The organism is Kitasatospora sp. NPDC087314 (genome assembly GCF_044744365.1).
Classification (GTDB): Bacteria; Actinomycetota; Actinomycetes; order Streptomycetales; family Streptomycetaceae; genus Kitasatospora.
The window spans coordinates 114517-172187 of sequence record NZ_JBIUYE010000014.1 but is presented as its reverse complement, the minus strand read 5'-3'; the positions used below and the strand labels follow the sequence as shown (position 1 = coordinate 172187).

Annotated in this window: 55 protein-coding genes and 1 tRNA gene (2 of these 56 only partly in view); 10 read left to right on the top strand and 46 right to left on the bottom strand. The window is 71.7% G+C overall.

What is annotated here, in order from left to right:
* The 26 genes from ACIO5E_RS28930 to ACIO5E_RS28805 form a co-directional block, all read right to left on the bottom strand.
* Positions 1-608, bottom strand: the 5' portion of a protein-coding gene (locus ACIO5E_RS28930; protein ID WP_400673335.1) for a hypothetical protein. Its footprint begins 325 nt before the window's first position; the window shows 608 of its 933 coding nt (coding positions 1-608); the start codon lies at positions 606-608; the stop codon falls past the left edge of the window.
* On the bottom strand, positions 605-1504 hold the full coding sequence (locus tag ACIO5E_RS28925) for a hypothetical protein (protein WP_400673333.1): 900 nt from the start codon (positions 1502-1504) through the stop codon (positions 605-607). Before ACIO5E_RS28925 ends, ACIO5E_RS28930 begins: the two co-directional genes overlap by 4 nt.
* Positions 1501-2346: a hypothetical protein gene (locus ACIO5E_RS28920; protein ID WP_400673331.1), complete on the bottom strand. Its 846-nt coding sequence runs from the start codon at positions 2344-2346 to the stop codon at positions 1501-1503. The genes ACIO5E_RS28925 and ACIO5E_RS28920 overlap by 4 nt, the downstream gene beginning before the upstream one ends.
* Positions 2347-2415: 69 nt before the next feature.
* Positions 2416-2646 (bottom strand): hypothetical protein, encoded by a 231-nt coding sequence (locus tag ACIO5E_RS28915; protein ID WP_400673329.1) that lies wholly within the window; start codon positions 2644-2646, stop codon positions 2416-2418.
* 146 nt (positions 2647-2792) lie between these two features.
* Complete coding sequence (locus ACIO5E_RS28910; RefSeq protein ID WP_400673327.1) at positions 2793-4067, bottom strand: hypothetical protein; 1275 nt, start codon at positions 4065-4067, stop codon at positions 2793-2795.
* 79 nt (positions 4068-4146) lie between these two features.
* Positions 4147-5376 carry a recombinase RecT gene (locus ACIO5E_RS28905; RefSeq protein ID WP_400673325.1) on the bottom strand — a complete coding sequence of 410 codons (1230 nt, stop codon included), beginning with the start codon at positions 5374-5376 and terminating at the stop codon, positions 4147-4149.
* A 305-nt stretch (positions 5377-5681) separates the two neighbouring features.
* On the bottom strand, positions 5682-5990 hold the full coding sequence (locus ACIO5E_RS28900) for a hypothetical protein (RefSeq protein WP_400673322.1): 309 nt from the start codon (positions 5988-5990) through the stop codon (positions 5682-5684).
* 135 nt (positions 5991-6125) lie between these two features.
* Complete coding sequence (locus tag ACIO5E_RS28895; protein WP_400673320.1) at positions 6126-6368, bottom strand: hypothetical protein; 243 nt, start codon at positions 6366-6368, stop codon at positions 6126-6128.
* Between the two features lie 28 nt (positions 6369-6396).
* Positions 6397-6636, bottom strand: coding sequence for a hypothetical protein (locus ACIO5E_RS28890; RefSeq protein WP_400673318.1), 240 nt, complete (start codon positions 6634-6636; stop codon positions 6397-6399).
* A complete protein-coding gene (locus ACIO5E_RS28885; RefSeq protein WP_400673317.1) occupies positions 6633-6809 on the bottom strand; it encodes a hypothetical protein in 177 nt (58 codons plus the stop codon). Before ACIO5E_RS28885 ends, ACIO5E_RS28890 begins: the two co-directional genes overlap by 4 nt.
* Complete coding sequence (locus ACIO5E_RS28880) at positions 6806-7501, bottom strand: hypothetical protein (RefSeq protein ID WP_400673315.1); 696 nt, start codon at positions 7499-7501, stop codon at positions 6806-6808. Before ACIO5E_RS28880 ends, ACIO5E_RS28885 begins: the two co-directional genes overlap by 4 nt.
* Positions 7502-7517: 16 nt before the next feature.
* A complete protein-coding gene (locus ACIO5E_RS28875) occupies positions 7518-10343 on the bottom strand; it encodes a hypothetical protein (protein ID WP_400673313.1) in 2826 nt (941 codons plus the stop codon).
* Positions 10344-10355: 12 nt separating this feature from the next.
* Positions 10356-11183 (bottom strand): hypothetical protein, encoded by an 828-nt coding sequence (locus ACIO5E_RS28870; protein ID WP_400673311.1) that lies wholly within the window; start codon positions 11181-11183, stop codon positions 10356-10358.
* Complete coding sequence (locus ACIO5E_RS28865) at positions 11183-14974, bottom strand: hypothetical protein (RefSeq protein WP_400673309.1); 3792 nt, start codon at positions 14972-14974, stop codon at positions 11183-11185. Before ACIO5E_RS28865 ends, ACIO5E_RS28870 begins: the two co-directional genes overlap by 1 nt.
* On the bottom strand, positions 14967-15230 hold the full coding sequence (locus tag ACIO5E_RS28860; RefSeq protein ID WP_400673306.1) for a hypothetical protein: 264 nt from the start codon (positions 15228-15230) through the stop codon (positions 14967-14969). Before ACIO5E_RS28860 ends, ACIO5E_RS28865 begins: the two co-directional genes overlap by 8 nt.
* A 5-nt stretch (positions 15231-15235) precedes the next feature.
* Entirely contained in the window at positions 15236-15829 is a 594-nt protein-coding gene (locus ACIO5E_RS28855) for a hypothetical protein (protein WP_400673305.1), read from the bottom strand.
* A 285-nt stretch (positions 15830-16114) separates the two neighbouring features.
* Positions 16115-16684: a hypothetical protein gene (locus ACIO5E_RS28850; RefSeq protein WP_400673303.1), complete on the bottom strand. Its 570-nt coding sequence runs from the start codon at positions 16682-16684 to the stop codon at positions 16115-16117.
* Positions 16685-16797: 113 nt separating this feature from the next.
* Positions 16798-17226 carry a hypothetical protein gene (locus ACIO5E_RS28845; RefSeq protein WP_400673301.1) on the bottom strand — a complete coding sequence of 143 codons (429 nt, stop codon included), beginning with the start codon at positions 17224-17226 and terminating at the stop codon, positions 16798-16800.
* Positions 17219-17467: a hypothetical protein gene (locus tag ACIO5E_RS28840; RefSeq protein WP_400673298.1), complete on the bottom strand. Its 249-nt coding sequence runs from the start codon at positions 17465-17467 to the stop codon at positions 17219-17221. The genes ACIO5E_RS28845 and ACIO5E_RS28840 overlap by 8 nt, the downstream gene beginning before the upstream one ends.
* Before the next feature lie 111 nt (positions 17468-17578).
* Positions 17579-18049, bottom strand: a complete 471-nt coding sequence (locus ACIO5E_RS28835; protein WP_400673296.1) for a hypothetical protein — start codon at positions 18047-18049, stop codon at positions 17579-17581.
* Positions 18049-18390 carry a hypothetical protein gene (locus ACIO5E_RS28830; RefSeq protein ID WP_400673293.1) on the bottom strand — a complete coding sequence of 114 codons (342 nt, stop codon included), beginning with the start codon at positions 18388-18390 and terminating at the stop codon, positions 18049-18051. Before ACIO5E_RS28830 ends, ACIO5E_RS28835 begins: the two co-directional genes overlap by 1 nt.
* Complete coding sequence (locus ACIO5E_RS28825) at positions 18390-18989, bottom strand: hypothetical protein (protein ID WP_400673291.1); 600 nt, start codon at positions 18987-18989, stop codon at positions 18390-18392. Before ACIO5E_RS28825 ends, ACIO5E_RS28830 begins: the two co-directional genes overlap by 1 nt.
* A 92-nt stretch (positions 18990-19081) precedes the next feature.
* Positions 19082-19753: a hypothetical protein gene (locus ACIO5E_RS28820; protein ID WP_400673288.1), complete on the bottom strand. Its 672-nt coding sequence runs from the start codon at positions 19751-19753 to the stop codon at positions 19082-19084.
* Positions 19754-19905: 152 nt separating this feature from the next.
* On the bottom strand, positions 19906-21168 hold the full coding sequence (locus tag ACIO5E_RS28815; protein ID WP_400673287.1) for a hypothetical protein: 1263 nt from the start codon (positions 21166-21168) through the stop codon (positions 19906-19908).
* A gap of 227 nt (positions 21169-21395) precedes the next feature.
* Complete coding sequence (locus tag ACIO5E_RS28810; protein WP_400673285.1) at positions 21396-23252, bottom strand: glycoside hydrolase family 15 protein; 1857 nt, start codon at positions 23250-23252, stop codon at positions 21396-21398.
* A 274-nt stretch (positions 23253-23526) separates the two neighbouring features.
* Positions 23527-24690: a HesA/MoeB/ThiF family protein gene (locus tag ACIO5E_RS28805; protein ID WP_400673282.1), complete on the bottom strand. Its 1164-nt coding sequence runs from the start codon at positions 24688-24690 to the stop codon at positions 23527-23529.
* Between the two features lie 390 nt (positions 24691-25080).
* Between ACIO5E_RS28805 and ACIO5E_RS28800 the strand changes: the two genes are divergently transcribed.
* Positions 25081-26388: a M14 family zinc carboxypeptidase gene (locus ACIO5E_RS28800; protein ID WP_400673280.1), complete on the top strand. Its 1308-nt coding sequence runs from the start codon at positions 25081-25083 to the stop codon at positions 26386-26388.
* Between the two features lie 62 nt (positions 26389-26450).
* Here ACIO5E_RS28800 and ACIO5E_RS28795 read toward each other — a convergent pair whose 3' ends face one another.
* From ACIO5E_RS28795 to ACIO5E_RS28780, 4 genes are all read right to left on the bottom strand, one after another.
* On the bottom strand, positions 26451-27032 hold the full coding sequence (locus ACIO5E_RS28795; RefSeq protein ID WP_400673278.1) for a hypothetical protein: 582 nt from the start codon (positions 27030-27032) through the stop codon (positions 26451-26453).
* 235 nt (positions 27033-27267) lie between these two features.
* Complete coding sequence (locus tag ACIO5E_RS28790; protein WP_400673276.1) at positions 27268-27741, bottom strand: hypothetical protein; 474 nt, start codon at positions 27739-27741, stop codon at positions 27268-27270.
* Positions 27742-27784: 43 nt separating this feature from the next.
* A complete protein-coding gene (locus ACIO5E_RS28785; RefSeq protein ID WP_400673274.1) occupies positions 27785-28165 on the bottom strand; it encodes a hypothetical protein in 381 nt (126 codons plus the stop codon).
* A gap of 104 nt (positions 28166-28269) precedes the next feature.
* Entirely contained in the window at positions 28270-28710 is a 441-nt protein-coding gene (locus ACIO5E_RS28780) for an ATP-binding protein (RefSeq protein WP_400673272.1), read from the bottom strand.
* Between the two features lie 248 nt (positions 28711-28958).
* Between ACIO5E_RS28780 and ACIO5E_RS28775 the strand changes: the two genes are divergently transcribed.
* Complete coding sequence (locus ACIO5E_RS28775) at positions 28959-30308, top strand: hypothetical protein (RefSeq protein WP_400673270.1); 1350 nt, start codon at positions 28959-28961, stop codon at positions 30306-30308.
* Here ACIO5E_RS28775 and ACIO5E_RS28770 read toward each other — a convergent pair.
* From ACIO5E_RS28770 to ACIO5E_RS28760, 3 genes are all read right to left on the bottom strand, one after another.
* On the bottom strand, positions 30305-31333 hold the full coding sequence (locus ACIO5E_RS28770) for an NAD-dependent epimerase/dehydratase family protein (RefSeq protein WP_400673268.1): 1029 nt from the start codon (positions 31331-31333) through the stop codon (positions 30305-30307). The genes ACIO5E_RS28775 and ACIO5E_RS28770 overlap by 4 nt on opposite strands.
* Before the next feature lie 128 nt (positions 31334-31461).
* A complete protein-coding gene (locus ACIO5E_RS28765) occupies positions 31462-31905 on the bottom strand; it encodes a hypothetical protein (RefSeq protein WP_400673266.1) in 444 nt (147 codons plus the stop codon).
* Entirely contained in the window at positions 31905-33215 is a 1311-nt protein-coding gene (locus tag ACIO5E_RS28760; protein ID WP_400673264.1) for a phage major capsid protein, read from the bottom strand. Before ACIO5E_RS28760 ends, ACIO5E_RS28765 begins: the two co-directional genes overlap by 1 nt.
* 248 nt (positions 33216-33463) lie before the next feature.
* Between ACIO5E_RS28760 and ACIO5E_RS28755 the strand changes: the two genes are divergently transcribed.
* A complete protein-coding gene (locus tag ACIO5E_RS28755) occupies positions 33464-34213 on the top strand; it encodes a hypothetical protein (RefSeq protein WP_400673262.1) in 750 nt (249 codons plus the stop codon).
* 153 nt (positions 34214-34366) lie between these two features.
* Here the strand turns inward: ACIO5E_RS28755 and ACIO5E_RS28750 are convergent, their stop codons facing one another.
* Together ACIO5E_RS28750 and ACIO5E_RS28745 are read right to left on the bottom strand one after the other, a co-directional pair.
* Positions 34367-34597 (bottom strand): DUF397 domain-containing protein, encoded by a 231-nt coding sequence (locus tag ACIO5E_RS28750; protein WP_400673260.1) that lies wholly within the window; start codon positions 34595-34597, stop codon positions 34367-34369.
* Complete coding sequence (locus tag ACIO5E_RS28745; protein WP_400673259.1) at positions 34578-35474, bottom strand: helix-turn-helix domain-containing protein; 897 nt, start codon at positions 35472-35474, stop codon at positions 34578-34580. The genes ACIO5E_RS28750 and ACIO5E_RS28745 overlap by 20 nt, the downstream gene beginning before the upstream one ends.
* Positions 35475-35842: 368 nt before the next feature.
* Between ACIO5E_RS28745 and gntD the strand changes: the two genes are divergently transcribed.
* The 6 genes from gntD to ACIO5E_RS28715 all read left to right on the top strand — a co-directional run bounded on the left by gntD (position 35843) and on the right by ACIO5E_RS28715 (position 47521).
* Complete coding sequence (gene gntD / locus ACIO5E_RS28740) at positions 35843-36829, top strand: guanitoxin biosynthesis L-enduracididine beta-hydroxylase GntD (protein WP_400673257.1); 987 nt, start codon at positions 35843-35845, stop codon at positions 36827-36829.
* Positions 36829-37962: a capreomycidine synthase gene (gene vioD, locus ACIO5E_RS28735; protein WP_400673255.1), complete on the top strand. Its 1134-nt coding sequence runs from the start codon at positions 36829-36831 to the stop codon at positions 37960-37962. Before gntD ends, vioD begins: the two co-directional genes overlap by 1 nt.
* Positions 37959-39785, top strand: coding sequence for an AMP-binding protein (locus tag ACIO5E_RS28730; protein ID WP_400673253.1), 1827 nt, complete (start codon positions 37959-37961; stop codon positions 39783-39785). The genes vioD and ACIO5E_RS28730 overlap by 4 nt, the downstream gene beginning before the upstream one ends.
* Positions 39782-43609: an SDR family NAD(P)-dependent oxidoreductase gene (locus ACIO5E_RS28725; protein ID WP_400673251.1), complete on the top strand. Its 3828-nt coding sequence runs from the start codon at positions 39782-39784 to the stop codon at positions 43607-43609. The genes ACIO5E_RS28730 and ACIO5E_RS28725 overlap by 4 nt, the downstream gene beginning before the upstream one ends.
* The gene (locus ACIO5E_RS28720) at positions 43606-45759 is read left to right on the top strand and encodes an asparagine synthase-related protein (protein ID WP_400673249.1); all 2154 of its coding nucleotides are present in this window, start codon (positions 43606-43608) and stop codon (positions 45757-45759) included. The genes ACIO5E_RS28725 and ACIO5E_RS28720 overlap by 4 nt, the downstream gene beginning before the upstream one ends.
* Positions 45760-45877: 118 nt before the next feature.
* Entirely contained in the window at positions 45878-47521 is a 1644-nt protein-coding gene (locus tag ACIO5E_RS28715) for a glutamate--tRNA ligase (RefSeq protein ID WP_400673248.1), read from the top strand.
* Between the two features lie 60 nt (positions 47522-47581).
* On the opposite strand, the gene ACIO5E_RS28710 is transcribed toward ACIO5E_RS28715, so the two are convergent.
* The 5 genes from ACIO5E_RS28710 to ACIO5E_RS28690 all read right to left on the bottom strand — a co-directional run bounded on the left by ACIO5E_RS28710 (position 47582) and on the right by ACIO5E_RS28690 (position 52067).
* Positions 47582-47658, bottom strand: a tRNA-Met gene (locus ACIO5E_RS28710).
* A gap of 49 nt (positions 47659-47707) precedes the next feature.
* Entirely contained in the window at positions 47708-48853 is a 1146-nt protein-coding gene (locus ACIO5E_RS28705) for an HK97 family phage prohead protease (RefSeq protein ID WP_400673246.1), read from the bottom strand.
* A 67-nt stretch (positions 48854-48920) separates the two neighbouring features.
* Complete coding sequence (locus tag ACIO5E_RS28700; RefSeq protein WP_400673244.1) at positions 48921-49952, bottom strand: hypothetical protein; 1032 nt, start codon at positions 49950-49952, stop codon at positions 48921-48923.
* A gap of 79 nt (positions 49953-50031) precedes the next feature.
* On the bottom strand, positions 50032-50943 hold the full coding sequence (locus tag ACIO5E_RS28695; RefSeq protein WP_400673242.1) for a hypothetical protein: 912 nt from the start codon (positions 50941-50943) through the stop codon (positions 50032-50034).
* Between the two features lie 206 nt (positions 50944-51149).
* Positions 51150-52067, bottom strand: a complete 918-nt coding sequence (locus tag ACIO5E_RS28690; RefSeq protein ID WP_400673240.1) for an Eco29kI family restriction endonuclease — start codon at positions 52065-52067, stop codon at positions 51150-51152.
* Positions 52068-52183: 116 nt separating this feature from the next.
* Between ACIO5E_RS28690 and ACIO5E_RS28685 the strand changes: the two genes are divergently transcribed.
* Entirely contained in the window at positions 52184-52363 is a 180-nt protein-coding gene (locus ACIO5E_RS28685) for a hypothetical protein (protein WP_400673238.1), read from the top strand.
* Positions 52364-52378: 15 nt separating this feature from the next.
* Here the strand turns inward: ACIO5E_RS28685 and ACIO5E_RS28680 are convergent, their stop codons facing one another.
* The 6 genes from ACIO5E_RS28680 to ACIO5E_RS28655 form a co-directional block, all read right to left on the bottom strand.
* On the bottom strand, positions 52379-52624 hold the full coding sequence (locus tag ACIO5E_RS28680; RefSeq protein WP_400673235.1) for a hypothetical protein: 246 nt from the start codon (positions 52622-52624) through the stop codon (positions 52379-52381).
* A gap of 61 nt (positions 52625-52685) precedes the next feature.
* Positions 52686-54740: a phage portal protein gene (locus ACIO5E_RS28675; protein WP_400673233.1), complete on the bottom strand. Its 2055-nt coding sequence runs from the start codon at positions 54738-54740 to the stop codon at positions 52686-52688.
* Positions 54741-54748: 8 nt separating this feature from the next.
* A complete protein-coding gene (locus tag ACIO5E_RS28670) occupies positions 54749-54967 on the bottom strand; it encodes a hypothetical protein (RefSeq protein ID WP_400673230.1) in 219 nt (72 codons plus the stop codon).
* Between the two features lie 26 nt (positions 54968-54993).
* Positions 54994-55365: a hypothetical protein gene (locus ACIO5E_RS28665; protein ID WP_400673228.1), complete on the bottom strand. Its 372-nt coding sequence runs from the start codon at positions 55363-55365 to the stop codon at positions 54994-54996.
* Positions 55366-55541: 176 nt separating this feature from the next.
* Positions 55542-56147: an NAD(P)-binding domain-containing protein gene (locus ACIO5E_RS28660; protein WP_400673226.1), complete on the bottom strand. Its 606-nt coding sequence runs from the start codon at positions 56145-56147 to the stop codon at positions 55542-55544.
* 202 nt (positions 56148-56349) lie between these two features.
* Positions 56350-57671 carry the 3' portion of a helix-turn-helix domain-containing protein gene (locus tag ACIO5E_RS28655; RefSeq protein WP_400673224.1) on the bottom strand. It continues 457 nt past the right edge of the window, so 1322 of the gene's 1779 nt are visible here — the last part of the coding sequence; its start codon lies beyond the right edge, outside the window — the gene reads right to left on this strand; the stop codon is at positions 56350-56352.

The window sequence follows — 57671 nt, the reverse complement described above, 5'->3', positions numbered from 1 at the left end:
ACGTGCACCCACAGGTCGGGGTACTGACGGTGCCGTTCCCACAGGGTGTGCAGCAGGCGCAGCCGCACCGGCGCCGGCGCCTGGACGACGTTGCCGAAGCAGATCCGGTCGTACTGCTGGGCGAGCTCGTCGAAGTAGTCCCAGCCGTCCACCAGCGGGTGGTAGACGGGGATCGGCGCGACACCTTCGCCCTCGAGGCGGGCGCGGGTGCGGATCTTGTTGTCCCGGCCGCCCTGGTCCAGCTCGATGTAGCCCCACAGCCGGTCCCCATGGCGGCGGACCAGCTCGACGTACCGGGCGTACAGGTCATCGAAGCCGTCGATCTCCTCCGGGGCCAGGCGCAGGGCCTCGTCCATGGAGACGCCGTGGGCCCGCTTGTACTGGTTGGTCAGCCAGAAGATCCCCGAGTCGAGCAGCACCCGGTGCCCGGCGTCCAGCAGCTCGACCAACCTCCGTTCGTGGCCGGCGGTCAGCAGGTCGTTCGTGGCGAGCAGCACGTGGTGCGGGTAGTGCTCGGAGTCGCCGGCGGCGAAGTACAGGTGCCGGTCGGCCGGGTCGAACGCACCGCCGCCGGTGCGCTTCACCGCGGGCTGGTGGCTCGGGCTCATCGCTGCGCCCCTTCCAGCGCGGTGCCGCCGGGGGCACCGGTCAGCTCCTGGACGCGGTGGGCGGCGTGCCTCCAGCAGGTGCCCAGCGCCGTCGCGGCGTCCGCGCACAGCCGGGCGGCGGCCTGGTAGGAGGCGCTGTCGCCGGGGGCGTAGCGGAAGCCGGCGGGCAGGTTGCCGACGCGGCGCAGCAGGGCGGTTTCGATCCTCTGGTGGTTCCAGCGCAGCGGCGCCAGCCAGGACGAGGAGTCGCAGGAGTCCGGGGCCAGCGGCAGACACCATTCGTTGGCGGTCAGACCGAGCGCGTGAATCCACAGATGCGGGTACCTCTGGCGGCGCTCCCAGATCGTGTGCAGCAGGCGCAGCCGAACCGGGGCCGACGCCTGGACGATGTTGCCCACGCAGATCCGGTCGTACTGCTCGGCCAGCTCATCGAAGTAGTCCCAGCCGTCCACCAGCGGGTGGTACACCGGGATCGGCGACAGACCGAGGTCGTGGAGGGCCGCACGCTGCGTCCGCTTGTGCAGCAGGCCGCCCTGGTCCAACTCGATATGGCCCCAAAGCCAGTCGCCGTAGGTGCGGGCCAGGTAGACGTACCGCTCGCGCAGTTCCTCGAAGCCATCGATCTGCTCCGGGGCGAGTGCAAGGGCCTCGTCCATGGTGACGTTGTGGGCTCGGCTGTGCCGGTTGGTGAGCCAGAAGATGCCGCTGTCCAGCAGCACCTTGCAACCGGCGTCCAGCAGGTCGCGCAGCCGCTGCTCCTCGGCGTCGCCCAGCAGGTCGTTGACGGCCATCAGCACGTGCGGACCGGCGTTGAACTCCCCTCCGCCCGCAGTGAAGTAGATGGGCCGCTCTGCCGGATCGAAGGAGCCCCCGGTGGTGGGCAGGACGGCCGTCACGACTCGTCCCTGAGGGTGGGGCTCTGTCCGCTGATCCGCTCCCACTTGTCGAGGAGGTGACCGGCCAGGTACCGCTCGGGCTGCACCATCACCAGGCGCCGGCCGACGGCCCGGTCCGCGAACGGTGCGAGGGGGGTGGGGTAGGGCAGGAAGAGGCTGTCCTCGATGAGGAGCGGGGTCCACTGCGGCCAGCCGTCGAAGACCTCGGCGACGACGAGGCGGTGGTCGCCGAGTTCCCACACCTGCCCGGTCTCGACCTGGTGCTCGGGTTCCCCGACGGTGACGCCCGCCAGGGCCAGCAGATCGCCGCGATTGAGCTGCCCGGGCTCGGTGTCGATGTTGCCGTCCGCATCGTCCTCGTCGTCCGCCCTGCTGCCCGCAGCGACGTCCGCGAGCATGGCGTCGAGCTGGGCGTGGTCGAAGCCGGTGGCGGCGAACAGCACCGGGTCGACCTGCTCCAGATCGGACAGCATCGCCGAGAGGCCCTCGCCGTCCCAGCCGCCGGCGGTGGTCAGGTGGTTGGAGGCGATCAGGTACGCCTCGGCGTGGGCGTCGTCGCGGGAGGCCCAACCGCGCACGACGGGGACGGTCCACGTGCCCTCGGCGGTGACGACCACGCCGTCCGGGGCGGGCTTTCCCGCGTCGCGGCGACGCGCGAGGGTCTCGTAGCGGCCGTGGCCGGCCACCAGTCGATCGGTGCGTTCGTCCAGCAGGCCGGGCTCGGTGAAGTCGAACTGCTCCACGGAGCGATCCAGCCCGTCGTCGTCGTGACCCTTCGGGTTACGGGCGGCGGGCCGGACCTCGTCCAGCGGCATGTAGTCGATGTAGCGGGGGGCTGCCATGAGCGGGGAACCTAGGCGGCCGCCCGAGGTTAGGTCGCGTCGAGCAACTTCCGGCGCTGGGGTCGGGGTTCAGTCTCCAGCCGGACGAGCGAAGGAGCGGTGCAGGAACCGGGCGCGGATCGGGCCGAGCGGGCTGAGCGGATCACCGAACTCGGCGACCATCTGCTCGTAGATCGGCGCGCCCATCTCTCCGGTGGGCCGCACAGGCACGAGGTGTACGGCGGGCTGGAGCGCGGGCGGCTGCCGGGCGAACCAGGGCGAGCGAGGGGCGTCGGGTGCGGGATCGTGCGGGCTGGTCACGGTGGTCCTCTCAACTTGCCTGTGATGGGCGGACGTTAGATCGGGCAACGGACAGTCGGGCCGCTCCGACATCCGGTGTGGACCTGGCCAGGCGCGGGGAGGGGGCGCCTGGCCAGGGAGAGTGATGCGCGCAGGGTTTGGCGGCCTTACTGGCGTCCACGCACCGGCGGGTCGCCGCGCTTGGCCGCGCGGACTCGGCGGACCTGGGTGCTGCCGTTCGTTCGGGACCGCTTGGTCGGGTAGTCGAGTTCGTGCAGGGCTGGGCGCTCGTTGGGCGGGTTGTCCCAGAACGCTTCGAGCTGCCGGACGCGTCCTTGATGGTCCGGTTCGGGGTCCTTGAGCCGTCCGGCGGTGCGCACGTACTCGTACTCGCCGTAGGTGTCGGGCGGCACCCCGTCGAGCAGCGCCTTGGCGACGTCTTGCGCCTTCTCGGCGGCGGACTTCGCGGCACGGTGCCGGTCGTACTCGCCAAGGGCCCATTCGATGTCAGCTCTGTCGGTGACGAGGGTGTACGACTCGGGGGAGCGGCCGGCGGCCTCGGCTTGGGGCATGTTCCAGCAGTGGATGCGGGCCGGGCAGTAGCGTCGGCAGATCACGTCGGTGGTCGGCCCGGACCGGTCCCGGGGCAGCGCGGTGCCCAGGTCGAGGGCCGTGGCGATCGCGGTCAACCGGCCGAGCGCCCGGCGGGCGGCCTGCTCGTCGAAGGGGCGGACGAACTCCTCGTCTGCGCCGCTCTTGCGCTCGAAGTAGATGATCCTCACCTCGGTCACCAGCTCTCCGGCGAGGTGCAGGGCGAGGGCGTACAGCTGTGTCTGGTCCCACTCGGTCTCGGGCGGCCCGTCGTCACCGACCAGCGCCCACTTCCAGTCTCCGGCGGTCTTGTAGTCGTACAGGACGCCGGTGACGGGGTCGTACTCGTCGTAGCGGCTCGGCCGGTCCAGGCCGGGCAGGGTGACGGACTGCTCGTACAGCCGCCATGGGTAGAGGGCGCGCCGGCGGCGCGACACCGAGTCGTGGATCAGGGTTCCGGCGCGGGCTGCGCGCCGGTCCACGGGGGCCGGGACGTAGCCCGGCGGCGGGTTCTCCCGGTACCAGATCGCGCGGCGGCAGGAGCTGGTGTCGGATGCGCCGATTGACCACTGGCCCGGCTGCTTGGGACGGCGGGAGCGTCGGCGGCGGCCGGTGCGCTCGGACGCTGCGAGGTCGTCCCCGAGCCGGGCGTGGGCTGCGGCCTGCGCGCGTTCGAGGAGCACATCGGCGGGGTCGCGGCGGTAGCGGGCGCAGCTGGTGGCGGGGTGGCCGCCGGAGCGCTTCTGTCCCCGGTGCGCGTGCCGGGGGGCGCCGCACCGGCACGGGAGAGGGCTGGGCCCGATGAGGCGGGCGTCGGCGAGCGCGCGGGCTCGCTCGATGGGGAGATTCATGAGGTGTCCGTGTGGGCGGGCCGCAGGGCCGCGCGGCTGGGGCGCGGCCCTGCGGGTGGGGTGGACGGGGAGGGTTGGGCTAGCCCTCGCGGGCGTCCTCTCTGCTCCACACGGTGGTGTCGGGGTCGAGCCGGATCAGCAGGCCGCCAGCCTCGACGTGCTCGGCTGCCTCGGGGTGGGCTCCCAGCGCGGCCAGAACGTAGGGACGCAGCTCGCCGAGCAGAACTGCGAGCTGGCCGGCCGTCGCCTTGTTGACGCCGATCCCTGTCGACTTCCGCCACCGGTCGGTGATCTTGGTGACGGTGCTGCCCATCGCGGAGGCGTAGGCGCGCAGTTCACGGCGCAGTTCGTCTGCGGTGGGCGGCTGGTCGGCCGGTTCCACCGGCTGCGGGTCCGACTCCTTCTCCGGCATGCCCTGTTCGGTGGTGTCCTCGGTTTCAGTGGAAGCGCTGACCACCGTGCCGGGGATGATCGCACCGGGTTGTTCCTTGGAACGGGCCTCGCGTCGGCGCGCTGCTCCTGCCTCGCGCTCCAGTTCGCGCTGGGCGGCGTCGGCCTGTTCCATCTCGGCGTGCTCGTAGATGTTCACCAGCTCGCGGGGGAAGGCGATGCGCCACGCCTGGGCCTCCGCGACCTTGCCGATCATGTGGGCGCCCATCGTCGGCCACTGCCCGGTCAGGATGCGCTTGCCGGTCTTGTAGCCGTCGCCCGTGACCGGGTCGTTGCGCCATTCGTCCTTGCCGACGGCGAACTCGGAGAAGACGGCGACGGCTTGGGTGACTGTCGCGTCCCCGGCGATGCTGCGGTGCTCGATCCGGCACATCGCGGCGGCGGGGGGCTGGTCGTGGAGCCACACGTCGACCCAGCGGCGACGGTTGATGCCGTCCTCGCCCTGCATCCACCACTTCGGGTCATCTTCGGGGCCGGTCCAGAACGGGCCGACGCGGCGGATGAACCGGCCGGTGCGCTGCCCGGTGTGCCGGAACCCGTCGATGCCGGTCTGCGCGGTGTAGTACAGCTCCTCTTGCTTGCCCACCTTGCGCTTGCGCTGGATGTAGTAGATCTCGCGGCGGAACGGGTCCAAGCCGGTGGACTTGCAGATGTGGAAGAACGCGACGAGGTCGTGCGTCGGGGCGTTGGCGAGGCCGATGGTGGCGAGGGCTGCTCGCTGGGCCTTCGTCCAGAACCGCTGCTCGCCGGTGATCTCCAGGACCTGGTCGGCCGTCTCGATGGTCATCTCCGCGCGGTTGTCCGTCAGCGGGGTGACCTGTTCGGTCGCGGGGAGTGATTTCTGAGCTGGTGCTGTCACCTCAGGGTGCCTTCCTTGTCTCCGTGGCGGCACCGGGGTTCGCAGGCCCCGGTGTGGCTGCCTGCCTCCACCCTCCCGTCAGCCCGGCCTGCGTGGGAACACCCACCACGTGGCCAAATCAGCTGCGGAGAAGGGAGATTAAGAAGTGTGGCCGCCGGAGCCCGCGGGGTGCGAATCCCGCCCGGTCCGCGTGCTCCCCTTGATAGGAGACAGCCCCGAAGGGCTTGTTGCCAGAGCACGCGGTCGGTTGGCCCGGCGGCCACATCATCACTCTAGGGTAGCGCCGGCCTCAGACACAGGGCCGGCTACCACCCGGACCGACGGTCCGGGGCCGTCGCGCGCTCCAGCGCTCCGGCCCCGGCGTGCTGCCACAGCCCGTCGTAGAAGGTCTTGGACGCCACGACGGCGAGGGCGACGGTGGTCAGCGTGGTCTGCGCGTGGGCGATGTCCCCGCGGGCCAGGACGGTGACGATGCCGACGGCGGCGGATGCCACGGTGCCAATGAGGGTGCGGACCGGCTTGCTCCAGTGGGGCTGCTGGATGAGCGAGGTCGCCCAGGGGGTGAGGGCGCCGAGCAGCAGGCCCCACGCCTCGGTGTCGTTGAGGATGTTCACGGTCTTCTCCCGGTACTGGTGGTGTGCGGGGCGAGGTTGGCGTTCAGAACGGCCAGGACACGGCGATCGCGGCGCCCGCGGCGGCCAGGTAGCCGGCGGTGAACCGGTAGCGGGCCAGGAGGCCAGTGGGCGGGGCTACTCGCGCGGCGGCCGTTCGTCCCTTGACAGCGCGGCGGGCAGTCCCGCGAGGGTCAGCCCCGTGATGATCACGCTCGGGTCCACCGGCGGCGTCCACACCTCCCGCACGATCACCACCGCTCCGAGCAGGAACAGCATCAGATCCCTGATCGACTTCCAGCCGGTGATCTCGCTCCATCTGGTCCTCCGTCGGTGTCGTCGGCCAGCGGGAGGCTGCTGGTCGTCCGGGTCCCGGTCCACAGCCGGGGACGGTAGGACGCGGTGGGCGTTACGGTCGCGTCGAGGCGCCTTGCAGCCCGGCGATGGTGGATTCGAGTTCGGCGATCCGCCGGTCCTTCTCGGCTTCGCGGGCGGCCCGCGCCGCGTTCTCTTCGCGGGCGAGCGCCAGTTCCGCCTGTACCTGGCCCCATGCTTCGGCCATCTGGGTGCGCAGCCGGGCGATGTACTGCTCGGCGTCCACGGTGACGGGCTCGGCGGTCTGCGCCATGGTGGCGGGCTCTCCGTTCACTTCGTCAGGTTGGCGGTGTCGTCGGCGGGCGGCCGCATGCGTGCGCTGGCGGCCGTCTTCCGCAGGTGCTGGACGCCCGCTCTCAGCAGGGCGGCTTCGGCGGGGGTGAGCCGGCGGCGGTCGGCCGTGCCGAGCAGGCGGTCGAGCTGTTCAGGGGTGGGGCGGTCGGTCATGCCCTCTCATCTCCGCTGTCGTGCTGGTGCGCTTCGTCGCGTCGGGGCACGGCAGCGTCCCACATGGGCGTGGTGAAGGTCTCCGGGTAGCGGGGGACGGCATCGGCAGGAGGCGAGGGCTGCTGCGCGAGGGCGAGCTGCTGGCGGGCCTGTTCCACGAGTTCGACCTTGGCGGCGACGCCTTCGGGTGTGATGCCGTGGTTGGCTCGGATCACGTCCAGCGGGTTCGTGGCCGGCTGCGCCGCCGCCGTGCCGCGCTTGCCTGCGGGCAGGGTGCCGGCGGTGACGACGACGCGGGTGCGTTTGGTGTGGGCGATCCGTTCGAGGTGGGCGGCGCGGGCGGTGGCCCGGTCTGGTGCGTTGTGCAGGGTGACGGGCGCAGTCTCCCCGATGCTCAGACCGTGGATCGCCTGCGTGGAGGGGGCGGTGAGGCCCTTGGCGGCGGCCGGGTCGGCGCGCCGGTGCTCGATGGGGTCCGGGACGAACGGCTCGTGCAGCAGTATGTCGATGATCTGCTCGAGGCCGTCGGGGCTACCGGGGTCGATGTCGTACTCCGCAGCGCGCCACTCCAGCGCGGAGGTCGGGAAGATCGTGATGTGGTGTCCGTCCGATCGTTGCTGGCGGACCTGCCAGCACTCCGTCGGCCCGATGGTGATCCGGTCGACGCTGAGAACTCGGTACTGCTCAGGCACGACGTGTTCCTTCCTGTCAGATGCGGTAGCACCAGAAGCCGACGGACCCGCTGTTGTTGGCGTTGACCCCAACGGTGAAGCCGGTACGGCTGCTGTCGGTCACGTGCCAGCCGAGGATCGCCTGCGTCCACCGAAAGCTGGCGATCGGCACCATGTCGGAGTTCATCGTCGGCCCGTAGCCGAGCGACATCCGGTTCCAGTTGTCCAGCTGAACGGTGCCGGTGAACAATCCGCGGTCCGGTTCGGCGTACCAGTAGTTCGGGAAGGTGCCCTTGTACTCCAGGGACGAGCTGTTGAGCCACAATTCGCTGGCGCTGCCGTCGTCGTTGTACCGGCCGAGGTTGGCGCCCCACTGCTGGGCGGTCACGTAGCCGTGGACCTTCTCCTCTTCGAGGTAGACGAGGGCGGCTCCGTCGTTGGCGGTCATCCTGACCGCACCTCCCCACGGCTTCTGGTTGTCGGTGCGGATGGTCTCCAGGGCGGAGACGTAGTCGGTCAGGTAGAGCCGGTAGGCCGCCGTCTGTCCGTTATGCGGGAAACTTCCACTGTTCAGTCCGATGTACGCGGAGCCGTTGTTCCCGCCGACGGCGTTGATGAAGGCGTAGTTGCTGCCGCTGGTCGGGAAGAAGCGGATCTCCGGGAGACCACCGCCGGGGTTGATCTCGATGCGCTGGCCGGTGGTGCCGCTGGAGAGGCCCCCGATGAGTTTCACCGCGCCGGTGGCCGCGGACACGGAGACGGTCTTGACCCCGTCGGCGTTCCACGCCTCGATGCCGGCGGAGTTCATCTCCACCCTCGCCCCGCTGTCGCCGGTCTTGATGCGGGCGGACACCGTGATGTCCGCCGTGAGCCGGCCGACGGTCAGCTTGGCGGCCGAGACCGTTCCGATGTTGGCGTCCTGGATGGTCGCCAACGCGATCTTCGCGCCGATGATCGTGGCGTCGGCGAGCTGGGCCGTTCCGACGATCTGGTCGGCGAGGTCGGAGCGGATGACGAGGGCCGGGGTGGCGGAGGCCTCGGCGGACGGCGGCGAGGCGTTGCCCGCGCGGTCACGGGCGACGAACTTGACGTAGTAGGTGGTGCCGTAGGACAGGCCGGTGATGGGGGCGGCCGCCGCTCCGGCGAGCCGGTCGACGATCGTCGCCGTGCTGGGGGTGAATCCGGCCGCGGTGGAAGCATGGACCTCCAACTCGGCGAAGTCTGCTGGCATTTCCTCGCCCGCCGATCCGCGCCCGTCCCACACCGCCCGCAGTGCGCCGATCAGCGAGGTGACCACCGGCTTCGACGGCACCGGAGGCGGCGTGGTGTCGCTGGCGAGGATGATCTCTTCCGACAGCCGCCAGGTGGAGGAGTTCCCGGAGGCGTCGACAGTGCGGACCCGGGCCTGGACGCGTTGCCCGGCGGGGAGTTGGTCGTAGTGCGCGATGGTGCCGTTGACGGCCTGCTCGGGGGACCACTGCGGATCGTTCCCTCCGGTTCGCAGGCCCGGCAGCAGGTAGGAGACGTAGTAGTTGCCGGCGTCGTCGTACACGGTGCCGTCGGCGTTCTGTGTCACCTTGGGCCAGGACACGGCGAGCGCGGCGTGTTGCTGCCCGTCCCGGTCCAGGTAGGCCCAGGAGCCGAGCAGCACCGCGTCCGGCTGCTTCGGGGCGACGGTGTCGTTGCGGTCGCCGAGCGGCGGCAACGGGGTGCGGGAGGCGGTCGCGGAGCCGTTGGTGAGGGCGTCCAGCTGCCGCTGCACCCGGATGCGCTGCTCTACGAACAGGTCGTTGAGCTCCAGGCTGCTGCTGGGCTGACCGGCGTCGTCGTACGTGGTGGCGATGGTGCGCACCCGCAGGGGCTCCAGCGTGGTCGGGTCGGTGCGCCGCTGGTCGTAGCGGATGTAGTCCCCGGCCCGGTAGTCGATGCCGGGCCGGTGCTGGGTGGCGGCCGGGTCGAGTTCGATGGTGAAGCCCTCGGCGGCGGCGACCATGCCGCCGAGGGTGACGCGGGCGAGTTCGGCGAGGGTGGCGGCGTCGGTGATGCCGCCCCGGCCGTCGAAGGCCTCCCGGCGTCCGTAGCGGGCGGCCGCAGTCGGGTCGACGACCTCGGCCAGGTTGCCGGAGTCGCCGGAGGCCAGCAGGTGGGAGCGCACCGAGCGGCGGGAGCGCTGCCGGGGGCCCTTGAGGACGTCCCGGCCCAGGTACAGCACGATGCCGGGGTGGTCGGTGGCGCACACGGTGTCGGGCACGTAGGCGCGTAGCCGGTAGCCCTCCATCCGCACGTCGGCCCACCCCGCGCTGGTGATCGCCGCCACCGTCTTGAGCAGGTCGCCGCCGGCGTCGTACTGGACGGTGTACGTGGTGGGCCAGGGGCGTCCGGCGCTGTCGGCGGCCGAGGTGAAGTCCCAGCTGACCTCGGGCAGGGCACCGCGGGCCTGGGCGCGCTGGAGCAGGGTGGCGAGGACCGCCCCGGGGGTGGCGTTGACGAACGGGAAGTGGGCATCGAGGCCCTGCACGGCGTGGCCCGGGGTGTGGCCGACCGGGTAGATCACGGCGCGCTCCAGCAGGGCGAGGGCGCCCCGGCAGCCGACCTGGACCGGCCGGGCCGCGCCCGCGTCGTCGGCCGGGTCGTCGCCGTCGTCCTCCAGCAGGTAACGCTCGGGCTGCTCGACGCCGTCGATGACGAGGGAGATCCGCGGGTCGTCCCCGGACAGGAGGCCGGCGCCCGGGGCGTTGCGCGGGTAGCTGAAGGTGAGCGCCCCTGGGCCGTTGTGCTCGGCCTGCACCTTGAGGTTGGCGGGGTAGGGCAGCAGCCCGAGCAGGCTGCCGCTCGGGCTGGAGACGCGCAGGTGCACGGCCACGGTGTTCTCCGGTCAGGTGAGGTAGGCGCGGCGGCCGGTGACGGCAAGCTGGGTGGTGGGGCCGGTGTTGGTGCCGGCCAGGCGCACGCTCGGCGGTGTGCCGGGCCTGCCCGCGGCCAGGCGCAGGAACGCGGGCCCGGTGTTGGTCAGCCGGCCCGGGTCGGGGACGAGGCCGCCGCTGCCGGTCACCTGCCAGGTGGCGGCATCGACGGTGAGGGTCTGCCCGGCGCCGATCTGCCCGGTGTAGGTGAAGGAGTCGCCGCCAGGGCCGTCGGTGGTGTCGGTGACGGTCGGCGCGGTGATCGGCCCGGTGATCAGGTAGGCGAGCTGCTCCATGGGCGCGGTGGCGTCGGCGAATGCGCTCAGCGCCAGGTCTTGCGGCACGGCCGCGCCCGCAGTGCTGGTCTGGGTGCTGGTGTCGGCGGACACCCAGTACCCGGCGGGCACGTTGACTTCGAGGCTGATGCGCATGCCGCTCTGGCCGAGCGGCGTAGGGGTGAGCGCGGAGAGCACCTCCCCCTGGCAACGCCGGACCTGGCCAGCGGCGGTTTGACGCTCGAACGTGAGCAGCCGGTGCGGCCGGGCGACCGCGCGCAGCAGGTCCTCCCACGCGGCTTCGACGTCCTGCCAGCCGCCCTTGGTGGGGGCCAGCCACAGGCCGAGGGTGAACTTGCCGGGGCCGTGGTGCTTGGGCCTCCACAGCTCCCCGATGCGGTTGGGCACGGCGGCGTTGGCGCCGACGACCGCCGGGGTGGCGCTCAGCCCGGCCCGGTACTCGACGTCGCGCACCAGGCCGTCCGTGAGGTCGTAGCCGTCCACCAGCCAGCGCTCGCGGGCCATCAGGCGCTCTCCTTGTCGAACAGGCCGAAGCTGGCGAGGGCCCGCAGCCGGTTGTTGACGGTCTCCCCCGGTGTCTCGGGCAGCGGGTTGGTGATGTACTGCACGATCGCGCCGGGCGAGATGACGGTGCCGATGCGCTCTCCGGGGCCGCCATCGGCGGCGAGCTGGCCGCGGGCGGCGTTGATCGCGCTGACGGCCGCGCCGCCACCGAGGCCGCGCACGGCCTGCGGCGTCAGGACGCCTTCGCCGGGGCTGAGCCGCGCCAGGGCGCTGTCCTGGCCGGGCGCGTAGCCGGGCACCACTCCCCCGGTGGCGTAGCCCCGCACGAACGCCAGCACCCCGTCCACGGCCCGGTTGACCATGCCCCGCAGCATGTTGCCCCACATGGTGTCCGGCATCCAGTTGAACCAGGACCGCACGGGGTTGAGGGCCTTGCCCAGGGCACCGGCGGCCCAGCCACGCATCTTGTCGATCGCTCCGTCCACGAGGCCGCCCAGGAAGAAACCTTGGACTGGCGCGCCGGCGTCGGCGAGCCGTCCGGCGCGGGCGGCGTCGTTGAGGGCGGTGATACCGCCTTCGCCACCGAGCTGGCGTACGGCCTGCGGGACGAGGACGCCTTCCCCGGGGGAGAGCATCGCGGGAACGGTGTCGCGGCCGGGCGCGTAGCCGGGCACGACGCCGCCTCGGGCGAACCCGACGGTGAACGAGGGCAGTTTCCCGAGGCCGAAGCTGTCGGCGATCCAGTTCCAGGCCTTGCGGATACCGCCGTCGTACACGGTGTTGACCAGGAAGCGGATCGGTGTGGCGAAGATCCCCGACAGCTTGCCCCAGGACCAGCTCGCGAAGGCGACCACGCTGTCGAGCGTGTAGCGGATTCCGTCCGCGAGCCCGCTGATCGCGCCGTTGACGGCGCTGCGGAACCACTCGGACTTCTGGTAGGCCGTGACGAACCCCAGCACCAGGGCGGCGACGGCGGCGACGATCAGCATGACCGGGTTGGCGGACAGCAGGGTCAGCGCGCCGCGCACAGCGCCGAGCGCGTTGGAGACGAACATGATCCCGCCCGCGACGCCGGCCATCGTCAGCAGCGCCGAGACGAAGGCGCCCATGCCGGGGATCGACAGCAGCACCTGCACGGCAGAGGCGACGGCCTGGATGACGAACAGGAACCCCGACAGGGTGTTGCCGAGCCCGCCGAGCTGGGCGGCGATGCCGACGATCGACGTGAGGATGCCAACGAGCTGGTCCCACAGCGGCCCGTTACCCAGCGATCCGGCCAACTGCACGATCGCGGGCAGAACCTCGGTGCGCAGCCGGGCGATCAGCGGTGCGAGAGCCGGGTTGTTGGTGAAGTTGAACCAGGCGACGCCGACAGCTGCAACCAGCCGCCCGACCTCCTGCAGAACGGGCACGGTGTTGGCGAAGTACCCTGCGAGCTTCGCCTGCGTCTCTCCCTCGCCCGTGAGCGTCCGGAACGATGTCGCAGCGGCAGAGAGCGAGTTGAGGAGCTGCTGCCCTGCCGGGGCGGCGGCGCGCCCGATGTTGAGGACACCGACGCCGATGTCCCGCAGGATGCCCCACAGCTGCGCGCCGGTGTCCCCGGCATGCTGGAAGAACTCGCTGAGCTGACCGCCGTCGCGGCGGGCCTGGATGAACGCCGCGGCCAGAGCGGAGCCGCGCTCGGCGGCACGGGCCAGGCGCTCCAGCAGCGGCGCGGCGGCGACCGTGATGTTGCGCAGGCCGTCGGCCGCGCTCAGCCCGGCGTTCGCCAGCGAGCCGATGACCCTGGTGTTGGTCGAGGCGACCTGTGCCAGGTCCGCCCGCCACGGCCCGGAGGTGGCCATCTCGGCGCCCCGGACGGCGGCCCGCCCGAGCACCTGCCCGGTCTCGCCGATCGCGCGGTTGAAGATCGGCAGCAGGGTCAGCCCGCGGCTGATCGCCGTCTCCAGCGGAGGCAGCAACGCCTCCTGCGCGGTGTCCCGCAGCCCGCGCAGCGCCGGCTGCACCGTGCCGGAGATGAACCGTGCGAAACGCTGCCCGGCCGGGGAGAGCGCGTTGAGCGCCTGCTCGACGGCGCTGGCGGCGCTGCTGCTGGCGTTCAGCGCCTGGGACTGGTCCCGCACCGCGCGGGCCACGTCCCGCTGGGCATCCGCTACTTGCTCGGCGGAACGTTTCTGCTGGCGCTCCGCTTCGCGAACGGACTTGTCGAGGTCGTTGTGCGCGTCCTGGACCTCGCGCACCGCCTGGACGCGGGCACGGGCGGCCTGCTGCTCGGCGTCCTGGACGCCCCGGAGCGCGTCCTGCTCGGCCTCCTGGGCGCGGGCGAGCTGCTCCTTCGCGGAGGTGACCTGGTCGCTGCCCTCGGCGCCCTGCTGGTTGGCCTTCTTGACGTCCTCGGCGAGCCGCTTGTTGCGGGTGCGGACGTCCTCGAGCTGGTTGACCGCCTCCTGGTAGGAGATCTGGGCTTCGCGCCGGTCCGTCTCCGACGAGAACGGGGAGACGTTGACCTGGTTGAGCCGGGAGCGGGCCTGCTCCAGCGACAGCAGCGCCTTCTGCTCCTCCAGCGGCCCGCGGGCGGCGTCCCGATTCAGGTCCTCCAGGGTCCGCTGCGCGGCCTGCCGAGCGTCGTTGAGCGCTTGCTGCGCCTGCGCGGCGGCCTGGTGCGCGCGGGTGACCGTGAGCTCCGCCGCCGCCAGCTGCCGGTCGGCGGCGGCGACCGAGGCCGCCGCCTGCTCCTGGACGTCGGCCAGACGGCGCCGGGACTGCGCGACCTGCTCGGCGCCGCGCAGGGCCTGCTCGTCGCTGTCGCGCTGGGCGGCGCCGAGCCGGCGCTGCGCGTCCGCCACCCGGTCGGCGGCGGCCTGCCGGGCCTGCGCGGAGGCGGACGACGCCCCGGCGGACTGCTTGTCCGCCTGGCCGAGCGCCTTGACGGCGGCGCCGATGCCGGAGAACGCGGCCAGCAGGGTGCCCGCGCCCTGCACGGCGGCGCCCGCCGCACCGGGAAGGGCGCCGAGCAGCCCGACCGCCGGCGCGGCGGCCGCGCCCATCGCGAACAGCCCGGCGGCGACCTGGGTGAGCGCCTGGCCGAGGGCGAGCGCCCCGGAGGCCATCGCGGGAAGGCGGGCCAAACCGGCGACGGTGGAGCCGAGACCCTGTGCCGCTTGGAGCAGCCCCCCACTGTCGCCGCCGGCGGAGCCACGGGCGTTGAGCGGGACGTCGACCGGCCGGGACGCGGCCGTGCGGAACGCCGCGAGACGGGTAGTCGCGGCGGCGGTGTCGACGTCGACCCGCACGCGCACCGACAGGCCGGCCAGCGCCTCCTTGACCCGGGCGCGCAACCCGGCGGTCTCGACGTCGAGGTCGACCTTGACCGTGGCGGCGGCCGCCTCGGCGGCGGCCCGGACACGCTGCCGCAGGTTGCCGGTGTCGAGCCCGACCCCGACCCGCACGTACGCGGCGCGGGCGGTCGCTGCCCGGACCTTCTCCGCCAAGCCGGACGTGTCGGCATCGACCGCGACCTTGATGCGGGCACGGGCAGCCTGCGTGGCCGCCTGGACGCGCTGGCGCAGCCCGGCGGTGTCGATGTCGACCGTGACCTTGATGCGGGCACGGGTGGCCTGCGCGGCGGCTTCGACGCGCTCACGCAGGCCAGAGGCGTCCGGGTCGAGCCGGATCTTGGCCCGCAGGTTGCGAACGGCCGTGTCGACGCGAGCCTTCGCGTCGGTCGCGAACCCCGACGAGTCGGCGACGACCTCGACAACGAGGCGGCCGGAGTCAATCTCGTCAGCCACCGCTGGCCGCCTTCCCGCTGCGGCGCAGCACGGCGACCGCACGGGCCATGCCCTGCCCGTCCCGCTCGCGCGCGCGGCCAGTGCTCAGGTAGGCCGGGCGCGGCAGTTCGACCGGTCGGCGCAAGCGGTGCTCCGCCGCCAACACCGACACCAACTCGACCAGCTGCGCCAGCAGCTCCTGTGTCAGTCCCCAGCGGTCGGCACCGACCTCCGCCTCGTCCCGACGCAGCAGGGCCTCGGCAGGCAGCCCCCGCATCAGGGTCAGGAGGCGGCGGGTGCCGAGGAATCCAGGGTCACCGGGCCGTCGCCAGACACCGCGGGCGTCGAGCTGGTAGTACCGCTGGAAGTCGGCTTCGAGGTCGTCCCACCGCTCGACGGCGACGCAGACGGCCCGATGAGTTCCCCCAGGCCCCCACCGCCCGCCAGGTACTTGGTCCAGGCGTAACGCACCAGCTCCAGGAGGTCGGAGTGGCTGGGGCGCTGGGCCATCAGCCGGTCGTAGCCGTCCTCGCCCAGCAGGCGGCGGCCCATCTCGGCGGCGGCCGCGATCAGATCGGACGGCAGGCTCGGCTCCGAGCCGAGGACATCCACGATCAGGCCGGCGGCCTGCGTCTGCTGCTCCCCCTGGGCCTGCGCGGCCTCCACCAGCGAGCGCAGCAGCAGCGGCAGGTACGGGATGCCGACCAGCGGCTGCCACACCTCCAGCGGCAGCTCGGCCGGGAGGGTGGCCACCGTCGTCCCGCCGAGGATCACCGGCTCTTCCCCGACGGTGTACTCGGCCTGCGCGGCGCGCGCCCTCTCGGCGGCGGCGGCCAGACGACGCTCACGGGCGGCGTCCAGGTCGATCCCGACCATGTCGGCTCCTCGGTCTGTCGGCAACGGAACGCCGCAGACCGTAGAAGCGGGAGTTGGTTAGCGTCGCCCCGAGCACGGCCGACCTCGCAGCGACACGGTCAGGCCGACAGGGACCCCGCAGCTTCTCGGGGTGCGCGCACGGCGATGCCCCGGCCGAAGGGGGCAGCCGGGGCATCGCGGGGCCGGGCGGCCCCAGGGGGGGGAGAGGACCGCCCGACGTGATCCACAGTAGGCGCACGGGCTGCGAATGGGCACAGCCCCAAAACGACTACTGGAGAACGAAGTTCACGCCGCCGCCGGGGCGAATCCCGGATCGTCAGTCAGGTCGTACCACGGGTCCGCTCCCTCCCCGCCGACGACCTTCAGCTCCAGGGGCAGAGTGGACTCGGCGTCGTTGGCAAACTTCTGGGCCACCGACGCAACCTGATCGCACAGCGGCACGATCCGGCGGTAGTGCCGGGTCCCGTCGATCAGCTCGACCACTGCCGCGAACTGCTTGCGCCCGCCCACCTTCGGCGGGCTGTACCGGTAGAACGTCTTGCCGCCCTGGGTGACGGTCGTGACCTCGCCACCGCCGTACACGGCGACGATGTTGCCCGCGTTCCACTCCTGGAGCTCGACCTTGACGGTCGCAGCGTCCTCGGTCTGGATCGTACGGGCCGCGTACCTCAGCTGGTGGCTCTTGAGATCCTCGAACTTCGGGTCGGTGTTCCACTCCAACGAACCCGGCTTGAACAGCCCGGCTTCCTTCCACCCGGCGGGCATCGCCACCACCGGGTCTGTGGGCGCGACCGTACCCGGCGCCGCCAGGTACAGACGGGCCATCTGGGCTACGAACAGGCTCTCCGCGGGCACCGCTCCTCCTCAACGTGGGCGCCAGGGACGAGCCGGACCGTAGGCCGCTGCGGGCAGTAGCGTCGCGCCGGCACCGCGCGTGGGGCTGTCGCACAACTCGCGCAATGGCCCCATCACGCGGTCGGCGGGTGCGCGGTGACCGCGAGAACGGCGACGTACCGGGCCTGGCCGGTCGGCTCCGGCAGCCACCCTCCGGCCGACAGCGCCCGCACGGCGGTCACCACCGGCCGGCCCGGGACGGCGGCCTGCTCCGCCAGGTCGTGCAGGGCCTTGATCGCGGTGGCGAACGCCCGGCGCAGCAGGGGGCGGGGAGTCGACCGGTCCAGGTCGCCAAGCGCTTCGACCTGGAGGTGGAAGGTGGCGGTCCAGCGCCAGCCCGGGACGGAGCCCCCGGGAACCTGGGTGATGCGGATGCGGGGGTAGGGCGGGGTGTTGCGGGCCCCGACCCGGCCGGGCCCGCCGAGCGCCTTCGTCAGCTCGGCGTGCCCGGACAGCCAGGCGACAGCCAGTTCCTCGGGGTCGAGGGCGGCCAGGTCACCCACTCGCCTGCCCTGCCGCCTTGTTCGCCGGCGCCTTGGCTACGGCCGGCTTGCTCTCGACTGCGGGCGTGAGAACTCTGGAGACCGCGGCCGAGTCGGTGGGGTCCACGGCGACGTACCCGGCGCCGATCAGCTGCCGGGCCTCGTGGTGCGGGACCTCGATCTCGTCGCCGGGTAGCAGCTGCTCGCCGTCCCGCGTGAGGTGGTGGGCGAGGACGATCCGAACGTGGTCGGGCTGGGCCATGTCGGCTCCTTCGGACGGTAGTGGATGACCGGCGAAGGAAAGCAGGGCCTAGCCCCTACCGTCCGCCTTGCCGCGCCCGGGCCTCGCGCTGGCACGGGCCTGGTGAGCGGGTCAGCGGTGCCGGGCGGCGACCTGGGAGGCGGCACCGCTCATGAAGTGCGTGCCTTCGCCGTGCGCGAACTCCGCCTCGGCAGCTCGCGGGAAGTCGCAGGTGACCGTCGCACGGACACGCTCGCCGTCGATGGCGGCCTTGCTCGCCGAGATCGTCGCGGCGACAGCTTCCGGGTCCTCGGTGACCGTGCACCGGCACCCCGCCGTCTCCTCCACGGGGCCTTCGGGGTCGCGGGGCCCGGAGAGGGTGGCGTTCCCGACGGAGAAGGGCAGCGGTGCCGGCACGGTCTGGCCGTCGGCGGCCTGGTGGCTGGGCCGAGCCTGGCCGTCTTCCTGGGTGTGCCAGGTCTTGGCCGCCGGGGCTCTCAGCCGGGCTTCCTCCGCGACCTCCTCGGCGAGGCGCTGGGTGCGCTGCAGCATCAGCGGGGCCAACCGGCGGGCGATGTCGGATGGCAGCTCGAGGTGGGCCATCACGGGTGTCCTTCCGGCCGGGTGCCGTCCGCGACACGCGCGCGCCCGTTGATCCGCACGTAGGCCAGCGCCGGGTCGTCGCTGTTCGCCAACTGGTCGGCCGCGAGGACGGTCCATTCGGCTCCGGTGGACGGCTCCACCACGACGTCGCCGACCAGGAGGGTGCCTGCCTGCGCATCCAGGGCGAGGTGCCACGTGCCGTCGGGCTGTGGCACGGCACGGCCTGGCCACGGTCCCCGCAGCGGGCCGAGCGGCCCGGTCACCTCCGCGCCGTGCGCGTCCAAGACGGGCGCGCCGCGGGTACGGACACCGAGCTGCCGGTCGGCCAGCAGCACGGCCATCACAGCCCACCCGGCCCATAGCTTCCGGGGATCGTGAGCCCGGGCGGGTTCGGCCTCGTCGGGGCTTGGTAGACCCGACGGCCGCGCAGCCGCCACCGGTCGGTCGTAGCGAGGTCCGGTGGCGCGAGGACCACCGGCGGCTCGGCCGCGGTGTCGTAGGTGACCGACTGGCCCTCCACGGAGGCGGAGGCGACGCGACGCTGGCGCGCGGGCGCGTCCGCCAGCAGCGGGTGGTGGCACGCCGTCGCACGGACCCACAGGCGCAGCGGGGCGGTCTGCGGGTCGGCGCGGGCGTCGATGCCGGCGGTGTAGGTGACGGTGTACGTCGGCGTACCGAAGGGACCCGACGTCGTACCCGTGTCCAGGACGGCGGAGATCACCGTGATGAGGGGGCCGTGGCTGAGCACCCAGCCGTCCGCCCCGGCGTGGACACCGCTCTCGGTGTACTGCGCGGGCAGCAGTGGCCGACCGAGGTGCCCGACCAGGGTGTCCTGGGCGTCCTCGACGGCGACCTCGATGCGCTGCCGCACCGGGTCGCCGAGGGGGGTGGGGTAGCCGAGGCGGCGGGCGACGTCCTCGGCTGTCACGATCAACTCCACCGTCGTCCTCCTCGCGCTGCTGGGTGGCGAGGAGGGACGGTAGGTGGCGGCCGGAGGTCTTGTCGCTCCGGGCCACCACCGCCGTTGTCCGCCTACCGATCGGCGGGGTCCGTCTGCGGCCCGCCAGTGGCAGGGGGGTTGTGCTCCGTTGGCTCTGCTGAAGAAGGGAGCTTCGGCACTTCGCACCGGGGCACCCCCGGCACGGTGATGACGCCGAGGACAGCTGCGATCAGGATGGCGTGGTGGCTGTTCTTGGCGCAGAGTTCAGCGCGTGCGACGAGCAGAAGGTACTGGGCCTGGGCATAGCGGAGCCCAAGTTTCGCGGCGGCATCCTCCTGGCTCAAGTTGCAGGCGAGAAGGGTCAGCAGGGCGACCGTGTCGGCGGAAAGAGACACCTCGCCCCAGGCAAGTTCCTCAGGTACGACCTGCTCAGGTCGCACGTAGCAGCGCGCGAGCACGGCGAACATGGCCTGGAGCCGGCCTTTCATCCGCAAGCCCGTGCTGATCCGGTAGTACACGGCGTTCACTTGCTTCGCATTGGTGCCGGCCAGTTGGCCGAGTTCCTCGTACGACATGCCGTTCATGTAGCCGAGCAGGAGCTTCACTTCGTGGCTGGTCAGTTCCGGTCGGGGTCCCGAGGCCACGTCGAGAGCTTCAAGCAGTTCCCCGCCCCACTCCAGGGCGGCCCTCGTGTCGTCGCCTCCCTCGAACGGCCGCCGTGGAGTCCGCTTCTCCACGCCCGGGGCCTCGGTCTGGACGGGCACCTGCGCCCTCGCACGGCGCACCCGCTGTATTCGAGGGCCCTGGACCGGGCCGGGACGGTAGCGCAGAACGCTCCTCCTCGGTCGGCCGCCAAAGTGCATCGGCGGGCCGGGGCGCGGTCCAGCTGCGGCTGTCTCTCCGGCCTGGCGGTCGTTCACGAGTTGGTCACCGCCCTGATGCGACGCTGGAGGCGGTCGGTGTCGTGGCTGCTGGCGAGTTCGGTGTACTGGGCGAGGCTGGTGGAGTACCAGTCCATGGCGGCGTGGCGTTGGTCGGCGCGCAGGGCGGCTTGGCCCAGGAACTCCATGGTGTGTGCGATCCAGTGGGGCACGCGGAGAGAGCGGAACCGCTCCAGGGCCTGTACGAGCGCGGCGGCGGCCAGGTCGTGGGCGCCCGCCAACGAGTGCGCCTCGCCGAGGTAGGCCAGCGCCCGTGTGATGTTGAGCGGGTCCGGGTCGGTCAGGCCGGAGAGCAGCGTGCATGCCTCTTGGAGCACCGGCACGCCAGCGGCAGGGTCGCCCTGCCGGGCGTGCGCCGCCCCCACAAGGATCAGGGCGAGGGCCTGGCCGCGCGCGTGGCCGAGCCGCTCGTAGCGGGCAGCGGCAGCGGTCAGCTGCAGCATGGCCTCCACGTAGCGGGCATCGGCGTGCAGGCACGCTCCGATGCCGAGGCTGGACTGGGCGATTCCCTCAAGGTCGCCTTCCGCGAGGGTCCGCGCGCGGTGGAGGCAGGAGATCGCCTCGTCGTACTCGCGGGTGCCGCGCAGGCCACCAGCGAGCGCGGACAGCATCTCGCGGATGCCCACGGTGTCGCCCCAGCGCTCGGCGGCGGCCAGTCCCTGGCGGTGGCTGGGAATCCACAGCTCGTAGCGGCGGGTGTAGAGGAACAGCGGCCATGCCGCGTGGGTCACGCAGGTCGCGGCCCGGTAATCACCGTGTCGGGTGGCGGCGGTGATCGCCGGGAGCAGCGCGTCAGCCATCGATTCCAGCCAGGCGAGCGCCACCTGCCCAACAGCGAACCGGACGGGCTCGGCGGGCTCGGGCCGACTGGTGTGCCCCAGCACTCGGTGATGGGGGGTGAGGATCCGAGCGGCTTCGTAGGCGGTGGTGGTCAGGTAGGCCAGGTACCGCTGAAGGACGGCCGTATTGGCGCCGGGCCCGTCGGTGAGAGCCTGGGCCCGGTCGGCCACCTCCGGGCGGATCGTGTACACCGCGCCGCGGGCGGCGACGTCTCCGGTGTGCTTCAGCAGGTGCTGGGCCGCGAGTTCCCCGAGCCACTTCCTGGTCTGGCTGGTGGGTGTGTCGGTGGAGGCGGCGACGGCGTGGACGTCCAGGTCCGGCGCCGGAAGGTCGGCGATCTGGGTGAGTAGTCGCCGTTCTTCCGGGGGTAGTCGGTCGATGGTGTCGGTGATCGTCATGCTCAGCGTTCCTCGTAGCGATGGGGTCGGCCGGCGCTTGGGCCGGGCTGATCGCGGGCGGCAGGCCGCCGCAGAGGTCGTCGGGGCGGGCTGCCGCTCGGGGTTCGGCGGCGACGCGCTGCTCGCCGATCGTGCGGCGCCGCAGCGCGGGGACCTGCCGTGAGTCGGGCGGCGGCCCGTGGAGGTGGCGGACGCCGCGGGGAGTGAGGGCGGGCCGCGCTGCGCGGCTACCCCTCTACGGCCGCGAGCACCAGTTGACCGTCGGCGGCGGGGACCGTACTGGCGGCGCTGATGGCCAGGGCGGCCCGCACCAGGCCGTCGTGCGACAGCCCCTGCGGGTAGTTGCCGAGGTGGGTGCCCTCGGCGGGGTCGTACTGCTCGGCGAGGAGGCCGAGGTCGCTGCGCACCGCCAGCAGGCGGTCGAACAGTTCCTCGGCATCCCCGTGCCTGCCGATCAGGGCGAGGGCCTCGGCCATCCAGAACGCGGTGGCGAGGAACGCTCCCTCGTGGCCGGACAGCCCGTCCACGTTGTCAGCCGCATCGGCGCCGGTCGGGTAGCGAAGGAGCATGCCGCCGCCGGCGCCGAGTTCGCGTTCGATCGCCTCGACGGTGCCGATCACCCGCTTGTCGTCCGGTGGGAGGAACCCCACGCGGACGATGTGCAGGAGGGAGGCATCCAGGTCCCGGCCGTCGAGGTACTGGGTGAAGGTGTTGCGCTCCGCGTCGTAGCCCCGGGCGCACACCTCGGCATGGATGGTCTCGGCGGTCGCCGCCAGCCTCCGCAGGGTCTCCTGGTCGGCGGCACCGTGGCGTCCCAGCACGCGCACCGCACGGTCGAGGGCCACCCAGGCCCACACCAGGGAGGAGACGTACCGGCGCGGGGTGCCCCTGCTCTCCCACATCCCGTCGTCGGGCTGCTCCCACAGTGCCTCGGCCTTGAGCGCGAGGGCGAGCATCAGGTGGTCGGCGTCCGGGCACGGCGGGATGCCTGCATCGTCCATCTGCGCGAGCAGGTCGGCGAGTTCGCCGTACACGTCCAGCTGATGCTGTTCGGCGGCGGCGTTGCCGATCCGGACCGGCTTGGAGCTGCGGTAGCCCCGCAGGTGGGGCTGGGGCTCCTCGGCCGGGACCGGGCCACCGTCGAGGCCGTACAGGGGTTGGAGGGCGTCCGGGTCGATGTGGGTGGTCAGCCAGCTCCGGTAGGCAGTTGGCTCCTCGATGTAGCCCAGTGACAGGAGGGACTGCATCATCCACGCGGTGTCGCGCGGCCAGGTGTAGCGGTAGTCCCAGTTGCGCACGCCGCCGATGGGCGCGGGCAGCGAGGTTGTCGGGGCCGCGACCGCGGCGCCGCCGAGGTCGCACAGGCCCTTGAGGGTGAGCGCTGACCGGAGGACGGCGTCCCGGTGCGGGCCGTCGTAGGTGCAGGCGGACGCCCACCGCGTCCAGTACCGCTTGGTCTCCTCCAGCGCGGTCGCGTCCGTCATCGGGGCGGGCGCCGGACTGCCGGTGCGCGTCCACGTCAGCGCGAACACGATGCTCTGCCCGGCCTTCAGCGGCATGTCGCAGGAGGCGGTGCCGCCGAGGTTGACGCTGTGGCGAGGGCCGTCCAGCCAGTACGCGTCGCTACCGGCCGTCACGCGCAGCCGGGGAGTGCCATGGCCGACGTGGTGCAGGCCAGGGGTCAGGGAGCCGTAGCCCGGGCGGGGCCGGAACTCGGATGCCAGGCGCACCATGCCGCTGCGGCAGGTGGCGACGCGTACGACCATCGGCGGCGCGTACCCGGTGGCGTCCGGGGCGGGTAGGAAGTCGACCACCTCCAGCACCCCGCTGCCGGTGTCCCAGACCTGTTCGACAGCGAGGGTGTCACCGATGTAGCGCCGCCGGCTCTCGGGCGGCGTGCTGGTGTACGTGGCCGGGCCAACTCGCCAGAGCCCGGCCGAGGTGGTGCCGAGGAGGCTGGCGAAGACCGCGGCGGAGTCGAAGCCCGGCAGGCACAGCCACGTCATCGTGCCGTCGGGGCGGGTGAGCGCGGCGGTGCGCGTGTTGCTGAGGAAGGAGAGCTCCTCAATCAGTGGATCGGGCACGGTGGAACTCCTGCGGTGGAATGGACAGTTGGTGGGGTTGCGGCCCTGACCCGGACGGCCGCCATGGGTGGTGCGGGAGGTGCGAACGTGCGTGAGCGCGGTGTCGCTCGCCGGGCGCGGTCTCGGCGAGCCGCAGCAGGTCTCTTGCGAGCCTGCCGACGTGGGTGATGCACCCGGTCACGGACCAGGGATGGCGTCGCGTCCAGGGCCGCCGGTGGGCAGGGATCTGGCGCCGACCAGCCGCACCGCAGGGAGACGTCCCCGGCCGTACTCGTCAGCGGACGGCGGGGCTCTTCGGCGAGATGGTGGGCGTGGCCTTGGGGTGGTACTGGGCGCAGGAGGGGCAGTCGGGGTTTCGGGGGTAGGTGATGGCGCGGGGGGTCTGGTCGGCGGGGGCGATAAGGCTGTGCCGCTGGATGGTGCCTGTCGGGTTGCCGCTGCGGGTGCCGGTGAGGTGGGTGAGGGCGGCGTGGGCGGCGTAGGTGCCGGCCAGCAGGGCACTGGTGGAGATGACGGGGTTGCCGAGCGGCCGGGGAAGAGCGGCGGCCAGGACGTCGCCGTGGGTGCCGGGCAGCCCGTAGGAGGTGGCGTCGAAGTGGCGCAGGCATTCCCAGCAGGGGCCGTCGGCGGTGCCCGGCGCGTAGAGGGCCGTGCTGATCAGCGGGCCGTGGTAGCCGGGGTCGATCCACGCGCAGGAGGTGGCCAGGGCGGCGCGGTTGGCGGTCAGGCGCAGGGTGTCGGGCTCGTCGGCGGCGAGGATGAGCAGGTCGCACCGGCGCATCAGGCGAGCGAACTGCACCTGTAGGACGATCTGTTCGGGGTACAGGACGACGTCGAGGTCGGGGTGGCGTTCCAGCAAGCGGTCCCGGGCAGCGTCGACCTTGTACCGGCCGATGTCGGCGCGGGTGTAGAGGACCTGGCGGTTGAGGTTGGAGTCCTCGACGCGGTCGTGGTCGGCCAGGATCAGGCAGCCGATTCCGGCGCCGGCCAGTGCGGCCGCAGCGGCGAGGCCGACACCGCCGATGCCGACGATGGTCACCACGGCGCGTGCCAAGATCTGCTGGACGTCCGCGCCGGTACGGCCGGGGTCCTGGTCGACCATCTCCCAGTACTCGATGCCGCGTTGATGGAGTCGGGCGGTGCCGGGGTCCAGTCGGGTGGCCGGGCGGGCCGGGGCCGCGTCCTGGACGTGTCCGGCCCGGATCAGGTCGCGGAGCAGTTGGGTGACCTGGGAGGCCGGAACGGCGGGGTGGCGGGTGGTGATCGCCTGGACGACCTGGTCGGCCGTCAGAGTGCCATCCAGGAGCGGGAGGAAGTGCCGGCGCCAGCCTCCGGGGTCGGGCAGGGTACTCGCCAGGCCAGGCAGCGAGCCGACCTGGATTCGGCCGTCCGGTCGGATCGTGGGCTGGTGCTCGGCGCGCAGGCGGGGGTGGCTCACGGTGGGGTTCCTCGGGTCGAGGGCGAGGGCGGGAGGGTGGGACGCGGCGGGCCCGGTGTGCTGCCGGACCCGCCGCAGGTGGCGCCGGCGGACTACTGGCCGGAGACGGTGCAGCCGAGCAGTTCGTGGGCGGCGGCCGGGCGCAGACCACTGTCCTGCGTCTGCTCGGTGTCCTGCGGGTCGACGGTGACGGTGGTGGTGTCCATGAGGTGTCCTCCTGATTTCTCGAAAGGAATGGTGGCGAATCAGCCGGGACCCATGAAAGCATTCACCGACTCTCCCCGGAAGGGTTTTTCGGGGATTTCACGAAAGACTTTCCGTGCCCTTTTTGGGCAGCATTTAACGCCGCCTCGGGAAAATTCCGGGACGGCTTCGAGAAAGGGTTTAGAAGTGGCTGATTTCCTTTCCGGCCTGGATGACGCGCTGGCCAGGTACGCGGAGCTGGTGCCGGCAGGGGAACTGGTGCCCTCGGTGGAGAAGCTCACCCGGGGGTTGCGCGAGGTTGCCCGGCGCGCCCCGGGGTTGTGCCGGATGCGGCGGATCGGCAGTTCGCGGCAGGGGCGGGCGCTGGACGTGCTGTCGGTCGGGGCGGGGCGGCGGCCGGTGCTGGTGGTCGGCGGCCCGCACCCGAACGAGCCGGTCGGCTATGCCACCATCGCGTTCCTGGCCGAGCTCGCAGCGGCCCTGCCCGAGTTGCGCGACGGGGTTTCGTGGCATTTCCTGCCGTGCGTGGACCCGGACGGCGCCGCCCTGAACGCGGAATGGACGAGCGCCCCGCTCGACCTGCACACCGAGCACCGCCATTTCTTCCGCCCGGCATTGGCGGAACAGCCGGAATGGACTTTCCCCATTCCGTGGCGGCAGGGCGTCCATCGGTTCGACCTGCCGGAGCAGCAGGCGCTGGCCCACCTGGTGGACGAGTTGGAACCGGCCGCCATCGTGAGCCTGCACAACGCCGAGTTCGGCGAGCCCTTCTTCGTCGTGAGCCGGGACGTACCGGGCCTGGCGGCTCAGCTTGCCGCGGTCGCCGCACGGCACGGCCTGCCGGTCGGCGGGGCCGCCCCGTCGGACGTCGTCGGCTGGCCGGTCCTCGGCGACGGCGTCTACCGCATGCCGCCGATCGAGGAGCTGGTAATCCGCGACCACGACCAGCAGGCCCCGACGTACGGCGCGCACCTGGCCCACTACGCCACCCGGCACGGGTCGCTCACCCTGCTGCCCGAGGTCCCCCGCTGGCACACCGGCACACGGTTCGACAGCGGATCGCCGGCCGCACTCACCGCGCTGGCCCGGGCGTTGGCCGCTGAAAGCGACGAGGTGAACCGGTTGCTGGAGCAGGCCGGCCACGACGACGTGTTCGCGCGCGCGGCCGCCGACACCCTGGCGGTGGCCGACACCGTCGCCCGCACCTGGCTCCGACGGGCCGAGGACTCCACCCCGGTCACGGGGGTGGAGCTGGCCGAGGCCCACTACGGCCGGGTCGTCCTGACGCTGCGGTCGAGCGCAATGGCCCTGCGCTCCACCGCCGAGGCAGGGCCCGACCGGGCAGCACCGCACGTCCGCGCGCAGTTGGAGAAGGTGCTGGCCGAACGCGCCGACCGCTGCCGCCGGCGGCTGCGCATCCGGCCGGTGGAGCTGCGCCGCTTGGTAGCGGTGCAGGCGTGCGCTGCGCTGGCGGCCGCCACCATCACCCGGTAGTCCGGGGCGCCCGCGTGGAGGCCCTTCGCTCTGCGATGCGGGCCGGCACGGCCGGGTGCGGTTCACGAGGCACCTCCGGCCGCGCAGAACGGGCACGGCGGGACGGTGACGTTCAGGACCGGGGGCGCCACCCCATGGAGCCGGTAGACCGCAGCCGGATTCCACGAGGTACGCATCCGGGCCCGGACGACCGCCAGGTGGTTGGCGACTGTGTTCTCCGAGACCTTCTTGCGGGTGGCAATCCACGGCCGGGTGCCGCCCTGCGCCAGGGCCTGGAACGAGGTCATCACGGTGACGGAGATCGGCGTCTTCAGCACACCCCGGGGCGGAACCAGCAGTCCCGTCCGGCAGGCGATGTCGATGATCTGCGGCGAGGTCGCCGCCCCGAGCTTGAGTCCCAGCGTGCTGAGACGGGTCCGGACGGCGTAGTCGGACGCGTGGGTGTGCTCGGCGATCTGCACGGCGTTGAGGTCGGCGGCGAGCAGCGCCATCACCTCCCGTTCCTCCAGCGTGAGGTCGGGGTAGTGCCCGCACGGGCGGACCCGAGGCTCCTCCACCACCGGGATCCGGTGCTCGAGGGCACGCTCATGAAGAGGCGTCCGGTCGGCGCCTGCTTCTACCGGCGTGTCGGTGGTGGGGCGCATCAGGGTCGTGCCCTTCCTGCCTGCCGCTGCGCAGGCCGTCGCGGTCGATCGTTCTCTGGGCTGGGAGCTGACCGTCCCCAGGGGGCGCAGCGGCACCACCCTGCGCGCGCCCGCGCCTGGGGACGGTCAGCGTGGGATCGGCTGGCGCCGATCCGTTCTGGCCGGGCCGTCCGGCGGGGAGTGAAACGGCCGGGCCAGGGCCCGCTACGGCCCGAGCAGCCGGTCGTAGCGGGGTTCAGGGGTGGCGGTGGCGCAGGCGGGCGTCAGCGCGCCGCAGGGCCACGGCCAGGTCTCCGAGGTCGGTCGGTCTTCGCTCACCGTCCGGAAGGACGAGCCAGTTCCTTCCGAAGAGCCGCTGCACGCCGGGGGCCGGCATCGCGACCGTCAGGGGATCGGCTTCGTCGGCCGGGCGGCCGATCAGTTGGGTCTTCGGCATGTCCCACTGCGTTGCTGCGCGGGTCGTGACCAGGAACTCGACGCACTGATCGGCGCGGTTGTGCAGGACCGGGCCGACCGACACGTCGGCCTGCCACAGGTCCGTCAATGCGGCCAGGCCCTTCTGCACGTCGCCGACCCGCACGACGTTGAAGAGCTCGCCGGTCTCGATGTCGGCGAGCCGGCCCGCCTTCCATTGGTCGATGGCCGATGCCGGGTCCCGGTTGGCGGAGGCAAGCCAGGTCGCGCCGAGGTTGAAGTTCGGGGCGGCCACTCGGAGTCGGCCGCGTCGCGTGTACGTCATGGGGTCGTTTCCGTCAGGCCGAGCAGAGCAGGCCTTGAACCGCCGCCCCAGCCTCGGCACTCGTGGTCCGGGTAGCGCTGATGATGTAGACGACGTTGCCGTGGGTGATCGTGATGGCGTGCGGGCGGCCCTTGGCGAGGTCGTCGGCGGCCTGTCCCTCGGCGGACGGGGCGTCCAGCCACAGCAGCTGCTCGTCGCCCTCGGGAAGCCCGAGGTCGACAGCGAGCGCCTCAACTCGGTCGCGCAACACCCTGACGGCCAGGCGAACATTGCCCGCGTCACCGCTCCAGAGCGTGATCGGCTGCCCCCACTGGTAGTAGGCGGTGACCGTGCACCAGAACGGCGCCGACGGTGTCCAGGGGCGCTCCCGGAGGAAGACGTTCTGGTGGGTCACGAGGCGGCGTTGCGGCGCGGAGGGCCTCGTCCGAGGCGGTGCGGGTCTCCGTCGGCGGCCGGACGCGGGCCGCCGGCCGAACACCTGAGCAAGTTGGCTGAGCTTCACCGTGTGGCTCCCGGCTTGTCGTCGGCGAGATCAACACTCGCCCATACCTTCTTGGTTGCGGCCGTCGTCGCCACCCCTACGGCGAGCGCCAGGCGGTCCACGAGAATCAGTCCGCGGCCGTGCTCTCCACGGGACGTCAAGACCTTGGGCAGCAGTCGGTCGGGCCGGGAATCCTGGACTTCGACCTGGCAGATACCGCCTTTCTCGTCAAGGCTCACCACGACGGAGTCACCCGGGCCGCTGCCGTGCCGAATCGCATTCGACACCAACTCCGTGAGGATGAGCAGCACATTGTCGGCGCGAGCGCCCTTCACGTCCCATCCCCACTTCCCCAGCTGCGACCGCGCGCCGTGACGCACCATGGGGACCACCGCCGCATCCGCCGTGAAGGTACCCGTCCAGTGGCGGACGGGCGCCGGCTGTTCGACGGCCACCATGTGCATCGCTCCCGTCAGCAGGAGCGCCTGAACGCCCCGTTTTTGGTTCGCTTGCGGTGATCAACCCTGGACCGGAGCCGCCGACATAACCACCGGTAAAACAAGGACACTTGGTCCCCAATCGGGTGAGCCGAGGGACAAACCACGGACAGTTCGCGGACACTTCTCCCCGACCGGTGTGATCTCCGGGCCGGCGGTGGTAGGCAGAGAGCGACGCGGTTCACACAGGCTGCGGCGAAGGGACCGCGATGAACCTGTTCGATGCCTTACTCAGCAAGTCCGGTATGGACTTTCGCGGCTTCCTGTCCGAGTACCGGCGTGTTGCCACGCTGCTCTACGAGAAGACCGGTGATCTCTCCTTCAGGAACATCGACCTGGCGGAGAAGAGCTACGCGCGGTGGCGCTCCGGGCAGGTAGTTCGGCCCCACCACCCGGCGCCCACGATCCTCAGGGAGCTCTTCGGCAAGCCGGTGGACGAGCTCTTCGCTCCCTACACCGACGAGCAGGCACACGTGCTGCGAGCAGCACCGACTTCTGTGCTCGATGAAAGTGAACTTGCAATGACCGCACGCGATGCCCGTTCCCACGCCGCCGACGCAGCCTCCCAGATCCTTCCCGACCTCACGCTCGACCAACTCGAGGACGACCTGGTGAGCAAGGCGCGGGCGTACACCCGCACTCCTCCCCACGAGATCTTCATGCAGGCCAAGGAACTGCTCGGCCTCGCCAAAGTCATGCTTGACCGCACCCAGCTGCCGTCCCAGCGCAGCCGTCTCTACGTCGTCGCCGGCCAGGCATCGGCGCTGCTCGGGGCGTGCGCGTTCGACCTCGGGTCCATGCCGACGGCTGTCGAACTGATGCGGGCCGCAGCGCTGTACGCCCAAGTGGCGGAGGACGGGCCGTTGCAGGCGTACACGCGTGGCTACCTCGCTCTCCTGTACTACTGGGATGGCAACCCTGCCCAAGCCGTGCGCCAGATCAAGCGGGCCCAGTCCTTCCCCGGCGTCGGCGCGACCGGACGAGCGAGGCTCGCAGCGATCGCCGCCCGCTCCTACGCGCACCTTGGGCGGCCCGAGGAAGCCCATACGGCGATAGAGCTCAGCCTGGCTGACCGGGGACCCGCGGTCGACGATCTCCACGACGAGATCGGCGGCGAGTTCGATTTCAGTCTGGAGCGCGTCGCCATGAGCAACAGCTCCACCCTGCTCCTTCTGCGGGATGGCGCCGGCGCGGAAGCATCTGCCCGCCGGTCCCTGGAGTTGATCGCGTCGCAGGCCTCGCCTTCCACGCCGCTGGTGGTTGCCTCGCAGGCCAGGGCGGACCTGGCGACGGCGCTGCTGATGCGCCGGGACCTCGACGGTGCAGTGGAGGTGATGGCGAAGGTCCTGGGCCTGCCACGGGAGTGGCGCGGAGCTGGTCTCGTCAAGCGGGTGGATGCGGTCCGGGTCGAGCTGACTTCGCCGACCTACCGGGACGCCGTCGTCGCCCGCGACCTTGCGGAGAGGATTGACGACTTCACGCTGGTTGCCGCACCACGCATCCTCGGACCGGGCGCGGTGGGCGCGGTGCGGCTCGCCATCGATGGGGCCAGCGGTTAGCCAGCGGCCGCCAGGATCGCGCTCTCCTTGTCCGGAGCGATCCCGTGTTCATCCCAGCGCTGGTGCGGTACGGGCATGTTGCCCTGCTGGAGCCACGCCCAGGTGTCTGTCACGGTCTCGGCGAGTGGCCGGCTACGGAAGCCTGCCGCGAGCGCCGACGACGAGTCGATGGCCCAGACGCCGGGGTGGGTCCGCCAGAGCGGGATCTCCGTCCACTGGCGAAGGCCGCTGTTGAGCAGGACCTCATCCGTGACCCACACCAGCTCGCCGGAGCTACCGGTCACGTCGATGCAGGCCTGGAGGAAGCCGCTCATCGTCTCTCGGCCCACCGGTGCAGTGACGTTGTGGACCTGGTGCCCGACCCTCTGGGTCTGATCGAGCGCGAAGGCAGCCACGTCCCGTACGTCGACAGGCTGGATCGACTTCGCCGGGTCACCGGGCGCCAGGATCCGACCTCCTCGCTCTGCCCGGCCCAGCCACCACGGGAGCCTGCCGACGTACTCCCCGGGCCCGAGGATCACACCTGGCCTGAGCAGGCTGGTACGGGTGAGGCCGAAGGCCTCGGTCACCGCACGCTCAGCACCGGCCTTCTGCCTCCCGTAGTAGGTGTCCGGTCCCGTCCACCCTTCGGGAAGCCTCCCGTACTCCGGGCCGGCGTCGGCCGGAGCCTCCAATACGGGCGAGTCCACGGTAAGGGACTCGGTCGGCCATCCCTGGTAGACCGACACGGTGGAGATGTAGACGTACCGGTTCACGACCGGTTCCAGGGCCCTGGTCCCCGCCAGGACAGTACGCGGAGAGAGCTCCGAGGCAGAGGTGTCGATCACCGCATCCCAGGGGCCGTGGTCAGCCAGACGAGCCAGGTCCTCTGGCCGTTCCCGGTCACCGTGCACCGCGACCGCTCCTGGAATCGGGATGCCGGACAGTCCGCGCGTGAACGTGGTCACCTCCCAACCTCGTTCCAGCGCGCTACTCACTACCGCACGGCCCAGGAACCAGCCACCACCCAGCACGAGAATCCTCATGGGCCGATCCTGCCAGTCGGAGCCCGCGCACGCAGTAGCCCTCAGAGCTGTGGTGTCCGGCCTGCTGGGCGTGATCACAGAAGCCCGTCTCCATGGTGGAGACGGGCTTCTGATGCCGATCCGGTCCGCTACCAGCCGAGTGCCAGCCGAAGTCGCTCGAATTCGGCGCGAGGGATCGACTGGGTCGGCACGTACAGCAGCTGCGTGACCGTCCGGTGGGTTCCGGGGTAGGTCCGGGACTGGTAGATCCGCAGGCGGGCGAAGATGACGGTCTGCTCGGGGTGGGTGAGGTCGAACAGCTGCTCCAGGTCGTGGGGCAGCGGGGCGCCGTCCTCGTCCACCAGCTCGACGTGGCCTGTGGCCAGGGGCTGGTGGGCGGTGATTCCCGGGGTTGTCGGCTCGGGCTGGCTCGGCTCCGGTTCAGCCGTGCGGCTGGGCGGCGGGTCGAGCGGCGCGGCGGCCGACAGTTCGGCCGGCGGGGTCTCCAGGCCCCCGTCTCCCGAGCCGACGGTCTCCTTCGCCACGGCCGCGGTTGCGGCGGCCGGCTTCGCGGTGGGCTTGCGGGCGGCCATCAGCGCGCCTTGAAGGTGCCGTAAACGAAGGACTCGGGGCGGGGAACCTCGAGACCGATGCGCTCGGAGCCGCGCATGGTGACGACGCCGCGTTCGAAGTTGTCCCGGTTCTCGGTCGAGACCTGGACGGAGACCTGCTCGCGGTCGTACAAGCGGGCGCCAAGGCCGAAGGAGCCGAGCAGGAACTTGCCCTGGTTGATCGCCATAGAGTCCACGACGCTGAGACGCCAGACGACCTTCTGCGCCCCGATCGCGACGTTCACAGCCACCCGGTAGGCACCCTGGCCGTCGGTCTCCAGTTCCAGGTCCTCGAAGTCGAACGGGTGCAGGACGATCCCGGTCGGCGGGAAGTACGCGAGGAACGCCCGGGTCGCGGCGCGGCGGATCGCGGCGGACTGCTTGTCCGGATCGGCCTGCGCGTAGGTCTGAACACCCGCCGTGTTGACGATGCCGGTGATCTTCTCGTCGCCGCCGACGCCGTAGAGGATCTCGTTGTCCTCGGTCATCTTCACGCCGTCGACGAGTTCGCTGTCGATGATGTCGCGCAGCCGCGGCTCGTCGGCCAGCGTGTTCTTGTGGACGGGCAGCGTGGTCGCGATCTCGGCGACCGGGTAGGTGACGGTCTTGAACGTCAGCTCCGACTGGGGGGCGCGCGCGTACACCTCGACGGCGTTCGTACCGCCGGGCGGTACCTCCATGGCCCGCTCGGGAACGATCGCCGCCGCGTTGGTGAAGCCGGTGACGCGCACCCCGTAAAGCAGGTTCGCGGTGGTGGTCTGGGAGGGGAACAGGTCCCGGATGCGGCCGGGCCGCACGGCGCGGGGCACGATGTCCAGGTGCTCGGGGGTGCCGAATCCGAGGACGGGGGCGGTGCCGGCGGAGCGGCTGAAGACGTCCTTGCGGCCGAGCTGGTCCAGGGCGGCGCCGTCGATGGTCACCATCTGGTCGAACGAGCCGCGGAAGCCGGCGGCGGCGAGGGTCTTGAACTCGTCGCTGTCCAGGAACCGCTGGCCGAGCGTCTTGGCCTGGTTGCCGAGCCGGGCCGCGAGGGCTGCGTCGTGCGGCGCGAAGGGCACTGTGGTGGGCTCGTTGAGGAAGGTCTCGATGGCCGACGCGCCCTCGAGGTCAGTGATCAGCTGCTTGATCTCCTGCGCCTCGGCCAGGGCCTTGCGGAAGGCCGCTGCCTTCTCCGCCGAGACGGTGACACCGCCGTCCTCGACGGTGAAGGACTTGCTGATGCCGTCCAGTTCGGCGGCCTTGGCACGAAGCGCGCCGTTGAGCTCCTTGAGCCGAGACTTGTCGGTGGGCACGGTGTGGCTCCTTGGGATGTTGCCGGGCCACCCCGCCAGCGCGGGACGGAGAGGGGTCCAGCCGTGGGCCCGGTCAGCACCGGGCCGGCACGGCGATCGGCACACCGTAGGAAGAGCTGATCGTTAGTGTCGCGTCGAGCGTCCAGGCGCATGTCCGGCACCGCCGAACGCTGAGCCCCTTACTTTCAAGTCGCGCTTTTTCCAGTCCATTTGGCTGTGCCCACGCCTGTGCGGCATGGATGAGTGTGGTGCTGTCCGACAGAGCGCCGGACAGCCGGTTCGCGCCGGCCAGTGCGTTGGAGACCCGCGTGTACCCCTTCCCCAAACCCCAACTGCCGCTCCTGGACACCGCCTCGTGCCGACCGGCCGAACTCGACCGAGAGGCGAACCCGCCCCTGACCGTCAACGGGACGGCGTTCCAGGTCATTCGGACCTCCGCCGGGTGGGCGCTGCGGATCAACTCCTCCTCTTCGGTCGAGCTGTACGGACCGTCGGACAGCTCCGCGCAGGCGGAGGAGTGGCTGCACCGGTACGCGGCATGGCGCCTGTGGCAACTGGCCCGGACCCGCGGGCCCTGGGGCTGCCTCGCCCAGGCCCCGGAGGGCTGGATGACCGCGCTGGCCCACACTGCCCTACCCCCGGCCGTGCAGGTACACCTCGGCGTGCAGGACGCCGAGGTTCACGCGGCCACTCACCTGATCGCCCCGGCCCAGTGGTCTGCCACGGGCGACACCAGCATGCCGCCGGGGGTCCGGGCGATCGAGGAATGTTTCTGGGTGCGGGAGGGCTACCGGGTGCTGGCGACGTGGGCCACGGCCGAGCTGGGGGCGATCACGCGGGCCGCCTACCGGAACCACGAGCTGGGACGCCGCAACTACTCGCCGACGGACCTGGCGGAGCGGCTCGGCATCTCGCACGCGATGATCGCCGCCGCCGGTGCCGGGCGGGCCTGGGACCCCACAATCAGCAAGGCAGTTGGCGTGCTGGCGAGACGGTGAGGTTCTCGCCAGGCGCCTGCCGGGCGGTGAATACGACGGCAGGGTGTCGGGTGCACGCCTTCCAACGTGTCGTGGCTGCCCGGTCTGGAAGGATGTCCACTGGGGCCGGCCCCACTTCGCTTGGGGCCGGCCCTGCGGGAGCCGTCGGTGAGATCAGACGAGGTGGTCGAAATGGCCCGCCTTAGCGCCGAGAATCATGGCGCCGATCTCGCCGCGGGTGTAGACGAGCGGGGTCTGTTCGGGCCGCTTTGAGTCGCGGATGGCCACGAAATCTCCAACCGTGCCGAACTCCACGCAGTTGTTGTTGCCGCCGCTGTACGGGCTCTTCTCCCACGTCACGGTGGAGAAGTCGATCTCGGCGGGGTCAGGCTTCGCGCTGGTCACTGGGACGGAACTCCTTGATCATGTCGGTGATTCGGGCTCGAGTCTCTGGCGGGCCAAGGGCTCGGGCACGCAGGTGGTCGAAGACCTCGTCGTAGCGTTCCACGTCTTCGGCCGTCTCGAGACACACCGACTTGGTCAGGTTCTCCACCCAGACGACAGCCGGGGTGGGATCGGGGAAGCCCATGCGCATGAAGCTGCCGTAACCGGCCGGATGGAGGCCAATGCCGAAGGGGAGGATCTGCACCACGATGTCGGGCCGCCGGGACATCTCCAGCAGGTGGCGAAGCTGGCCCTCCAGGATCGCCGGCGTGCCGCGCAGGCGCCGGAATGCAGCCTCGTCGATCACGGCCCACAGCTTCGGCGGCTCGTCCGACTTGAGTACGTCTTGGCGCCGCATGCGAACCTCCACGAGGTCTTCGATGCTCTTGGCGTCGAGGTCGACCCGCATGGCGCTGATGACGGCGCGGGCGTAGTCCTCCGTCTGCAACAGCCCCGGGATGAGCTGCGCTTCGTATGAACGCAGGCTGGTCGCGCTGGACTCCAGGGCAACGTAGCCCGAGTACTGGGTCGGGGCCATCAGTGCCGAGTACCGGCGCCACCAGCTGTTGCGCTGGGCGTTGTCGGCGCGCACGAGGTCCAGCAGTTCTTCTCGGACCTCCGGATCGGTAACACCGTAGTGATCGAGCAGTGCCTTGACGAGGACCGGGGTCGTGCCGCGCTGTCCGGTCTCGATGCGGCTGAGGCTGCCCTGTGTGATCTCCACAGCCTCGGCGACCGCGGCCAGGGTCATCCCGGGAATCGCTTCGCGCAACGCCTTGAGCTTGGGCGCCAGTTGGCGCCGGTACACGGATTGTGGTGCTGGGGGCCTCTTCGCCATGAACCACAGTCTGGCGGCTAGACCGTGACAGGGCAACGGATCTGAGGCAATACCAGATGGGCATATTGCCCAACCGCCTTTCGTAGGGGCATGCTGTGAGGGCGACAACGAGGAGTGAGCGAAAGGTCACTCCTCACGACGTCGCGCGCTGCCGCGATCCCGTGCACAGACGCCGGGATGCGCGCCTCCCCTCGGCCTCAGCCCGGCCCTCTCGCCGGTCCCGTCGATCTCGTTCTGCCCGAGAACCACCTGCACAGCCGCGGCCCGCAACCCCGAAGGCACGGCCGGAAGCGCACCACAACTCCCGTTCCTCACTGCCGCCAGCCCCTGCCGGGCGGCAGTGGGCGCGAAACCCGAAGGAGCCACGCATGGACCTGTCCCTGACCGTTTCCGAGCGCGAGGAGACCTCCTCGCTGATCGCGGGCCTGATCGGCCAGTACCGCAGCGCGGAGGACCCGGAGCTGCTGGAACGCGCGCCGGTGCTCGCCCGGGCGCTGCCGCACCGGGTCCAGGAGCACCTGAACCAGCTGCGGCGCCACGAACCCGGCTACACCGTGATCCACGGGCACCACATTGATGACGCCCAGGCCGGCCCCACCCCCAGCCACTGGAACGCCCTGCCCGATCCGTCCCCGACCCTGGAGCTGGACCTGACGCTCGTGCTCTACGCGGGCCTGCTCGGCGACGCGTTCGGCTGGGCCACCCAACAGGACGGCCGGGTGATCCACGACGTCCTGCCGATCAAGGAGAACGAAGGCCAGCAGCTCGGGACGGCGGCAGACGTGCTGCTCGACTGGCACACCGAGGACGCGTTCCACCCGCTGCGCCCGGACTTCCTCGCCCTGGCGTGCGTGCGCAACCCGACCTCCACCGCGACCACCGTCGCCGTCGTAGACGACCTGCGGCTGAGCGCGGCGGACCGGCGAGTCCTGGGCGAGCCCAGGTTTCGCATCCTCCCGGACAACTCCCACCTGCCCTCGAACAACTCGGTCAGCGCCGCGGGCGACTTCGAGGGGATCGAGGCGATGCTCGCTACGCCGCCCGCGGTCGCGCTACTGGAGGGCGGCTACCTCCGGGCCGACCGCTCGTTCTGGGGGGTGATCGACCCGGCCGACACCGAAGCGCAGGCCGCGCTGGAGCGCCTGACCCGCGAGATCGACCGCCGGCTGCGCAACGTCGTACTGGAGCCGGGCGACATCCTGATCGTCGACAACTTCCGGGCCGTCCACGGCCGGGTGCCCTTCGAGGCCCGCTACGACGGCACGGACCGGTGGCTCAAGAGGTTGCTGATCACCCGGGACCTGCGCAAGTCCCGCACCGCCCGCCCGAGCCTGCTCTGCCAGGTGGTGGGCTGATGCGACCGCTGATGGAACGCGCCCTCCTGGAGGACTTCCTGCGCGAGCGGTACCACGAGGCCGACATCGACATCAGCTCCAGCGGTGTCGAGCCCTACACGATGGCCGAGCTGCGGGACCTGCTCGGGTTCGACCTGGGGCAGCTGGCCGCCGTGTCCCTGCGGGACTCGCAGTCCGCCGGCGGCGACGAGCTGCGGGAGCTGGTCGCCGCGCGCTATGGCCTCAGCGACGCCGGGCGGGTGCTGGTCGGCAACGGTTCCACGGAGGCGCAGCTGCTGTGCCTGGCAGCGCTGCTGGAACCAGGGGACGAGGTGGTCGTCGTGGAGCCGGCGTACCACTCGCTGCTTGCCCCGGTGCGGGCGCGCGGCTGCCGGGTACGCCGGTGGCAGCTACGGCCGGAGGACGGGTTCCGCCCGGACCTGGAAGAGCTGCGGCACCTGATCACCAGCGCCACGAAGGCGGTGAAGGCGGTGGTCGTGAACTTCCCGCACAACCCCACCGGCGTCACCCTCACTGCGGGGGAACTGGCCGAACTCGTCGCGATCGTGGAGCGGCACGGCTGCTACCTGCTGTGGGACGGCGCGTTCGAGGACCTGGTGTTCGACGCGCCCCCGCTGGCGGCCCCGACGCACTACGAGCGGGCCCTGTGCTTCGGAACCATGTCGAAGGCGTTCGGCCTGCCGGGGCTGCGGGTGGGCTGGGGCATCGCGGCGCCCGAAATCGTGCACGCCGCCGTGGGTGTGCGCGACTACACCACTCTCGCGCTCTCGCCGCTGGTCGAGTGGGTCGCGCAGCGGGCGCTGGAAGGAGCCGAGCAGCTGATCGGCCCGCGCATGCTGACCGCGGCCGCCAACAGGCGACTGGTGCACGGATGGCTCGCCGCGCGCCCTGACGCGGAGTCCGCCACCGCGGGGGCGGGCGTCGTCGCCTTCCCTCAACTCACCCGCGTTCCGGACACGATGGCGCTGTGCGAGCGGCTGATGCGCGAGTACCGGGTGCTGCTCGTGCCCGGCGAAGCCTTCGGCGTCCCCGGCCGTGTGCGGCTCGGCGTCGGCGGCACCGCCACCGACCTCGCCGCCGGCCTGGACGCCCTCTCCCACCTGCTGGACACCATGGCCGAGGAGGCCGAGTGAACCTCAACGACGGGACCTTCCCGGGCATGTGGCTGCGCAGCGTGGCCTCCAACCCCGGCGGTGTGGCGATCGACAGCCCGGTCACCGGGACCCACACCTACGCCGAGCTGCACCGGCAGGCCGAGTCCACGGCGGCGCGGCTGCGCGCCGCCGGTATCGCGCCCGACGTCCTGGTGGGCATCAAGACGACGGACCGGCACTCCTTCTGCCGTGCCCTGCTGGCGGTGTGGCTGGCCGGCGCGGTCGCGGTGCCGCTGAACGCGGACGCCCCGCCGCTGTGGGTACGGGAGGTCTCCGAACGGGTCGGCGTAGCCGGCGTCCTGGTGGACGGCGAGGCGCCGGGCACCGTCCGCCTTCAGGAGCTGCCGACCTCGGGTGCCCGGACCGCGCCGGGCGCGGCCTACGTCATGCACACCTCCGGGTCGACGGGGCGGCCCAAGCCGGTCGTGCTCTCCCATCGGGCGCTGGGCGCCTACTGCCGGGCGTTCGGCGCCGTCGTCAGCCTGAACGCGCGGGACCGGTTCCTCCAGCTGGCGCCGCCCAGCTTCGACGTGGTGTTCGAGGAGCTGCTGCCCGTGTGGTGCGCGGGCGGCACCGCGGTCTTGACCGGTGCGCAGCCCGACGACCCCGCCCAGCTGCTGCGCGAGCTGGACCACCGAGGCGTCACTGTCGCGGAACTGACCACCGTCTATTGGCAGTTACTCGTCCGGCACCTGCGCACCAACCCGCTCCCGCTCCCGGCGTCGCTGCGACTGCTGCTCATGGGAGGGGAGCAGGCACCGCCCGCGCTGGTCGAGGAGTCCCTGGAGTGGGGCCTGCCGCTGGCGCACGTCTACGGGGTGACGGAGGCCGGCATCACCTCGACCGTGCGGGTCTTCGACCCGAAGCAGCCGGTGGCCAGCGACACGGTGGGTACCGCTCTGGTCAACAGCACCGTGCGGGTGGTGGGTGAGGACGGCGTGCCGCTCGACGCGGGCACGGTGGGAGAGGTGTGGATCGGCGGCGAGAGCTTGGCCGACGGCTACCTCGGCGACCCCACCGCAACGGCCGCCCGGTTCATCGAGACCCCGGGCGCCGGTTCGCTGCCGTCGGGGCGCTACTACCGCACCGGCGACTTGGGTCTGCTGGACACGGCGGGGCAGCTGCGGCTGCTGGGCCGCATGGACGCACAGGTCAAGGTGAACGGTGCGCGCGTGGACCTGACCGAGCTCGAACGCCACCTGATGGCGAGCGAGGCGGTGGCCGAGGCGGCGGCAGCGGCCGTGCCCGGCTCGGCCGGCGGCACGACGCGCCTGGTGGCGTTCGTGGTCCCCGCGACCGGAGCGGACCCGACCGGCCTCGAGGCCGGGATACGGAGCTGGCTGGCGGGGCGCGTGCCGGCGCACCTCGTCCCGCACCGCATCGTGGCCCTGGACTCGCTTCCGGCGACCGCGCACGGCAAGGTCGACCGGCACCGCCTGCCCGAACTCATGACCGTCACCGAACCCGAGCTGCCGGACACAGTCTGGGCGACGGCAACGCAGCACACCGTCGCCCAGGCGTGGCAGGGGGCGCTGGGCCGTCCCCCTGCGGGCCCCGACGAGCGGTTCGCGGACGCCGGCGGCACCTCGCTCGACCTGCTCACCTGGGTGGTCCGCCTGGAAGAGCTCGGCATCGACGTCACGGCCGCCGACTGCCTGGACAAGCCGACCGTGCGCGCGCTCGCCGCCCACGTCGACGGCAAGACGGACGAGGCGCCCGCTCAGCACGACCCCGGCGCCCAGCGGAACGAGGCACGAGGCGTCCTGCGTCGGCGCCGTACCAGGGCGGAGGGCCGGTCATGACCCCGATCCCCGACGACGCCATCGCGGTCGTGGGCATGGCCGCCCGCGTGCCCGGCGCCGACAGCGTCCAGGAGCTGTGGGACAACGTCCTCGGCCACCACGCCAGCGTCACCCGCTCCACGGACGGCCCTCACCTCTACGCCCGGGGACACATGGGGGACGTCGCGCTGTTCGACCCCGCCTTCTTCGGTATGTCGCCGCGCGAGGCCCTGACCTGCGACCCGCAGCAGCGCCTCCTGCTGGAATGCGCCTGGCAGGCCCTGGCCGACGCGGACGCCGGCCGCCCGCAGAACACCGCCGTCCGCGAGCGGACCGCGGTGTTCTGCGGCACCAACCACAGCGGCTACCGCGACCTGCTGGCCCGCTCCGGCCCGGTCAGCGCCCTGGAGTTCGAGGCCGGCAACGCTCCGGACTTCGCCGCCACCCGGATCGCCTACCGGCTCGGACTGCGGGGACCGTGCGTCGCGGTGCAGACGGCCTGTTCGTCCTCCCTGGTGGCGGTCCACCTGGCATGCCAGGCCCTGCTGCTCCGCGAGGCCGACCAGGCGCTGGCTGGCGGAGCGTCCGTCGTCCTGCCCCATTCCCCGGGCTGGCAGTACGAGAGCGCGTCAATCCACAGCGCCTCCGGCGTCTGCCGGCCCTTCGACGCGGCGGCCGACGGCACAGTGATGGGCGACGGCGCGGCCTTGGTGGCGCTGCGCCGCCTGGAGGACGCCGTGGCCGACGGGTCGCGAATCTACGCGGTGATCCGCGGTTCGGCTGTCAATAACGACGGCGGGCGCTCGAACGGGTTCACCGCGCCGAGCGGGAGCGGGCAGGCGGAGACCATCCGTGCGGCGCTGGCCCGCGCGGGCCTCGACTGCGGACAGATCGGCTACGTCGAGACGCACGGCACCGGTACCGCTCTCGGCGATCAGGTGGAGCTCCAAGCGCTCGCGGACGTGTTCGCCTCCCATGCCGGACCCGATGGTGTGACGCTGGGGTCCGCGAAGGGCGGGGTCGGGCACCTGGACATCGCGGCCGGCGTGGTCGGCCTGATCCGCGCCAGCCTGGCCCTGCACCACGCCGTGCTGCCCGGCACGGTCAACCACACGACGCCCGTCCCCGCCCTGGCGTTCGGCGCCGCACCCCTGCGCGTCCTGACCCGCCCCCAGCCCTGGGAATTGACCGAAGGGGTGCGCCGGGCGGGGGTGAGCAGCTTCGGTGTCGGCGGCACCAACGCCCACGTCGTCCTGGAGGAGCACCCGTCGCCAGGCGGTCCGCCTCGGCGGCGCCCGGCGACGCTGCAGGAGGCGGGATACCGGCCCCGCCGGATCTGGCCCGACCCCGACCCCGCCCCCAGCACCAGCGACAGTGTCGGCACCGCTGGGCCCGCCGGGGCCGAGGTGGAGTTCCGGCGGAGCAACTGGGCCCAGTGGCCCGGGCACCCCGGCGTTGCGGCCCCCCGCTGGGAGTCCGTTGTCGTAATGGCCGAGCAGGACCACACGGGCCGCCGCCTGTTCGACCTGCTGTGCGCGGCGGTTCCCGAGGGCAGCCCGGTGGTGTGGGCGCCGGACGGCCTTGCCGAGGCGCCGCAGGGCAGGATGCTGGTCGTGTGCGGCTACGCGCTCGGCGCCGGTTCCCAGCCCGCGCAGCGTGCCTACGACGCCCTGGCCGCGCTGGCCGCCCGCACCGCGAACTGGCCCGCCGCCTGCGGCCTGGACGTCGTGGCGCTCACCCGGCGCGCGCACCCGGTGCTCGGCACGGAGGGCGGCGACCCCCGGGCAGCCACGCTCACAGGTCTGGCCCGGGTGCTGTCGATGGACGTGCCCGCGGTCCGCATCCGCACCCTCGACCTGGAGGGCACTCAGCCCTGGGCGCTGGCCGAAGCGGTGCGCCGCAGCGTGGACTGGGCCGCCGAGCCCGTGCTCGCCCTGCGCGGCCGCCGCTGGTGGAGCCCCGTCTACACGCCCATGCCCGACCCCGAGCCCGGAACGGGCGGCGGCGTGTCGATCGTCGTGGGTCTCGGGCAGATCGGCACGGCCGCTGCCCGCATCCTCGCCGCCACTGGCGGCACGCTGGTGCTCGCAGCCCGCCCCGGTCCCGGCCTGCGCAACGCCCACCGCCTGGCCGACGGCCTCGCCTCGCAGCCGGCCCGCATCGTCGTGCAGGAATGCGACGCCGCCGACCCCCGCGCCCTCACCGCCCTCATCACGCACGTCACCCGGGACCTGGGCCGGATCGACCGGGTCGTCATGGCCGCCGGGATCTCCGGCCAGGCCGCCTACCAGGACAGCACCCGCCTACCGCTGTGGAAAGACGAGCAGCACTTCGCCCTCAAGATCGACGCGGCGGCCACACTGCGCGCCGCAGCCGCAAGCCACCACGTGCGGCGCGTCGTCCTGATGTCCTCCCTCGCCGGAGTGCTCGGCGCGATCGGCCTGCCGGCCTACAGCGCGGCCTCGGCGGCGACCGACAGCTACGCCCTGCACGCCGAGTACGCCCGCACCCGCTGGCTGAGCATCGGCTGGGACGCCTGGCAGCACCACGACGCCACCGCCTCGGCCCACGAACAGCGCATGGTTCAGGGCGGCCTCACCCCCCAGGAAGCCGAACAGGCCCTGTCCCGTCTGCTCCTGTCCGACCAGAGCGGACACGTCCTCGTCGCCAAGGGCGCGCACTTCCCCGAGCGCTACGAACGGTACGTGCGCGCCCCGTTGAGCACCACCCACGGCCCCGAACGGTCGGCGCCGACCGACAGGCCGCAGGCCGACCTGCTCGCGACCCTGCTGGATGCGTGGCGCAGCTGCCTGGCCGACCCCGATCTGGGCCCGGACGACGACCTCGCCGCGCACGGCGCCGACTCCCTCACCGCGATCGATGTCCTCGCCCGGGTCAGCGCCCTGACCGGCCGCGTCCTGCCTACCGAGCTGTACTTCGCCGCCTCCTCGGTACGCGACCTCGTCGCCGCGATCGACTCGACCATGACCACCGACCGGCCGCCCCACGCCACAGCGGTCCGGCGCTGGGGGCAGGGAGACCGGTCGACGCTGTGGTGCATGCATCCGATCAGCGGATCCGTCGACGCCTTCGCCGCCCTGGCCGCCCAACTCGGCGACAGCCATCAAGTCCACGCGCTGCCCGGTCCGGCCCTATCCGACGTCACCGGCGAGATCCCGATCGAGGAGCTGGCACGCCACCATCACCAGCAACTCACCGCCAGCGCGCCGCGCCCCGACGTCGTCCTCGGCTTCTCTTTCGGCAGTCACCTGGCCCTGGCCGTCGCGCAGCAAGTGCACGACACCACCGGGCACGCCCCCACCGTGGTCGTCCTCGACATGCCCGCGCCCACAGGGCCCGGCCCGCGCAGCATCACCCAGGTCCCCGCCGCCGAGATCGTGGCCGCCATCACCAGCCACCGGGCCCGGGAAGCCGGCCGCCGCCTCGTCGTGGACCCGTACACGCTGCGCCACGACCATCCCGAGCAGGCCATGACCGACCTGCTGGACGACCTATGCGCCCAGCAACTCGTGCCCGGGTCCTTCACGACCGAACTGGCCACCCGCCTCGCCACCGGCTACCGCCACCGCCTTGCCGCTGCCGAGCGCTACCGGCCCCACCCCTACCCGGGCCGCATCGTGGTGGTGCGCGCCGCCGAAGCCGAGTACGACGACTCGCTGCTCGCGGGCGTCCTGCCCGCTCCCACCGACGATCCCTCCTGGGGCTGGGCCGCCCTCGCACAGCACGGCCACGCCGTCCACGTCCTCGACGCCCACCACACCACGCTCCTCCAGCACCCGAGCGTGGCCGACATCGTCCACCATCCGGAAGGACTTTCAACATGACGCTCCGAGCCGTCTGGGCGCCGGACGGCGCCTCCACCGCGGCCCGCACGGCCGGCTGGGACGACCTGCTCACCACCGGCCACGCCGACGAAGCCGCCCCGCTGCTCCTCAACGCCGAACTCGCCGCCCGCCACCACGACGGCCCCACCGTCGCCTACTGGTCCGACCCCGCCTGGCAGGCCGCCCTCGACACCACCCCGATCGTGCTCACCGCCACCACCCGCGAACTGCGCATCGAACTGCCCCCCGTCTGGCGCGCCGAACTCCACCTCGCCTGGGACGGCGCCAGCCTGCTGATCTCCTCCGACCTGCGCACCCTCGCCTGGGCCGTCGGCGCCCGCACGCCCGACCCGGACGGCTGCGCCGCGTTCCTGACCGGCGAACGCTGGACCCGCAGCCTCCTGCCCTCCCTCTACCGCGGCATCCTCACCCTGCAACCCGGCCACGCCGCCGTGATCCGGCCCGACAAGACGATCCGCGCCGACGCGACCTGGGCCCCGCACCGCGACCCCGCGCACGCCTCCCAGCCGCTGGAGACGAGCACCGTCCAGCTGCGCGACCGCCTCGATGACCTCGCCGACCGGATCCTCACCCGGCACCGCCGTGTCGCCTGCCTGTTCAGCGGCGGCCTGGACTCCACCCTCGTCGCGGCCGCCCTGCTGCGCCGCGCGCCCGAGCGCGTGGTGCTGCTCAACGTCGGCAGCGACCTCGGAACGCCGGCCGAAGAGCAGCTGCGAGCCCGGTTCCTGCGCCAGTACGGAGCCGTCAGCGAGCCGGTCGACCTGCCCGCCAAACCCGGCCTGGTCGCCGCCCTGCGCGACGTCAACGCCATGACCGCCCTCCCCACCGGATCGCCCTTCACGGCCGCGTTCGAGGAGATCGTCGCCGTCGCCCACACCGACTTCGACTGCGACGCCATCGCCACCGGCGACGGCGGCGACGAGGTCTTCGCCGAACGCGACGAACTCCTGGTCGACCTGCTCGCCCGTCACCCCCGGGCCCTGCCGACGGCCCTCGGCCACCACGCACTGCGCACCCAGCAGCGGGGCCTAGAGGCGCTGAAGCGCGCTCACCGCACCCTGCGCTACCTGCGCGGACACGCCCCGGCCCCTGATCGCACGGCTGGCGTCCTCGGCACACTGCTCGGTGGAGCGCTCGCAGATCACGTCGCCTCCGCCCAGGCGCGTGCCCTGTATGCGGACCGCGAGCGGTGGCTCCAGGGCTGGACGTGGTCCGCGCTGGGCTCGGTGCGCCGAGCTGCGGCCGTCCCGGAGTGGGAGCCCGCCAGCACGCAGGCGCCCGGCATGGCCGTCCTCAGCCCCCTTGTGGACGCCCAGATCATCACGCCGGCCCTCGCGCTGCGCCGCACGGCCCTCCAGCCATCGGTCGCCGGCTTCCAGCCGAAGTGGTTGCTGCGGCAGGCGGCCTTGGCCTGGCTGGATCCGCAGATCGCGCTCCACCCGAAGATCGGCAGCGCCGACGGGACGATCCTCCAGGCCGTGCGCACCGACGAGCACGGCGACCTGCTGGACCTGCTCGGCTCCACCACCGCGCAGCAGATCGGCCTTCGCCTGCCGCCCGAGGCCGAACGCCCCGACCACCCGCTGTGGCACGGCGAGGAGTGGATTCGTCCTGCGGCCCTGGCCGCGTGGCTCGACCAGCCCGTTCCCCGCCCGCACCAGCCTTCCGTGCCGCTGAGCAGTCCGCCGGCCCCGCCCACCATGGAGCGCCCGCCGCTGCCCGCAGCACGGCACCGGCGACGTGCTGCCCGCCGGCACGTCGTTGCTCTTGCCGCGCTCAACGTCGCCCACCAGCTGATGCCCGGCACGCCCATTCCGCCCGCCCGGATGACCGCCGCCGATCCGGGACTCGGCGAGACGCTGACCGACCTGGCTCGCCGGGCCTGCGCGTTCCCTCTGGTCAGCGGCGCCTCCCAGCCCATGAGCCAGGCGCTCGCCCACTTCCTGCGGCTGCGAGGGCGCCGTGCAACGGCGGTGTACGGCGTCCAGGAGGGCCACCCCGGGGCCCGGTACTGGGTGGAGACCGCCACGGTCCACGTGGACGTCCACGGCGCGGAAACCCCCCTCACGCCCGCCCCGGGGGTGACGGGTCCTCACCTATCGAACTCCCGTCCGGCCACACGACGTTAGGGCAGATCGGGCCGCTCGCTCGCGTACCATGCGGGCCAGCGGCCCGGCCCGCCGGCACCGACCGAACCGCCGCCCGGCCGCCGTCACGGCGAGAACACACCGCACCCGGAGGACCCCTGTGCTCAACCCCAGCGAGATCGACGCGCTCTTCGACCCGGATCTGCCCGCGCCGGCCTTCTGGGAGCAGCAGTACCCCGCCCGCCAGCTGCCGGCCGGTGCCGAGGTCACCCGGTTCTGCCCCAGCCCCACCGGCCACGCGCACATCGGTGGCATCCACGTCGCCGCGATCGACGCGGCCATCGCCCACCAGAGCGGCGGCACCTACTTCGTGCGCATCGAGGACACCGACCAGGCCCGCGAGGTCGAAGGCGCTGTCGACCGCTTCGACCGCGCCTTCCGCCACTTCGGCGTCGCCTCCGACGAGACCGACGACACCGGCCTCTACGGGCCCTACACCCAGTCCCGGCGCGCCCGTATCTACCAGACCTACGTTCGCGAACTGATGCGCCGGGGCCGGGCCTACCCGTGCTTCGCCACGAAGGACGAACTCGAGGCCCTGCGCGCCGACCAGCTCGCCAAGAAGGTGCCCAGCGGCTACTACGGCCAGTGGGCTCCATGGCGTGACGCCAGCGACGACGCGGTCCGTGAACGGCTCACCGCCGGTGTCCCGTACGTCGTGCGGTTCCGTTCCCCGGGCACCGGCGAGCGCACCACCTTCCACGACCGCATCCGCGGCACCATCGAGATGGACGACAACCGCGCCGACACCGTCATCCTCAAGACCTCCGCCAGCCCGCTGCGCCTGCCCACCTACCACCTCGCCCACGCCGTCGACGACCACCTGATGGGCGTCACCATCGTGATCCGCGGCGACGAATGGCTCTCCTCCGTCCCCGTCCACCACCAGCTCTTCGACGCCCTCGGCTTCCCCCGCATCCCCTACGCCCACATCGCCCCCCTGATGAAGCAGGAGGGCAAGACGCGCCGCAAGCTCAGTAAGCGCAAGGACCCCGAAGCGGACGTCGAGTACTACGCCCAGGCCGGCTACCCGACCGAGGCTGTCCTGTACTACCTGCGCGGCCTGGCCAACGGCCGGCTCGCCGAGATGCCCCTCGACCAGGCCCTGCGCGAGCCCCTGCGCCTGGAGGAGTGCGGGGTGACGGGCGCGCTGATCAACCTGGCGAAGCTGGAGGACATCTGCGCCGACCACGTCGCCGCCCTGCCCGGCCCGGCCATCCTGGACCGCGTCAAGGAGTGGGCCAAGGCGTACGACCTGCCGCTCGCCGAGGCGCTGGAGAACGACGAGGACCTGGCGCTACGGGCCCTCGCCGTGGAGCGCGACGGATTCGACAACCCGCGCAAGGACCTCCGCAAGTGGGCCGACTTCCGCACCCACTACGGCTTCTTCTTCCGGCAGCTCTTCGCTACCGTCACCGATCCTGCCGATCCGCGGTTCGGCGGCCTGGCCCCGGACGCGGTCCAGGAACTCAGCCGGCGCCTGCTCGACCGCTACCAGCCCATGGAGGACGGTGACGCCTGGTTCGACCAGATCCGCGCCGTCGCCGCCGAGCTGAACTTCGCCGACAGCGCAAGGACTTACAAGCAGAACCCCGGCCTGTACCCCGGCTCCATCAAGGAGGCGTCGCAGGCCATCCGCGTGCTGCTTACCGGATCGACCCGGAGCCCCGCCCTACACCTGGTGGCGGCGACGCTCGGAGAGAACGAGGTACGACGGCGCCTGAACGCCGTGCGGACGGCCTGACCACGGGCTGGGACGTCGAAGGGGCGGACACACATCGTGTGTCCGCCCCTTCGACGTACGTGGTAGCGGGGACAGGATTTGAACCTGCGACCTCTGGGTTATGAGCCCAGCGAGCTACCGAGCTGCTCCACCCCGCGTCGGTAGGCCCGACTCTACGGCACAAGCGGGTGATCACAAACCCGCTGGTCAGCTGGTGGTCCGCGCGTCCGCGAACAGGGCGAGGGCCGCGCTGATCTCGCCCGCTTCGATCACGGCCGTGGCCAGGGCTTTGCCCTCGTTAGCCGGCGGCTCGGACGGCTGCCAGTCGATGCCGGCGGCTGTGAGCACGGCGACCAGGTGCTGCACGGCGGAGGCCAGACGGTCGGCGTTCTCCCCGGAGAGGACCCGGCCTGCCTTGTGCTGGATGTCTGCGAGGGTCTTCATCTGGGAGGCGACCCGTTCGACGTCGGGTGCCAGGGCGGCCAGGGCCGCGTCGGGACCGGTGCCCTCGACGTCGAGGACCAGGCGCACGGGGCTGGGCTGGCCGACGGTCGGAACGCCGTCCCCGGAGAGCGTGTACGGGACCTCCCAGCTGGTCGAGCCGAAACCGTCCTCGGTGTACCTCCACACGGTCGCGATGACGCGGTCCGGGTAGGTGCCGATGACCTGCACCGTGCCGTACTCGACGCGGTCGTCCTCGGCTGGATGCAGGCGCCGCTCCACGGCGGAGGCGATCGCGTCGATCCGCTCCTCCAGCGTGCCGGCCAGAGGCGCCAGTTCCACCTGGGTGTCGGCCAGGACCCCGCGGGCCTTGCCGGGGTGCTGCTTGAGGTCGAGGGTGGAGGTGTAGGGGTTCGCGCCGAACAGCACCGGGCTGTACTCGTACAGGTCCAGGTCGGTGATGCGGCGAACGCCCTTGGCTCGTTTGGCCGTCCGGACCTGGTAGCCGATCGACCACTGCACCTGGTCCCCGAAGAACAGCAGGTTGGCGTACATGTCCTTCCCGGCCTGGGTGGCCAGGTTGCAGCGGCCCTTGACGAGGAGCGCGCCGGCCTCGGCGGGCCAGGGCTGGCCGGTCGGGAGGGCGGCGGGCAGTCGGGGGTCGCCGGGCAGCAGCTCCTCGGTGTGCTCGGTGCGGGCGGTCCACACGTTCCAGTCGTGTGACCACACGCCCTTCGGCGTGATCTCCGTGAGGGTGCGGGCGTAGGCGCCGGGCTCGATCACGTCGCCGTCGTGGTCGCGCAGCCCGGTGATCGACACGAGCGTGGTGAAGGTGCCCTGGTCGTCGTCGGTCTCCAGCACGCCGAGGGCCGCCTGCTTGTGGTCCAGCGTGCTGCTGGGGGTCGGTGCCACCGTGTCGCTCCCGGTTCGCTGGGTTGGTGGCGGTCACGGTAGGCGCGCGGCGGGTTTTGGGTCTCGTCTACTCGTCGTACCAGCCGTCGTCGGGCTCGGCGTACACCTGCTGGACGTGCCAGTCGCCGGGGCCTGCCAGGATGACGACCTCCGACTCGTCCAGGCAGCCGATGCCGGTCCCGGGCACGGCCAGGATGCGGGTGACCGGGATGTCGCCGCTGATCGTGTAGCCGTGGACCTCTCCGCCCTGCGTGGCGAAGTCGGCGGCGATGTGCTCCTCTGTGGTGGCCGACGAGAGGGGGCGCAGCGGCAGGTCCGTGACCGTGCCCTGGCCGTCGATCTCGCTGACGTGGGTGTCGTCGTAGCCGCCGGTGAAGCCGCGGTGGACGGTGACGTGGGTGACGCCGAGGTCGGCGAAGTGCGCCTGGGTGGTCTCCCACATGGCGGTGAGGAAGGCGTGCAGTACGGGCCCGTCTTCGGCCAGAGCGTCGGCGGTCTCGGCGTCGAGGTCAACGTCGCCGTGGTCCCAGGACATGGTGTCGGCGAGGTTGAATGCCTGGCGGGCGGTCTCCTGGAGGGCGAGGGCGTTCGCGTCGTGGTCGTTGGAGGTCGCTGCCCAGCCGGCGACGAGGTGGGAGACGGCCTCGGCGCGCGCGAATTCCCGGTACTCCTCGGCGCTCATCCTCACGTAGCCCCACGGTTCTCTGCGCGTGCCGCTGTCAAGGTCCGCTTGTTCGACGTAGTCGGCGTAGCCGTTCGCCCCGGGCTCCGGGCGATACGCGGCGAGGTCTCCGGCTCGCACCCTGGCGAGGCGGTCGCGCTGGCGGTCGGACAGCAGCTGCTCGTCGGGGACGCTGCCCATCTTCTTGGCAAGCGAGTCGCACATGGCGGCCTTGAGGGTGCCGGGGGACCTCTGCCGCTTCCCGAGCAGGGCGTCCTGGCTCACGGCGTGGTCGTCGGCGAGGGTGCCCGGCAGGCCGACTCGGCCGGTACCGGGGTGGTGGGCGAAGCGGCCTTGGAGGTCGCGCGCGTGCCGGGCCTCGTCCCAGAGCCGGTCCTTGCAACGCAGCCGGAGGGTGACGGTGGGAAGGTCGTGCACCGCACCGCCTTCTGCCGGGGATCGGGACGGCGGCAGCGTGGCACCGGGCGGGGCGTGGTGTCTCGCCGAGCGGTGCGGGCTACTCGGCGGGCTGCCAGTGCCAGGTGCCGGGGCCTGCCAGGATGACGACCTCCGACTCGTCCAGGCAGCCGAGTCCCGTCGCCGGCGTCGTGATCACCCTGCTTGCGGGCACGATCGCGCTCATCACGATGCCGGGCCCTTCGGCAGTCGCGAAGCCGTAGGCCTGGTCCGGGTCGAGGGAGAACGCGGAGAGTGGGCGCAGCAGCGGGTCGGTGAGGGTGTTGCCGTCAACCGTCCAGCCTGCGGGTGGCCGCCCGTCGGGGGTGGCCACGCCGCGCCACACGGTCAGGGAGCCGAGGTCGGCTTCCGCCAGGTGGGTCTGGGTGCGGTCCCACATCGCCGCCAGCATGGCCGCGTATCCGGTTCCGAGGGCGGCCCGATGGTCAGCGGTCTCTCGCGCGAGCTGGTCGGTACTGGGCCAGTCGGCGACCGGGTGCAACCCGAAGGCGTCTCGTGCGGTCTCTTGGACGGAGAGAGCCCGGGCGTCTTCGTCGTTGGACGTCATCGCCCAGGTGGCGACCACCTGGTTGACGGCGTCGCGCCGCAAGAGTCCGCGTGCCCGGTCCGCGTCGACATGCGTCCAGGAGGCGTCCGCCGGGGAGTCGCCTGGCCAGACGGAGTTGGCGATGCCGGTCGCCGGGTCCTCGTACGCGTGCACCTCACCAGAACGCACCTTGTCGAGCCAGGCCCGGTCGGACTCCAGCAGCAGCGTCTCGTCCGGCATGTCCCGCAGGTCGCGGGCGATGCCTTCCACCACGTTGGCCTTGTACGCCTTGGCGACGCGCTCGCTCTGTCCGTCGCGGAACACGAGGCCGTGCTGCTCCTCGTCGAAGCTCGGTTCGGAACGTGGTGCCCGGGATGGCCGGCTCGCTGCCGCTCGGATGCGTTCCAGCAGCGGGTTCAGCCCCATGCCGGAACCGTGCGCGAACCGGCCGAGGCCATCCCGGGGGTGCAGGTTCTCGCGGAACGGTTCGTTCTTCCAACGTAGGCGCAGACGCACTTCACGAACTGCTGGGCGGGACACTCAGACTCCTGGTGCTTGTGCTCCGGTCGAGTCGGCACGATCGCAGGAGAGCTGCCTAGCGTCTCGGCGCGGTCATTGCGAAGACGCCCACCTCAGCGGAGCCAGGCAGCAAAGTGCTGGCGAACCTCGTCCTCCAGTTCCCGAGGACTCCGGTCCGATCGCATCTCGGCAGCCCAGGAATCAGGACCGGCATGCAGTTCGTGCCACTTCGGTCGCCGACCATGCTGGGTCCTGCCCCGCCCGGGGTTACGGAGGCTGAATCCGTCGAGGGTGGTGTTCCACAGAGGCTTGAACTCGGCCGTGAGCAGGTCGACCGCCGGAGTGATGAAGAGGTCATCGATGAACAGCGTGCGGACCACGAAGTCCGTCGGATCGAGGTCGCGGCTTTGAGCGAGGGTCCGGCAATGCTCGTCGAGTCGCTGACTCACCATTGGACGCTTGAGGTACGCCCCCTGCCGCGCGCGCGGGCCTTCGTGAACGCCGCCCACGTACAGCGGAATCACGCTCCCGGAGATGGGCGTGTAGAGGCTGTGCGCACCGATGTAGTAGATCGCATAGATTCCTGCGTCGTGCGCCCATGAAGCAGCCTCCGCCAGGTCGCTGACCATGAGCGTTCGGAACCTTTCGGCCACACTGCGCACCAGATTCTCGGGGCGCAGCGGGTCGAAGCTGTACTCGCGAAGACGCGGGTCCGCTGGCGGCGGAGTAAGACGGTACGCCGGGCTCAGAGGCCGAGCCTTCGCCTCCTCGACTGGTCGCGGCTGCTCCGCTTCCTCGTTGCGAGCGATCGCCAGGAGGTTGCGCAGCGGAGCCGGGTCGGCGTGCAGTGCTTCCGCGATCATTTCCAGGGTCCGGTCAGACGGAAGCGGGCCGTCTGGGCTGAACGCAGCCGAGACCGTCGTTCGGGACAGGTTCCCCCGGCTGGCCACCTGCGACTTGGTCGTCCGTGACCGAGCAAGCAGGTTGGCGAGGGCATCGCTCAGCTGCTGCCGACCGCTCTGGTCACCCACGGGGGTTCACTCCTCGACTCTCACATGTACAGTAGTGTTCAATCCTCCGGATTGAACACTACTGGCGGGATGCACTTGCACTTCCACACTCTCCTAATTCTCCAGGAAGGTAGGCCATGCGAGCCCTCGTGTTCGTGACCATCGCTCTGGCGAGCCTCGTCGTTGCCCTGGGCAGCGGCTGCCTCCGCTACTGGCGCACCCACTCCTTCCCCGAAGCCATGGAGCGCGGCGCTGCCGCCGCTGGCGCCACGCTCGCCCTCGGTGCCGCCTACCTGGCCGTCCTCTGGGTGAAGTGACGAGCACATCCCCGGCTACTGACTGCCCTCTGCAGCAGACACCGCCTCTGCCTCTCTCCGCAGACCGGTCGGCGCGGCCTTGCCGAACGGCTGGGTCAGGACTCGCCGGGCGGCCTCCTGCCTGGAGACGCGAAGCACCTGGGCGAGCCCGTCGAGCGTGGTGACGGGCTCGCCGTTCGGGTAGCGGATGTCCCAGCGCCGGCTGCGCAGCCAGTCCTCGTTGAGCTGCTGCCGGTCGCTGGGGGGTGTTCCGGTGGTCATGCTTCATCCTCACACGGGGGCATGGGCGTGGTGGTCGCGATCCTTCGACCGGGCCGGGCGGTCAGCGTTCGATCCTCCAGGCGAGGCGGCAACGGCAGTTGACGGCCTGCCCGGGCGAGGCGTTGGGGTCTCCGGGGTGGCGCAGCAGATCGTCGCCGATGGTGAAGGCACTGCCGTAGGGCTGGGTCTGGCCGTCGGCCGCGTCGTGGTCGGGCCGGGCCCGGCCGTCGTCGTGGGCTACCCAGCGGCGGACAAGACCGGCGCGAGAGCTGGCGGCGGCGGCCTGGTCGCGGGCGCTCTCAACGGTGGCGGTGGCGAGGTGGCCTGCCTTGACGCTTGCCCAGTTCGCGAGGGAGCGGCCCCAGTCGCGGGTGGCCTCGGCGATGCCCGCCAGGCTCTTGCCCTCCCTGTCGGCGTCGGCCACGTCGTCGGCGAGTGCCTGGGCCTGCCGGGCGAGCCACGTGGCTAGCAGCGGGGAGAGCGTGGGCCAGACCTCGACGGCGGTGATGGTCGAGCCGATCGCCGTTTGCAGCTCGGTCGCCGCCGTGGTGGCGGCCTGGTCGATGAGGGGCTGGAGGGCCTGGGCGGCCTCCTGCTGCCAGGTGGCGACGTCGATCACCTGGTCGATGGGCAAGGTCTTGGTGCCGGTGCGGGCGGTGGTGTCGCCTCGGTCATCCCAGTGCCGGGTGCCCTTGCGGTGTCGGGGGGAGTTGAGTCGGGCGACGGTCCGCTCGGTCCAGCGGGTGGTGAGCACCTGGAGGGCGTCGTCCAGGCGGCCGTGGAGGGAGTCGACGGCGGTCTCGTCCAGCGGGAGGTCGGGGGTCGGCGTCAGGGTCTTGCCGGTGGGCGGCGTCGGAGGCGGTGTCGTGCTGTCGAGGGCGGGGGCGTCGGCGGCGCGGGAGGGCAGGGCGGTGCGGCCGGAGGCCAGCCACAGGGCCCGGGTCTCGGGGGTGTCGTCAATATCGTCGGCGTATCCGGCGAGTTCGGCGTAGGAGCGGATCGAGCGGACGCCGGCGGCGACTTCTTCGCGGGCTTCGGCCAGGCGCTTGGTGCGGGGTTCGCGCAGCACGTCCACGTCGGAGGTGTCGAAGTAGACCTCGTTGTCGTCGCCAGCGTCGTCCTGGAAGGCGTCGGCGATCAGCCGCAGGTGCGGCGGCATGGTGATCTCCCAGAATGTGGTCTTCTCGGCGCGGGCGTTGTCGAACGTCCGGCCGCTCGCGTTCCCGAGTTGGGACTCCGGGACGCCGAACGCGGCGAGCAGCTCGACCTTGGAGAGCGCCGCGACGGTCTCGTACGCCATGTCGCGGGGTGTGACGGAGGTGTCCGTGACGGTGACGTTGCCGCCGTTCAGCACGGTCCATGAGCCGGCTGCGGACGGCCCTGTGCCGAACCTGGCGCGCAGCAGGCGTAGTTCGGCTTCGTCCATGTCGCCGTCGATGCCGATGACTCCGCCGGGCCGGGCGTCGTTGTTGACGAACGACAGGTTGTAGTGGCGGGTGAAGAAGTCAAGGTCGGCGCTGAGGCCGGCGGCCTCCAGTGGGGTGATGCCGCTGTAGGGGTCGAGCGGGTGGGGGTTGCGGATCCACCGCACCTGGTCGACGTCGAGGTTGCGCAGTTCGCCGGTGATCGTGACGGTCTCGAAGTGGGAGATGAGGTCGCTGCCGGTGGAGGGCACCGGCCGGGTCCGGCCCGGTGGCAGCAGGTCGATTCGCAACAGGTCGCCGCCGCGCGAGTAGGTCGGCTCGAGGAACACCCCGCGCTTGGAGAGCAGCAGTTGCATGCTGACCCGCTTCTTGAACGTCCACGCTCCCTCGGCAGGGTTGGCCCTGACGTTCATGGCGCGGTACAGCGGGTGCGTGTCGTGGGGAGGAAGCGGCTCGTCGGAGGTGCCGCTGCGCGGGCGGACCCGCAGCGGCCGGTCGGCGGCGTGGTTGGAGATCGTGTCGACCGCCTTGTAGATCCACACCGCTCGTTCCATGCCGTCGCGCACCGCACGTTCGACGGACCACGGGCGGGCCCGGTCGACGCCCGCGGGCGTCCAGCCGAGGGTGTAGTCCGCGGTGGACTTCGTGGCCGGCGCGGGGCGGCGCAGGGTGGGGAACCAGCGGCGGGGCATCCGTTCTCCTACTGCTCGTTGTGGTGGCCGAGGACGGCGGCGACCGAGAGTGCGAGCAGGCTGGTGCAGGCGAGGCCGAGGCGCGGGTCGGTGGCGTAGGCGGCCGCGTTGAGGCCGATGGTGCCGAGTGCGAGCAGGACGACGGCGACGACGTCGCGCGCCCGGCGTACGGTCAGGCGCGCGACGTCGTCCGTCAGGTGGGGCTGGTGCCTGCTGGGTATGGTCACGGCAGGCAGGCTAGGCACTTCGGTGCCTAGCGTCCCGGCGGCTGCTCTCGCATCCGGTTGCCCGTGTCTCCCGGGTCGGGCTTGCGGAAGTTCCCGGCCGCGGCGACTTGGTGACGGTACTCGGGGGCGGGACGGCGCTTACGGGTGCCGATGGGCCCTCCGTGCAGCATCGGGTCGGAGCCGGCGCACGGCTCTTCGAAGACCTCGTCGTAGGGCCTGCGGCAGCGGATGCACATCACGTCTGCGGAGCGGATCTTGGTCGTGGCCGGGACACGGTAGACACCGCGGCGGCGGGCGTAGGCGGCGCCCTGCGTGTCCACGGGGACGTACGCGGCGATCACCCACTCGTGGATGTCGCTGCTGGCGGCGTCGTCGGTCTTGGTGCTGTCGGTGGTCATGCTGCACTCCCCTCGCCCGCGGGCGCCCTGTGGGTGGGGCCGGCTGGCAAGCAGCGGTTGTTCGGCTTCCTGTTCTGCCCGGGTCCCGTGGCGCTGGTGGTCCCGTGTCGTTCGTCAGGCGCGGCACGGTGTCCGCACGTGTGGCCTTCAGGCGATGCCCTAAGGGGGCGCTGTGGTCAGTGCTGGTAGGCAGATCTCGCGTCTTCCAGCATGGATGCCTCGATATCCCAGCCCTGCATGCCGAGGACGGCGAGTGCCGGCTCAGCATTCGCGACCCGCGGCAGCGCGGTGACGGCAAGGTGGGCGGCCTCGGTGCCTGCGTGAATCACTGCTCCGATGGCCCCCAGAATGGCGTCGCAGGCAGCACGGGCGCAGCGGTCGCCGGCTGCGGGACCGATGACGACCAGGTGTCCGTCCGCTCCGAGGAGCGGGGTGTGCTGGTAGGCAACGGCGTACCTACGGGCAAGGTCGCCAAGTTCACGGCTGGCGCTGGGGGTTACCGGCGTGAGGTTGAGCCACCAGGCTCCGGGCTCCAGGGCGTCGAGAGCACCGGCCTCCGGGTGGGTGAGCACCTCGCGGAGTTCGTCGATGTCATCGATCAGAGTGAGGAGCGCTTGAGCTCCGGTAGCGGCACTTCGGGGCGTCGGGTAGGTGATGGGTCGACGGCAGGCGCTGTCGGTGTCCGTGGTGCCCCAGGCGCGGACCGAGTAGTTCGCGGTGGCAAGCCTGCCGGCGGTCTGATTTGCGTGGGAGTTCGACCCCAGCACGGCAAGAGTTCGCAAGTGTCCCCTCCATTTTGCGAGTTGCAGATTGGGGATTCCCCCTTGATCGACCATAGATGGTGTGCGCTCTGCTGGGAATCTGCTCAATGCACAAGCCAGGTATCACCGTTGCACATCGGACACAGTGAGCATTGACTCGACAACCGCCTGTGTCAGGCATGCCCGGGCGGACACGCCCTGCGGCGCGGACGGCCCCTTGGACCTAACGGGCGGGCAGCGGCAGCCGGATGCCGAACTGCACAGCGATCGCCAGAACGACGTCGTGTGCGTCGGCGGACTGGGCGAGCAGGTCCCGCTGGAGCAGCCTCGTCGCCGTGCGCAGGCGCTTGCGGACGGTCTGCGCGTGGACGCCGAGAGCTTGAGCCGCGCCCGCGGTGTCGCCGTTGGAGAGCACCCACTCCTTGAGGGTCCGTCGCAGCTCTTCCGACAGCGGGTACAGGAACTCCCGCACCCAGACTCCGACCTCCGGACTGGCAAGGTAGGTCTGGAGGTCGGCGGGTCCGACGTGCGACGCTTCACCGCAGCGCTCGTCCATGAGCACGGCCTCCAACGCGAGCGCGGTCACAGCACGGTCGCGGATGCTGTCGAGATCGACACCGAGGATGCCGGCCGCGGAGCGCACCCTGTTCGTGATGGTGTTGCGGTGTGCTCCGGTGAGTTCGGCTGCTGCCCGCACGGAGGACTGCAGGGTGAGGTTGAGAGCCTGGATGAGCACGTCCCTGTCCGCCGTCGCGCGCTGCCCGAGGAGGGGGCGGAGGACGGCGGTGGCCCAGCCTGGGTAGAGCCGGTTGAGCAGTTCCGGCAGGTGCGCCTGCTCGGTGTACATCGCCGTCCTGCTGCGGCCGAGCCGGGCGTTGGCGAGCGCACGCAGGGCGTGCCGGTAGGACTGGGCGGTCTCGGCGATGTGGCGGACCGGGCTGCCCCCGAGGTAGCACTGGGGGTGGTGGGCGACCAAGGCGTGCAGCTTTTCACCTACGTCGTCCCAGGTGCCGCTGCCGGTGCTGGGCTGCGGAACGACGAGGATCAGGTGCGAGTCGTAGACCGGGCACCTGACGACGAGCGCGGCACCGTTGGCGGCTCGCCAGCACTCCTCGTGGAGGTCGTCGCGTTCCTGCGGGTGGCTCTCCACCAGGTAGACGCGCGCATTGTCCTGGTCGAGGAGGCCGGGGTGGAGGCTGGCGGCGGTGCGCCGGGCCTTGAAGACCTCGCCGGTCATCAGGAGCTGGAGGATGGCGACGTGCAGCGCGGACGCGGTGGCCTGCTGGTTGTGGATGGTGGACTCGGCATCGGCCACGTTGAGGTGGAGCGCGAGCAGGTCGGCGGCGCGGCTGATCACCTGGGTGAGAGTGCGGTCGAAGGGCGATTCCCGGGCGACGGCGAGGACGGCTCGGGGCCTGGTGCTGCCGACGGCGACGAGGCGGATCTCGTCGTCGCCGTTCCCGAACGCGGCCGCATCGAAGCCGCCGGCCGCGACCTCTTCGATCTTGTCGGCGATGGCAGTGAGCTTGTGGGCGGAGTGTTGTG

Bases quoted from the DNA above. Each gene is read 5' to 3' on its own strand.
- ACIO5E_RS28720 (WP_400673249.1), top strand. From the start codon at position 43,606: ATGACGCTCCGAGCCGTCTGGGCGCCGGACGGCGCCTCCACCGCGGCC.
- ACIO5E_RS28685 (WP_400673238.1), top strand. From the start codon at position 52,184: ATGCGAGCCCTCGTGTTCGTGACCATCGCTCTGGCGAGCCTCGTCGTT.
- ACIO5E_RS28840 (WP_400673298.1), bottom strand. From the start codon at position 17,467: ATGGCCCAGCCCGACCACGTTCGGATCGTCCTCGCCCACCACCTCACG.
- ACIO5E_RS28725 (WP_400673251.1), top strand. From the start codon at position 39,782: ATGACCCCGATCCCCGACGACGCCATCGCGGTCGTGGGCATGGCCGCC.
- ACIO5E_RS28855 (WP_400673305.1), bottom strand. From the start codon at position 15,829: ATGGTCGGGATCGACCTGGACGCCGCCCGTGAGCGTCGTCTGGCCGCC.
- ACIO5E_RS28860 (WP_400673306.1), bottom strand. From the start codon at position 15,230: ATGCGGGGGCTGCCTGCCGAGGCCCTGCTGCGTCGGGACGAGGCGGAG.
- gntD (WP_400673257.1), top strand. From the start codon at position 35,843: ATGGACCTGTCCCTGACCGTTTCCGAGCGCGAGGAGACCTCCTCGCTG.
- ACIO5E_RS28830 (WP_400673293.1), bottom strand. From the start codon at position 18,390: ATGGCCGTGCTGCTGGCCGACCGGCAGCTCGGTGTCCGTACCCGCGGC.
- ACIO5E_RS28885 (WP_400673317.1), bottom strand. From the start codon at position 6,809: ATGACCGACCGCCCCACCCCTGAACAGCTCGACCGCCTGCTCGGCACG.
- ACIO5E_RS28680 (WP_400673235.1), bottom strand. From the start codon at position 52,624: ATGACCACCGGAACACCCCCCAGCGACCGGCAGCAGCTCAACGAGGAC.
- ACIO5E_RS28665 (WP_400673228.1), bottom strand. From the start codon at position 55,365: ATGACCACCGACAGCACCAAGACCGACGACGCCGCCAGCAGCGACATC.
- ACIO5E_RS28675 (WP_400673233.1), bottom strand. From the start codon at position 54,740: ATGCCCCGCCGCTGGTTCCCCACCCTGCGCCGCCCCGCGCCGGCCACG.
- ACIO5E_RS28910 (WP_400673327.1), bottom strand. From the start codon at position 4,067: ATGAATCTCCCCATCGAGCGAGCCCGCGCGCTCGCCGACGCCCGCCTC.
- ACIO5E_RS28745 (WP_400673259.1), bottom strand. From the start codon at position 35,474: ATGGCGAAGAGGCCCCCAGCACCACAATCCGTGTACCGGCGCCAACTG.
- ACIO5E_RS28695 (WP_400673242.1), bottom strand. From the start codon at position 50,943: ATGGGGCTGAACCCGCTGCTGGAACGCATCCGAGCGGCAGCGAGCCGG.
- ACIO5E_RS28780 (WP_400673272.1), bottom strand. From the start codon at position 28,710: ATGGTGGCCGTCGAACAGCCGGCGCCCGTCCGCCACTGGACGGGTACC.
- ACIO5E_RS28920 (WP_400673331.1), bottom strand. From the start codon at position 2,346: ATGGCAGCCCCCCGCTACATCGACTACATGCCGCTGGACGAGGTCCGG.
- ACIO5E_RS28815 (WP_400673287.1), bottom strand. From the start codon at position 21,168: ATGACGATCACCGACACCATCGACCGACTACCCCCGGAAGAACGGCGA.
- ACIO5E_RS28775 (WP_400673270.1), top strand. From the start codon at position 28,959: ATGAACCTGTTCGATGCCTTACTCAGCAAGTCCGGTATGGACTTTCGC.
- ACIO5E_RS28835 (WP_400673296.1), bottom strand. From the start codon at position 18,049: ATGGCCCACCTCGAGCTGCCATCCGACATCGCCCGCCGGTTGGCCCCG.
- vioD (WP_400673255.1), top strand. From the start codon at position 36,829: ATGCGACCGCTGATGGAACGCGCCCTCCTGGAGGACTTCCTGCGCGAG.
- ACIO5E_RS28870 (WP_400673311.1), bottom strand. From the start codon at position 11,183: ATGGCCCGCGAGCGCTGGCTGGTGGACGGCTACGACCTCACGGACGGC.
- ACIO5E_RS28765 (WP_400673266.1), bottom strand. From the start codon at position 31,905: ATGGCCGCCCGCAAGCCCACCGCGAAGCCGGCCGCCGCAACCGCGGCC.
- ACIO5E_RS28770 (WP_400673268.1), bottom strand. From the start codon at position 31,333: ATGAGGATTCTCGTGCTGGGTGGTGGCTGGTTCCTGGGCCGTGCGGTA.
- ACIO5E_RS28795 (WP_400673278.1), bottom strand. From the start codon at position 27,032: ATGCGCCCCACCACCGACACGCCGGTAGAAGCAGGCGCCGACCGGACG.